The 50,554-nt window shown below is 36.9% G+C and carries 50 protein-coding genes; 24 read left to right on the forward strand and 26 right to left on the reverse strand.

All coding sequences use genetic code 11. The features are described from left to right. The first annotated feature begins 136 nt into the window (after positions 1 to 136). On the forward strand, positions 137 to 481 hold the full coding sequence (locus HLX49_RS07340; RefSeq protein ID WP_296361100.1) for a helix-turn-helix domain-containing protein: 345 nt from the start codon (positions 137 to 139) through the stop codon (positions 479 to 481). Positions 482 to 809: 328 nt separating this feature from the next. Here the strand turns inward: HLX49_RS07340 and HLX49_RS07345 are convergent, their stop codons facing one another. The 5 genes from HLX49_RS07345 to HLX49_RS07365 all read right to left on the reverse strand — a co-directional run bounded on the left by HLX49_RS07345 (position 810) and on the right by HLX49_RS07365 (position 3,687). Next, complete coding sequence (locus tag HLX49_RS07345) at positions 810 to 977, reverse strand: sigma factor-like helix-turn-helix DNA-binding protein (RefSeq protein WP_296361118.1); 168 nt, start codon at positions 975 to 977, stop codon at positions 810 to 812. A gap of 12 nt (positions 978 to 989) precedes the next feature. After that, positions 990 to 1,373 carry a sigma-70 family RNA polymerase sigma factor gene (locus HLX49_RS07350; protein WP_296361101.1) on the reverse strand — a complete coding sequence of 128 codons (384 nt, stop codon included), beginning with the start codon at positions 1,371 to 1,373 and terminating at the stop codon, positions 990 to 992. 537 nt (positions 1,374 to 1,910) lie between these two features. Further along, positions 1,911 to 2,315 carry a hypothetical protein gene (locus tag HLX49_RS07355; protein WP_141130672.1) on the reverse strand — a complete coding sequence of 135 codons (405 nt, stop codon included), beginning with the start codon at positions 2,313 to 2,315 and terminating at the stop codon, positions 1,911 to 1,913. Positions 2,316 to 2,426: 111 nt separating this feature from the next. Continuing rightward, on the reverse strand, positions 2,427 to 3,209 hold the full coding sequence (locus HLX49_RS07360) for a hypothetical protein (protein WP_077702400.1): 783 nt from the start codon (positions 3,207 to 3,209) through the stop codon (positions 2,427 to 2,429). A gap of 52 nt (positions 3,210 to 3,261) precedes the next feature. After that, the gene (locus tag HLX49_RS07365; protein ID WP_077702399.1) at positions 3,262 to 3,687 is read right to left on the reverse strand and encodes a hypothetical protein; all 426 of its coding nucleotides are present in this window, start codon (positions 3,685 to 3,687) and stop codon (positions 3,262 to 3,264) included. 397 nt (positions 3,688 to 4,084) lie between these two features. Between HLX49_RS07365 and HLX49_RS07370 the strand changes: the two genes are divergently transcribed. The 9 genes from HLX49_RS07370 to HLX49_RS07410 all read left to right on the forward strand — a co-directional run bounded on the left by HLX49_RS07370 (position 4,085) and on the right by HLX49_RS07410 (position 12,507). Next, a complete protein-coding gene (locus HLX49_RS07370; protein ID WP_296361102.1) occupies positions 4,085 to 5,686 on the forward strand; it encodes a fatty acyl-CoA synthetase in 1,602 nt (533 codons plus the stop codon). Positions 5,687 to 6,179: 493 nt separating this feature from the next. After that, positions 6,180 to 7,658, forward strand: coding sequence for a BglG family transcription antiterminator (locus HLX49_RS07375; protein WP_296361103.1), 1,479 nt, complete (start codon positions 6,180 to 6,182; stop codon positions 7,656 to 7,658). A gap of 5 nt (positions 7,659 to 7,663) precedes the next feature. Then, on the forward strand, positions 7,664 to 8,095 hold the full coding sequence (locus HLX49_RS07380; RefSeq protein WP_296361104.1) for a PTS sugar transporter subunit IIA: 432 nt from the start codon (positions 7,664 to 7,666) through the stop codon (positions 8,093 to 8,095). 22 nt (positions 8,096 to 8,117) lie between these two features. Then, on the forward strand, positions 8,118 to 8,576 hold the full coding sequence (locus HLX49_RS07385) for a PTS sugar transporter subunit IIA (protein ID WP_296361105.1): 459 nt from the start codon (positions 8,118 to 8,120) through the stop codon (positions 8,574 to 8,576). A 26-nt stretch (positions 8,577 to 8,602) separates the two neighbouring features. Beyond that, complete coding sequence (locus HLX49_RS07390) at positions 8,603 to 9,940, forward strand: PTS galactitol transporter subunit IIC (RefSeq protein WP_296361106.1); 1,338 nt, start codon at positions 8,603 to 8,605, stop codon at positions 9,938 to 9,940. A gap of 71 nt (positions 9,941 to 10,011) precedes the next feature. Continuing rightward, positions 10,012 to 10,299, forward strand: coding sequence for a PTS sugar transporter subunit IIB (locus HLX49_RS07395; protein ID WP_077702395.1), 288 nt, complete (start codon positions 10,012 to 10,014; stop codon positions 10,297 to 10,299). Between the two features lie 43 nt (positions 10,300 to 10,342). After that, complete coding sequence (locus HLX49_RS07400) at positions 10,343 to 11,017, forward strand: triose-phosphate isomerase (protein ID WP_296361107.1); 675 nt, start codon at positions 10,343 to 10,345, stop codon at positions 11,015 to 11,017. A gap of 16 nt (positions 11,018 to 11,033) precedes the next feature. Further along, entirely contained in the window at positions 11,034 to 11,567 is a 534-nt protein-coding gene (locus HLX49_RS07405; protein ID WP_296361108.1) for a YjbQ family protein, read from the forward strand. Positions 11,568 to 11,655: 88 nt separating this feature from the next. Continuing rightward, positions 11,656 to 12,507, forward strand: coding sequence for a class II fructose-bisphosphate aldolase (locus tag HLX49_RS07410; RefSeq protein WP_296361109.1), 852 nt, complete (start codon positions 11,656 to 11,658; stop codon positions 12,505 to 12,507). A gap of 204 nt (positions 12,508 to 12,711) precedes the next feature. Here the strand turns inward: HLX49_RS07410 and HLX49_RS07415 are convergent, their stop codons facing one another. Beyond that, positions 12,712 to 13,191, reverse strand: coding sequence for a nucleoside deaminase (locus HLX49_RS07415; RefSeq protein WP_367112730.1), 480 nt, complete (start codon positions 13,189 to 13,191; stop codon positions 12,712 to 12,714). Positions 13,192 to 13,281: 90 nt separating this feature from the next. Continuing rightward, the gene (locus HLX49_RS07420) at positions 13,282 to 13,737 is read right to left on the reverse strand and encodes a GNAT family N-acetyltransferase (protein ID WP_296361110.1); all 456 of its coding nucleotides are present in this window, start codon (positions 13,735 to 13,737) and stop codon (positions 13,282 to 13,284) included. 362 nt (positions 13,738 to 14,099) lie between these two features. Between HLX49_RS07420 and HLX49_RS07425 the strand changes: the two genes are divergently transcribed. Then, a complete protein-coding gene (locus HLX49_RS07425; RefSeq protein WP_077706811.1) occupies positions 14,100 to 14,321 on the forward strand; it encodes an ankyrin repeat domain-containing protein in 222 nt (73 codons plus the stop codon). Here the strand turns inward: HLX49_RS07425 and ftsW are convergent. From ftsW to HLX49_RS07440, 3 genes are all read right to left on the reverse strand, one after another. Continuing rightward, positions 14,318 to 15,478: a putative lipid II flippase FtsW gene (gene ftsW, locus HLX49_RS07430; protein ID WP_077702389.1), complete on the reverse strand. Its 1,161-nt coding sequence runs from the start codon at positions 15,476 to 15,478 to the stop codon at positions 14,318 to 14,320. The two genes, HLX49_RS07425 and ftsW, sit on opposite strands and share 4 nt — an antisense overlap. A gap of 175 nt (positions 15,479 to 15,653) precedes the next feature. Beyond that, positions 15,654 to 16,814: a rod shape-determining protein RodA gene (gene rodA / locus HLX49_RS07435; RefSeq protein ID WP_296361111.1), complete on the reverse strand. Its 1,161-nt coding sequence runs from the start codon at positions 16,812 to 16,814 to the stop codon at positions 15,654 to 15,656. Positions 16,815 to 16,833: 19 nt separating this feature from the next. Next, positions 16,834 to 17,472 carry a DUF1232 domain-containing protein gene (locus HLX49_RS07440; RefSeq protein WP_077702387.1) on the reverse strand — a complete coding sequence of 213 codons (639 nt, stop codon included), beginning with the start codon at positions 17,470 to 17,472 and terminating at the stop codon, positions 16,834 to 16,836. 98 nt (positions 17,473 to 17,570) lie between these two features. Here HLX49_RS07440 and HLX49_RS07445 point away from each other — a divergent pair, with 98 nt between their 5' ends. The 8 genes from HLX49_RS07445 to HLX49_RS07480 all read left to right on the forward strand — a co-directional run bounded on the left by HLX49_RS07445 (position 17,571) and on the right by HLX49_RS07480 (position 29,502). Further along, positions 17,571 to 18,317: a phosphatase PAP2 family protein gene (locus HLX49_RS07445; RefSeq protein WP_077702386.1), complete on the forward strand. Its 747-nt coding sequence runs from the start codon at positions 17,571 to 17,573 to the stop codon at positions 18,315 to 18,317. Between the two features lie 1,131 nt (positions 18,318 to 19,448). Further along, positions 19,449 to 20,915, forward strand: a complete 1,467-nt coding sequence (locus HLX49_RS07450; protein ID WP_077702385.1) for a PTS fructose transporter subunit IIC — start codon at positions 19,449 to 19,451, stop codon at positions 20,913 to 20,915. A 3-nt stretch (positions 20,916 to 20,918) separates the two neighbouring features. After that, complete coding sequence (locus HLX49_RS07455; protein WP_077702384.1) at positions 20,919 to 21,383, forward strand: PTS sugar transporter subunit IIA; 465 nt, start codon at positions 20,919 to 20,921, stop codon at positions 21,381 to 21,383. A 20-nt stretch (positions 21,384 to 21,403) separates the two neighbouring features. After that, positions 21,404 to 24,052 (forward strand): glycoside hydrolase family 38 N-terminal domain-containing protein, encoded by a 2,649-nt coding sequence (locus HLX49_RS07460; RefSeq protein WP_296361112.1) that lies wholly within the window; start codon positions 21,404 to 21,406, stop codon positions 24,050 to 24,052. A gap of 490 nt (positions 24,053 to 24,542) precedes the next feature. Continuing rightward, positions 24,543 to 25,367: a MurR/RpiR family transcriptional regulator gene (locus HLX49_RS07465; protein ID WP_164085436.1), complete on the forward strand. Its 825-nt coding sequence runs from the start codon at positions 24,543 to 24,545 to the stop codon at positions 25,365 to 25,367. A gap of 215 nt (positions 25,368 to 25,582) precedes the next feature. Further along, a complete protein-coding gene (locus HLX49_RS07470; protein WP_296361113.1) occupies positions 25,583 to 26,479 on the forward strand; it encodes an ROK family protein in 897 nt (298 codons plus the stop codon). A 15-nt stretch (positions 26,480 to 26,494) separates the two neighbouring features. Beyond that, complete coding sequence (locus HLX49_RS07475; RefSeq protein ID WP_101933318.1) at positions 26,495 to 27,895, forward strand: glycoside hydrolase family 1 protein; 1,401 nt, start codon at positions 26,495 to 26,497, stop codon at positions 27,893 to 27,895. Between the two features lie 452 nt (positions 27,896 to 28,347). Further along, positions 28,348 to 29,502, forward strand: a complete 1,155-nt coding sequence (locus HLX49_RS07480; protein ID WP_077702379.1) for an iron-containing alcohol dehydrogenase — start codon at positions 28,348 to 28,350, stop codon at positions 29,500 to 29,502. Positions 29,503 to 29,588: 86 nt separating this feature from the next. Here the strand turns inward: HLX49_RS07480 and HLX49_RS07485 are convergent, their stop codons facing one another. Further along, entirely contained in the window at positions 29,589 to 31,238 is a 1,650-nt protein-coding gene (locus HLX49_RS07485; protein ID WP_296361120.1) for a M20/M25/M40 family metallo-hydrolase, read from the reverse strand. Between the two features lie 279 nt (positions 31,239 to 31,517). On the opposite strand from HLX49_RS07485, the gene HLX49_RS07490 reads away from it, so the two are divergent. The 4 genes from HLX49_RS07490 (at position 31,518) to HLX49_RS07505 (ending at position 36,618) form a co-directional block, all read left to right on the forward strand. Next, the gene (locus HLX49_RS07490) at positions 31,518 to 32,999 is read left to right on the forward strand and encodes an alanine/glycine:cation symporter family protein (protein WP_101933317.1); all 1,482 of its coding nucleotides are present in this window, start codon (positions 31,518 to 31,520) and stop codon (positions 32,997 to 32,999) included. Between the two features lie 507 nt (positions 33,000 to 33,506). Further along, a complete protein-coding gene (gene ahpC / locus HLX49_RS07495; RefSeq protein ID WP_077702376.1) occupies positions 33,507 to 34,070 on the forward strand; it encodes an alkyl hydroperoxide reductase subunit C in 564 nt (187 codons plus the stop codon). A 12-nt stretch (positions 34,071 to 34,082) separates the two neighbouring features. Next, positions 34,083 to 35,612 (forward strand): alkyl hydroperoxide reductase subunit F, encoded by a 1,530-nt coding sequence (gene ahpF, locus HLX49_RS07500; protein ID WP_077702375.1) that lies wholly within the window; start codon positions 34,083 to 34,085, stop codon positions 35,610 to 35,612. 415 nt (positions 35,613 to 36,027) lie between these two features. After that, complete coding sequence (locus HLX49_RS07505) at positions 36,028 to 36,618, forward strand: cupin domain-containing protein (RefSeq protein ID WP_077702374.1); 591 nt, start codon at positions 36,028 to 36,030, stop codon at positions 36,616 to 36,618. 374 nt (positions 36,619 to 36,992) lie between these two features. Here HLX49_RS07505 and HLX49_RS07510 read toward each other — a convergent pair whose 3' ends face one another. The 6 genes from HLX49_RS07510 to HLX49_RS07535 form a co-directional block, all read right to left on the reverse strand. Beyond that, on the reverse strand, positions 36,993 to 37,409 hold the full coding sequence (locus tag HLX49_RS07510; RefSeq protein WP_367112731.1) for a hypothetical protein: 417 nt from the start codon (positions 37,407 to 37,409) through the stop codon (positions 36,993 to 36,995). Positions 37,410 to 37,659: 250 nt separating this feature from the next. Continuing rightward, the gene (locus tag HLX49_RS07515; protein WP_101933315.1) at positions 37,660 to 38,409 is read right to left on the reverse strand and encodes a MerR family transcriptional regulator; all 750 of its coding nucleotides are present in this window, start codon (positions 38,407 to 38,409) and stop codon (positions 37,660 to 37,662) included. A gap of 389 nt (positions 38,410 to 38,798) precedes the next feature. Then, positions 38,799 to 39,227 carry an N-acetyltransferase gene (locus HLX49_RS07520; protein ID WP_073006983.1) on the reverse strand — a complete coding sequence of 143 codons (429 nt, stop codon included), beginning with the start codon at positions 39,225 to 39,227 and terminating at the stop codon, positions 38,799 to 38,801. Then, positions 39,199 to 39,858, reverse strand: a complete 660-nt coding sequence (locus tag HLX49_RS07525; protein WP_296361114.1) for a hypothetical protein — start codon at positions 39,856 to 39,858, stop codon at positions 39,199 to 39,201. Before HLX49_RS07525 ends, HLX49_RS07520 begins: the two co-directional genes overlap by 29 nt. Continuing rightward, entirely contained in the window at positions 39,852 to 39,980 is a 129-nt protein-coding gene (locus HLX49_RS07530) for a hypothetical protein (RefSeq protein WP_296361115.1), read from the reverse strand. Before HLX49_RS07530 ends, HLX49_RS07525 begins: the two co-directional genes overlap by 7 nt. Next, entirely contained in the window at positions 39,977 to 40,504 is a 528-nt protein-coding gene (locus tag HLX49_RS07535) for a MerR family transcriptional regulator (RefSeq protein ID WP_077702370.1), read from the reverse strand. The genes HLX49_RS07530 and HLX49_RS07535 overlap by 4 nt, the downstream gene beginning before the upstream one ends. Positions 40,505 to 40,653: 149 nt before the next feature. Between HLX49_RS07535 and moaC the strand changes: the two genes are divergently transcribed. Next, positions 40,654 to 41,148, forward strand: a complete 495-nt coding sequence (moaC, locus tag HLX49_RS07540) for a cyclic pyranopterin monophosphate synthase MoaC (RefSeq protein WP_077702369.1) — start codon at positions 40,654 to 40,656, stop codon at positions 41,146 to 41,148. Between the two features lie 404 nt (positions 41,149 to 41,552). Here moaC and HLX49_RS07545 read toward each other — a convergent pair whose 3' ends face one another. The 9 genes from HLX49_RS07545 to HLX49_RS07585 are packed head-to-tail and all read right to left on the reverse strand — an operon-like array spanning position 41,553 to position 50,129. Beyond that, positions 41,553 to 42,752: a phosphopentomutase gene (locus tag HLX49_RS07545; RefSeq protein WP_077702368.1), complete on the reverse strand. Its 1,200-nt coding sequence runs from the start codon at positions 42,750 to 42,752 to the stop codon at positions 41,553 to 41,555. Between the two features lie 4 nt (positions 42,753 to 42,756). Beyond that, on the reverse strand, positions 42,757 to 43,917 hold the full coding sequence (locus tag HLX49_RS07550) for a YhfX family PLP-dependent enzyme (RefSeq protein ID WP_077702367.1): 1,161 nt from the start codon (positions 43,915 to 43,917) through the stop codon (positions 42,757 to 42,759). Positions 43,918 to 43,950: 33 nt separating this feature from the next. Continuing rightward, entirely contained in the window at positions 43,951 to 45,075 is a 1,125-nt protein-coding gene (locus HLX49_RS07555) for an aminotransferase class V-fold PLP-dependent enzyme (protein ID WP_483372447.1), read from the reverse strand. Then, positions 45,075 to 45,992, reverse strand: a complete 918-nt coding sequence (locus HLX49_RS07560; protein WP_077702365.1) for a phosphotriesterase family protein — start codon at positions 45,990 to 45,992, stop codon at positions 45,075 to 45,077. The genes HLX49_RS07555 and HLX49_RS07560 overlap by 1 nt, the downstream gene beginning before the upstream one ends. Positions 45,993 to 46,019: 27 nt before the next feature. Then, entirely contained in the window at positions 46,020 to 47,312 is a 1,293-nt protein-coding gene (locus HLX49_RS07565; RefSeq protein ID WP_121640783.1) for a YhfT family protein, read from the reverse strand. A gap of 22 nt (positions 47,313 to 47,334) precedes the next feature. Next, positions 47,335 to 47,691: a DUF2620 domain-containing protein gene (locus HLX49_RS07570; RefSeq protein WP_121640784.1), complete on the reverse strand. Its 357-nt coding sequence runs from the start codon at positions 47,689 to 47,691 to the stop codon at positions 47,335 to 47,337. 1 nt (position 47,692) lies between these two features. Next, positions 47,693 to 48,070, reverse strand: a complete 378-nt coding sequence (locus HLX49_RS07575; RefSeq protein ID WP_296361116.1) for a PRD domain-containing protein — start codon at positions 48,068 to 48,070, stop codon at positions 47,693 to 47,695. Positions 48,071 to 48,098: 28 nt separating this feature from the next. Beyond that, entirely contained in the window at positions 48,099 to 49,031 is a 933-nt protein-coding gene (yhfZ, locus tag HLX49_RS07580) for a GntR family transcriptional regulator YhfZ (protein WP_073006964.1), read from the reverse strand. 30 nt (positions 49,032 to 49,061) lie between these two features. Next, entirely contained in the window at positions 49,062 to 50,129 is a 1,068-nt protein-coding gene (locus HLX49_RS07585; protein ID WP_296361117.1) for an amidase, read from the reverse strand. Positions 50,130 to 50,554 lie beyond the last annotated feature (425 nt).

Raw genomic sequence — 50,554 nt, forward strand, 5'->3', positions numbered from 1 at the left:
AACCGATGATGACTTATCGTAAGGCGATTTCGTGAAGTCGCCTAGTTGCTGGGCGCTGGAGCCGGACGTGGCTAAATAACTTAGTTAGTTTATCCACAGCTGCAAAATTTTATAATTTCCTAGACCACAAGAAAAATTGGCTAAAGAGTTACATGTTTCTCTCCAAGCCGTCTATAAATGGGAAACGAATAAAAGCTACCCTGACATCCAGAATTTAATACGTATTAGTGATCTGTTTAACATAACGATTGATGAGTTGATTCGTGGAGATGAACAAATGCAAAAAACGATTAGCATTGACGATGATGAATTATTTGACCAATTCTCTGACCCTGGTTTTTATATAGGAATGATTCTAATACTAGTAGGCGTTTTAATTTTCGATGATCCTTTAACAAATACATTCTTGTTTACTGGTCTTATTACCATAATATTTTTTACTGATACCATACAATCGTTGAAAAAGCTATTTAAAAGTTAGATAATAAGGACGTTTAGCTACTTAAAAAAACAGAGCTTATCGCCAATTTTTATGGTAGGAGAGTAGTTTTCTTATACGATAAAGCTTAAAATTTCTATAGTGTAACAAATATGAGCGCATATGCAACGGCGCTTTTTTTATATTCTTTTCACATACAAAATTTATTTAGTGAAATACGCCTACTATTCATTCATGTGTCTCTCATCCTGTAGTGAATACGGTAAAGATTGAGACTGACTCCCACGTCTAAAGATACAAGCCCTCCACCTTATGATATAAGGGTGGGATTCTAGCATAACGAAACTTTTCTAACAAGTCATCTGAGGCTTCATATACCCTCTCCGCAAGAATACAGCTTTTGTAACTTCTTCCTCGCTTCTTTCCCCCAGCTTTTTACTGCATCTACAGATACGCCCTCTCTTTCAGCGATGGCCTTTGTCGTCATATCTTCTATAATGAAAAGTTTCAACCATGTCCATTGATTCTTACTTAAAATCGCCTTTGCAACTTATAGAAGTTCCTCGGCTTCCAAATTAGGGCTCTCTGCATATTTTATCGGATAGGCATTTCCACCAGATTTGTAATAATTACCGGTCTTTTCCTTTACCCCTTGAAATTGCTTATACGCATCCACTTTTTCCTTTTCCTTTGCTTCCTTTCTTACGACGTCAATTAACCGATTACGAATCGTATAATTAAAATACGTAGCAAGAGGACCTTTATCTGGCTGATATTTTTCATACGCATTCCACATCGCCACCAATCCCTCTTGGTAAAATTCACGATGCGGATCACGGATGTTTAATTTATGCAAATGGTAATATATCCTACGCTCGTTTTGTTCTACAATTTCTTCAAATGTCATTGACACAGCTTTTTTCTGCTTCTCCATGAAATCCCCCCTCAAAACATTACTTATGACGTATATAAGGTACTGTAAGACGATTACTTCAAGAATTAGATGCGAGTTGGACAAGTCTAAGTCAAAGATAACAAAACCTAATTTGCCAGTTCATTCACCTAACAATTAGTAGAAGATGAGAGAATCACCCACACAGATTGAAGGTTCACTTTATACTTATATTCGAATCCAGTCTGATAAAAGTAGTATTGGTTCTAATTTTTTCAACTTGGTACAATAATAGAGCAAATGTTCTCATTTGTAAAGGGGGCCTCGGTTTTTATACTTCTCTGGCACTCTTTCAGTATGGTTTTACTGCTTTTACGAATTGAAATATAATTTTGCAGTGTCCGTAACTTTCATGATTTCATCGAAAAACATAGCTTAGCGCCAAATCTTTATAGCGAAAGCTGTAGCTTTTCTTATAATTTCTTATACTATAAACCTTTAAACTCTTATATTTTTCTATCGTACAAAAAAACTACCTCCACATTTATAGCGGAAGTAGTTTTCGTAGGATAAAAATTTTCACTTACCGAACTCCTCGTGTTCGTCATGTAAGACAGAGACATCCTCCATCTTCCCTTTTGCTTCTTTTACAATTGCTTCGAACTCTTTCTTTATTGCTGCCTGATCTTTCTCTGTTTGTTTCCTATTCAGTGATTTTATTAGTTCATCAGCATAACGCTCTAGCTCCTCCGTTCGGGCTGTGATCTCTTGATCTGCTGTGTGATTTAGTTCTTGTTCTGCTTCCTGCTTTTTCACTCGTAACGCTTTTCGCAAACGTTCTGTTTGTTCCTTCTCTTCTTCTAAAATAGCCTCATCCACTTTTTGTATCGCATCATCTGTTTTCTGCTGCAACCAATCCGTTACCATACCACCTATATCTTCATCAGCAAAAACAGGATAGAAACTTCCAGCTGCTATTAACATACATAGCAAAAAAACAATGATTATTTTCTTAAGATTGTAGCACCTTCTTCGCCTGTAGGTTTCTTTTCTGTTGCCCAAAAGCTATTTCTCCTTCCTACGCAGAAGTTCCTACTATTCATTGATACCGGAAACAACATCATCAAGCGCTTCTTTTGCTTCATCTTCTAATATTTGCGCAGTTTGGGTTATAATCATCTGTTGCTCTTCCATTAAATTTGCAAGCAATGCCGTTACTACCTGCCTTACATCTTCTACTGCCCAATCAATTTGATTTTTTAAGTTACGTGTCGTTATTTCTTCCTGATTACGAAGTTCTGCCTCTATTTGGTCTTGAGCATTTTGAATCGCCGTTTCCAAATCTGTTACCGCTTCCTGTTTGGCAGCAGTCAAATCACTCGTTATTTGATTTCTCGCCTCTTGCCCTAATTCACCAGTATAATTCGTTAAGTCTTCGGAAGCATAATTTAACCCTTCGTCACTTAAACGTTGAATTTCTCCATAGCCATCCAAAAACACATTATAAAATTCCAAACCCATTTGATCTAAAATTTCCCTAGATTCACCATCAAGAGACTCAAGATGCTCTATTTTCGCTGCAACAATTTCTTCTAATGATTCGCTTGTTAGCCTTTCTCTCATTAAATCAATATCCAGCGACGCATCGTTTTTTAACTGTTCATATTCCGCCTCTAACTCTGGCAGTTTACTTTCCCCATATGTCGTAACGTCATCTTCTATGGTAGCAACAGAATCCCCAAACATACCTTCATACCATTCACGTAAATGATCCCCTGCCCCTGAACCGGCTAATACAACACCTGATCCCGTCAAAATACCTACTCCTACCATTCCAGCAACCACTTTCCCTTTCATTGTTTTTAATCCCCACTTCATAAGCACTTACTCCCCTTTGTTCTATTATTTGAAAGGACTAATAAGTAAAGTCCTATTCATCTACCCATGATAAAATTTCTGCTTTTACCCCTTCATTCAGTTGCTCGTGAATGTCTGCTTTCTTTTCATTAGAATAATGCTGAAATTTATCTACTATGCGAAACGTTTCCTTCGCCTTTACGAAGCGCTCCGAATAACTATTCTGATAGTCTTCTATTTTCGATTTTCCTTTTCTACGAGCTTGCTCTCCTGTCTGTTTTAATTTCTTTTTCTGTTCTATCCGTTGCAGTTCTTGATGCTCTAATGCATCTTTTTCTATTTGATTCATATACGTGTTCATCCAGTTGGAAACCGATTCTATCTTGTGGACTTGCTGTAGGCTCCAACTTTGTTTATCTGCTGCAATCCTATTCACTTGCAAGCTTGTACCAATGACTACTAGTAACAAACTAACGCTCAAAAACAACCGTTTTTTCAATTTAAATCACCCTTCGTAGTACGACTTTTAACTATGACATAATCCTCATTTCTCCCATTGGGACTATCATAGCAGAGTGATTCTATTTTAAAATCAGAATATTATATCATTTTTAATATAGGTTAATAGTTTTGCAATCATACACGAATCTACAAGAAATTTAGGATTGTAGGCAGTTTTTCATACATTAATCAGAATTTTCATCATAATTCATGATAAATTCTCTTATTATTTGTCTATTATCTATCAAACTTTTAGCCTACTTCACAATAAATAATGACTCGTTGCAAAGAGCAAGATCGATTTAAACTCTCCTCCACCAAGCTTGCTTTTAATAATTATCTGAATTAAAATAATTAAAAGAATATTGTTCACAAAATTATAAAGGAGTGTGTCCATGAACGTAGAAGCAAATCGTGATTTCATTAAAGTGTTGCAACGCGCCAGAAGAAATACATTAGGAGATATACTCTCCCGAACAAGCGAACGGAAGCCTAACCAAATTGCAATCGATTACAAAAATAATGAAGTAACGTATAAGGACTTGGATCATTGCGTAAATCAAACTACACATGCTTTCTTAGCAGACGGAATGAAAAAAGGAGATCGGATTTCTGTTATGTCCAAAAACAGCTTAGAGTTTGTCATTGTAAACTTTGCTCTAGCTCGAATAGGGGCTGTCATGATTCCAATCAATTATATGTTGCATATAGAAGACATCACCTATATTGTGGATCATGCTGCAGTTACAGGGCTCATCGTTGCTGAAGAGTATATACATTTACTGGATGAAGCAGTATTAAATATGGATATTTTATATTGGTATGTCATGGAGGCAAATAGCAAAGCGACCAATGAGAAATGGAAACGATTAGATGTTGTGAGACAAGATCAACCTACATCTCTCGTTGATGTTGATGTGGAAGAAGATGATCTATGTCATGTTTTATATACGAGTGGCACAGAATCACGACCCAAAGGCGTTATGCTCACTCACAAAAGCATTATCAGTGAATATGTAAGTTGTATTGTAGATGGCGACATGCAGCCAGAAGATATTATAATTCATGCGCTGCCGCTATATCACAGCGCTCAACTTCATGTGTTTTTAGGCCCTAGCATTTATGTTGGTGCTAGTGGAATCATTCTTGATGGGGCTAATCCAGAAACGATGCTAAAAACAGTCGAAGAGAAAAAAGTTACGCAACTTTTCTGTCCGCCAACCATATGGATTGCTTTATTGCGTCACCCCGATTTTGCAAAGAGAGATTTATCCAGTTTACAGAAATGCTATTATGGCGCAGCAATTATGCCTAGAGAAATACTTAAAGAGTTAACAGAACGCCTACCCAATGCAGGTTTTTGGAACTTTTACGGGCAAACAGAAGTTGCTCCACTTGCTACCGTTCTAAAACCGGAGGATCAGCTACGAAAGCTCGGCTCTGCAGGAATCCCATCGTTAAATGTACAAACAAAAATTGTGGATGAAAATGATGTTGAGCTAGCTCGTGGAAAAGTAGGTGAAATCGTACATCGCACTCCACATGCCATGAAAGGTTACCTTCATGATCCAGACAAAACAGCAGAAGCGTTTCGCAATGGTTGGTTCCATAGCGGAGATTTAGGTGTGATGGATGAGGACGGCTATATAACCGTTGTTGATCGTAAAAAGGATATGATTAATACTGGAGGAGTAAACGTATCTAGTCGTGAAGTAGAGGAAATCATTTATCAGTTAGCAGGCGTGTCGGAGGTTGCTGTCATTAGTATACCAGACCCTTATTGGATTGAAGCTGTTACAGCTATTATTGTCCCCAAACAAGACACACCATTAATAGAGGAAGAAGTGAAAGCATTTTGTAAAGATAGACTATCCAAATTCAAAGTTCCTAAATATATTATTTTTTCAAATACGCTCCCGAAAAATCCTAGCGGTAAAGTACTCAAGCGAGCTTTACGTGAGCAATATGAGGATAGGGGGAATGTGAATCCTTCATGATGGAGGGGGTTCTTTTATCGCCACTCCTTGTTTTTTAGGTGCTGTTATTTATCACTTAGCCTTTGTTCAGATCTCATCCTATAACGACTGAACGTCGACTGTTTCTTAGTTATAGGGCATACAATGGTATACATTGCCCTAATAACCCGCTTCTTATTTTTTCACTTTCCATATATAAATCTATTAAAGTTTCTCCGTGGTACCTTCTCTATTACGAACAGTTTATTTTCTAATTCCTTTTATATTCTATTTGTCTATGTATTATCCTTCTTGCTAACGTTACTCCCTCTCTAGAAATTTAAAAATACTTTTCCTAAAAGGTAAAATTAACTAAAAGCTTTTCGTAATTGGACTGTAGATATAGGTAAATATTATATGCAAAATTGGCGTTGGAACTAAGCTAAATGTCCGTTACAATGGACACTTAAAAGAAAAAATGGCGCACTTCTATGTGATAGAATAAACATAAAGAAGGGAGGGTAGATCATTTAAGATGCATTTCAATGAGAGAGAACAAAGTATTATTGATATATTACTGCAATATAAGTTCTATGTTCCTGCTTCAAAAATTGCTAAGCAATTAGACGTTTCTAAAAAGACCGTTTATCGAACGATAAATAAACTAAATGAAAATCCTGCTTCTAAACCATTAATTGAATCCAAGCTTGGCGAAGGGTTTAGACTTAACTATGAGGAATATATAAGGAAAAAATCAGCTAAGGAAAGTTTTCTGAAGAATTATACTCCTGTAGAGCGAAGGAATCAAATTCTCATAGATTTACTGTTCAAAGCACCAAATCCAATTAGAACAACAGATTTTTATGATAAATATTTCGTCAGTGAAACCGTTATATATACGGATATAACAGTACTCAATAAGAGGTTAAAAAAACACAACTTAAACATTGACAGAAATGGAAAATATATTTCTATAATCGGAAATGAAGTAGATATTAGGAAAGTATTAATTAACACGATTAATATTTTTAATTTAGATAATCTATTATCTAAAGAAGAGCTTAATCATAATGACACGGAATTTATTATTGATAATATGAATAGATTGGAAAGTCAACTAAATATCACCATTCCTTATCCATATAATATCAATATCTTTTCTCATCTATACATATTAATCAATAGATTTAGAAGTGGGAAAGTAGATGTGAGCAAAGTAGTTGATAAACTTAAACAGCCATACACCAATTTGATTCAAGAAAACAAGGACATTTTTCAGCAAGCCAAAAATATTATTAATCACTTTTCCAATTACTTAAATAAAAACTTACCAGATACGGAAGTGTGGTACCTGTTCCAATATTTATTATCATCACGATTAGTAAACAATAGCAAAAAAGAAGTTGAACAGGTTAAACACGGCCTAGAGAAAGAAATAACCGAATTTTATATAAAAGAAAGCGGTAAAGCGTTATGCAAGAACTTTAATAAAGAAATGGTATGGGAAGAATTAATCAATCACATAAGGCCAATGATTAATCGCATAAACAATAATATTCATATAAAGAACAACTTATTAGAAGAAATTAAGGTAGAGTACGAAGAACTATTTCATATCATTACAATGATATCACAAAATGCAGAACAAACATTTAATTTGGGGAAAATTACCGAACATGAGAACGGCTATTTGACGATATACTTTGCAAAATATCTGGAGCAAATGTTTGATACAAAGAGGATAATAATTATTTGCACTAGCGGCATCGGCACTTCTGAATTACTCAAAGTAAAGGTCAAAAAAGCATTTCCAAATATAGAAATAGTGGATGTTCTTTCAACTACAGATTTTATGAATCAATTTCATAAATATAATGCTATTGATTTCGTTCTTACCACCGTAATTTTGGAATCGTTCACAAAAGAAGTGCCTATATTATTAGTAAGCCCTGTTTTTGGTGATAGAGATAAAGAGATAGTAAATACGTTCATAAAAAAAGAAAGGCAAACGTGATTTACATGCTTACATTAAACAAGGATTTAATCATTTTTTGTGAAAACATGAACAATAAGGAACGTATACTAACAAAAATAACTTCATTATTGTATAGAAAGAATTATATCAATAATAAAAAAGATTTTGTTAAAAAAGTTATTGAAAGAGAAAAGGCAGGTTCAACATATATAGGAAATAATGTAGCAATCCCACACGGGGAATCAAAAAGTGTGAAGACAAATTGCTTGGTTATCTTAAAAAGTAGACTACCAATCAATTGGGATGGATATGTCGTACATGTTATAGCATTATTTTCCATTCATCCAAACATAAATCAAATAGAAAAAGAAAATTATAAAAGATATATACAAGCAATTGGAGATGAAAACTTCGTAAACAAGTTAAAAAATACTAACGATAAGGAGAAGATCGTTATGCTATTTGAGAACGATTAACTTTAGGAAAGAAGGATTTTTAATGATGTTTTTTAATAAAGAGATAATTAAGTTTAATTTTGAAGGACATTCCAAAGAACAAGTTCTAAGCCATTTGTCAGAAAAATTTATTGAAAACGATCTCGTTACGCAAGACTTTTATGAATCCATTATCTCTAGAGAATTAAGCTTTCCAACAGGTTTATGGATAAATGATACGGGGATTGCAATACCTCATACTGATTCTGAAAAAGTAAAACAAGCACAAATCGGATTTATGTCTTTAAAACAACCTGTAACATTCAAAGAAATGGCAAACAAAGATAATGAAATAGAAGTATCACTCATTTTTATGCTAGCGTTAAAACAATCTGATCAGCAATTGTCTATGCTACAAAAGCTTGTTAACCTTTTCCAAAATGAAAGTTTGGTAAAACAATTAAAAGAATGCACATCACTTATTGAATTTAAAAGCATAATGAAAAACGCCGGCATTGAATAAGGCAATTTAAAAAAGGAGGATTTCCCATGCAAGTCTTTCAAGAGGTCATGCAGTGGTTTGTTGATTTAGGAGCCAGTGTCATGCTCCCAATTATTTTCTTCGTTTTTGGCTTGATTTTAGGAATAAAGCCAGGCAAGGCTTTTAAATCTGCTTTAACCATTGGAATTGGCTTTATAGGATTGAACTTAGTAATTGGTCTTTTAACCAATAATTTAGGTCCAGCTGCTGAAGCAATGGTTGATAATTACAATCTATCTTTGCAAACAATTGATGTAGGATGGCCCGCAGCATCGGCAATTGCATACGGCACCCTTTTGGGTAGTATGGCAATCATTGTAGGGATCTTAGTAAATGTTATTTTACTTGTATTTGGATTAACAAGAACATTAAATGTAGATATTTGGAACTTTTGGCACATCGCATTTTCCGGATCCATCGTGTATGCAGCAACAGCAAGCTTTGCTTTAGGTGTTTTTACGATGATTACACATTCCATGCTTCTCTACTTCTTGGCAGATAAAAGCGCAAAGTATGTTGAAGAATACTATCAGCTACCAAATATGTCATTCCCACATGGGGCTTCTACACCAGGTTTTCTTTTAGCTCTACCATTAAACTGGGTTTTTGATCGAATACCTGGTTTAAATAAGATAAATATTAGCGCTGAATCCGTACAGAAAAGATTTGGAGTTTTCGGAGATACAACAGTTTTAGGATTTATCATTGGAGTAATTATCGGATTATTAGCTAGTTATGATATGAATAACACTTTAAACCTAGGTGTTGCAACAGGTGCTGTGATGTTGTTAATGCCAAGAATGGTTTCCTTATTAATGGAAGGGCTTACCCCTATCTCTGAAGCCGCAAGTAGTTGGGTTCAGAAAAGGTTTCCTGGTAAGGAATTATTTATCGGAATGGATAGTGCATTAGCTGTGGGACAATCATCTGTTTTATCTGCTTCTCTATTACTAGTGCCAATCGCACTTCTACTAGCAGTTATTTTACCAGGAAATACGGTACTACCTTTAGGAGATTTAGCTACCGTTCCTTTTATGATTTGTTTAATGGCTGCTGTATTTCGAGGAGACATACTTCGTACCGTAATAGGAGGAGCAATATACATCGCCACAGCACTTTATGTTGCATCTTGGGCAGCTCCTTTAATAACCAAGTCTGCAATAGCATCCAATTTCGACTTAGGAGGAAATTCCTCTATTAGCGTATTAAGTGATGGTGGTGCATGGACAACTATTTTATTTGGTGGTCTAGCAGAAAACTTAGCTTGGTTAGGAATAGGCTTCGTTTTTATTGTTGTATTATGCGCATTGATTTACCAAGGTAAGATGCAAGCCAGAAAGAAATAAAAAATATCAGCTATTGCAAACGTGTAGTTATGTAATTAGAAAAAATATCTTAAACTACTGGGGGAATTGAAATGAAAAAGAAACTACTAATTATATGTGGAACTGGTGTCGCTACATCAACTGTTGTTACAGGGAAAATAAAAGAATGGCTTCAGGATAACCAATTAGATAATCAAGTAACTTTATTCCAAAGTAAAATCTCAGACGAAGTAAATAACCTAGATAATTATGATGTAGTAATAAGCACAACCATTGTCCCTGATAATCTAAAAGAGAAGGTAATTAATGGAGTACCTTTATTGACTGGTGTAAGGAAAGAGGAAGTGTTTCTTCAATTAAAAGAAAAACTAACCAAATAACCTGTTTACATCAATTATTGAAAAGTAGAAAGGAATTGTTTACATGTTTACCTCCCATATTAAAAAACCCGTTTTTATTGTAAATCCTAAATCCTATCTTTACGGAAGTGATTTGTTAAAACTGGCAAGAATTACAGATAGATTAGCAGAAAAATATGCTATCGACGTTTTATTTACAGGTCAATTAATAGATTTGCAAAAGGTAATCGAAGAAACCAAACATGTAATCGTTACCGCTCAACACATGGACCATTTAGTTTCAGGAAGAGGCATGGGGCATGTTCTACCTGATGCTTTAAAAGATAAGGGAGTAAAAGCGGTTGTCTTAAATCATGCAGAGAATCCACTCACGCTATCCGAATTGGATAAAACGATTCGAAGAGCTAACGAATTAGGCATGATAACAATTGCTTGTGCTGACACAGTAAAACAATGTAAAGCAGTTGCAGAATTAGAACCTCATATGATTATTTGTGAACCAACGGAATTAATTGGAAGTGGGGCAACGAGTGAATCATCTTATAGAAAAGAAACTACAACTGCAATTAAAGAGATCAATTCAGAGATATTGGTTTTACAGGCAGCAGGTGTAAGTACGAGAGAAGACGTAAGACAGGTTCTGCAAGAAGGAGCAGACGGCACTGGTGGAACAAGCGGCATTATTAATGCACCCAACTGGGAAACTAAATTAGAAGAAATGATAAGTTGCTTAATTTGAAACGGAGGAACAAAAAATGATTATTTATAACCAAACGTTAACCATTACTTCAGCAGGAAATCGGGTATCCTATCATGATATTACGGAAAAAATCAGAGAAATTGTTGAACAAAGTACAGTGAAAGATGGTTTATGTGTAGTGGCTTCACCACATACAACTTGTTCTGTTTTCTTTGAAGAATATTCGCATGATAAAAACTACGCAGGTGATGAATACCTTCAAGTTGATTTAAATAATGTTTTAGAAAAAGTGGTACCTAGATGCCTATCTGAGGGACAGTATTACCACCCTGGACCTGAACATACAAAATTCGGAGTAGAACTCCCAAAAGAAAAAATGCATACAGAAGGAACAGATTTAGTACCAGATAAAAGATCCCTATTAAATACGGAGGCACATATTAAAGGAACCTTCATCGGCTCCAGTGAGACCTTTATCATCGAAAACAAGGAACTGCAAATTGGTAAAGTAGGTTACATTTATTTTGTAGACTGGGACCAAAATCGAGTGAGAAATAGGCAATGTAAGGTTCAAATTATTGGTCAATGAAATTGCTACACAATTGAACCGGATTTGAGCAACCTGCCTAGTAATAAAGCTGTATTCATTCACCCCATATTAAAGGAGATTAGATTTCATGTTAGTTACGTTAAAAGAAGTCATGGAGGTAGCAGAAAAAAGAAACTGTGGTATTGCCGCAATAAACACACCAACATTTGAAAGTTTAGTTGCTGCAATAAGCGCAGCAGAGAAAAATACTACTCCTATTATCATACAGCATGCCCAAAGCCATGAGTACATTAATCAGATAGAAACAATTGGACCTGCTATGATCACACTGGCCAAACATGTAAGCATACCAATTTGTGCGCATATTGATCATGGTGAATCTATAGATTATTTAGAAAAAGGCTTGCAGCTCGGCTTTTCATCCATCATGTATGATGGCTCAAGATTACCTTATGAAGAAAACGTACAAAAAACGAGAGAGGCAGTGAGGTTAGCAAATGAATTTGGAGCAAGTGTAGAAGGTGAATTAGGAATTATGATAGGCAATGAAATTGGCGAACACACACAAGAAGTTAACGAAGAAGATAATTATACAGACCCACAGTTAGCATATAAATTTGTGAAAGAAACAAACATAGACGCACTTGCAGCTTCATTTGGCACAGTTCATGGATTCTATAGACATAAACCAAATTTAGATTATAAAAGAATCAAAGAAATTGCAACATTAACTAACTTACCGTTAGTAATGCATGGTGGATCTGGTCTAAGTTCAAAAGAATATAAACTATCTATTAAAAATGGCGTAAAAAAGATTAATTATTATACTTATGGAGCTAAAGTAGGCGCGGATGCAACTAAAAATTGTATCAATAATAATGATGCCGTTTTATTTTCCGAGATATCACGCTATGCTCAAGATGCTATGGAAAAAGACTTTCAACAAATAATAGATGTTTTTAAAAGTATAACAGAATGAGATTAAGATAAGAAATATTTGCAACTTACAGTTTTTATAGGTTGCAAATATTTCTTTGGTAACACCATTCTTGTAGATAAAGAGAACCTTCAATTAGTGGCTATACATAGTACGAAATATATGTTCACACACACGCAAAATGTATGTATATGAAAAGCATCACACAATCTATGCTTTAAATGGCAGCACTCTAATAGAACGATGTTATCTGTTCCCCTCTTCCCAAAGCTTCATTGGATCCTTTTGCCCTTCACGTAGTGGCATTTGAGCGGTAGGTAATGATCGTTCTGTCTTCGATTTTCGCAAGTCTTCATATATTCTTTTTGACGTTGTTAAACCTATTTCAGCCGCATCTTCAACTGATGCACCGTAATACACCTGGTCAATGGATGCAAAATACATTGCTGTTAAACACATGGGACAAGGCTCACCACTTGCATACATGGTGTAACCGGACAAGTCATTCGTTTGTAATTTTTGCTGCACTTGTCGAATCGCTACGAGTTCCGCATGAGCACTAATATCATAGGTGTGGTGAAGCTCATTTACCCCCTCAGCAACCACTTCCCCATCTTTGACCAATACCGCACCAAACGGCTGTCCACCATGCTTCACATTTGACACTGCTAACTCTACCGCACGTTCCATAAACACATCCATTTCCTGCACCTCCATTGTCATCATGAAATGTTTTTACAAGCTATCTTCTTAATAATGTAAAAAGATAGTTAAACAGATACAGCGCCATCATCCAAGCTTTATACCTATGTTACTTCATGCAAGATCCATAGATAGACGCACCATATCAACACACGAAATGCCATTTTCAGAAATAGGTTCAGAGTAATGACGTACAAAAAAATCTCTGTCTACACCAGTTATTCGAAAGCCACATTTTTGATACATGGCTAACTGATCTATACTAGAATTGCCTGTACCAATTTCCAATGTTTTATATCGCTTTTCTTTCGCTTTTTGAATAGCATCCCCAACAAGCTTCTTTCCATATCCTTTTCCCTGCTCAGATTCCGCTACAGATATGTTCACCAACTCAACGGTACTTGGTCTAGTTGGAAGTAAAACATATACACCGATTCTTTTTTCATGAACTTCTGCAATATAGCAATCCCCCCTAAGAAGATATGCTTTTACCAAGTCTAATTGCGGATCTGCTTCTAATAATAAATCTAATGGTGGTGCTTCATTCACTCGTAATGGTCTAACCTTCATCTTCCTATTCTCCTTTAACTTTTTTTGGAATTACTCATCTTTGAACTCACTATAACACAAGTGAAAGTAGAAAAACATTTCATTTTCTGACAATTGATTTCATGGTAAACTTTTAGCAGGGTTAAATAGAAAACAAGATCCTTTTCAATTTCCCTTATACTTCCCTACCACATACGTTCTATGACATACAGAGCGCCATCAACATGAGATAAACTTGATGTATTAGGAGGTCGGTTGAACGTCATGCCATTACGGTTTTTTTAGTAATACTATCGGTTATCTTGCTTGCCATGGCTGGATGCGAGAACAATCATGCATCAAATGTAGATAACAAACAAATGAATAGTAAGGAGGAGAGCGCTTTGAATCAAGAACTAATTCAAGCTGCGGAACGAGGGGAAAAAGCAAAAGTAAAGAAATTGCTTGATGAAGGCGCAAGTATAAATGCAACCGACGATCAAGGAACAACAGCTGTACTTGCTGCCACATATAGCAATGAAGTAGAAACAGTCAGATTGCTCATTGAGAAAGGTGCAGACATAAACAAGCAGGACAATCGGTTGGATAATGTACTACTTGTCTAAAATTGGTATTCCGGCAGCTGATTTTTACTGACTTTCGGCTTGAAATTAGCCTGGGCAGAAATCTGCAGCAATATTCCAAAGGAGGTCATCGTAACGATTGTGGAAGAGCCCCCATAGCTAATTAAAGGAAGAGGGATACCTGTAATTGGAAGCAGCCCGGATACTGCACCTAAATTGAAAATGACCTGAAGCATGATTTGAAAGGTTATTCCCATAGCTAGTAATTTAGGAAACATATTATCGCAAGCTTTAGCAATTGCTACTCCTCTAAACATAATAAAAATATAGGCACCAATAACAAAGAGAAGACCCATTAAACCGAGCTCCTCTACTACAATTGCCATTATAAAGTCTGTATGCGCTTCAGGGAGAAACCCGAGCTTTTGAATACTTCTCCCTAATCCATTCCCTGTGATTCCGCCTGTACCAATGGCAATATAACTATTGACTAATTGATAACCATCCCCGACAGGATCTCTAAAGGGGTCGATGAATGAAGTCAGCCTCTCCAAACGATAAGGAGAGGAAAGGGCAAAGTAAATAACGCTAAGTATTCCAACACTTACAAGCATCAATAGATGTCTCCATGCCACCCCAGACGAGAGCACAATAATGCCACAAGCAAACAATATTAATGCAGCAGATCCCAGATCAGGCTGCCGTAAGATGAGTAAAAAAACAATCGCCAAAACGAGTAAGGGTGGAAGAACTCCACGATTAAATTGATTAATAATATCTTGTTTCTTCGAGTAAAAGAATGCGAAATAAATCAGCATCAATAATTTGATTAATTCCGTTGGCTGAAACAATAAAGGGCCTAATTGGATCCATCGCTGCGAGTTGTTCCTTTCCACACCAATACCCGGAAGTAATACCAAAACTAATAAAATAATCGTTGTTAAAACAAAGAACGGACTGAATTTACTATACAGCTGATACGGAATAAAGATAGTAATCAATAAAAGGATGATACTTAAAAGCAACCATTGAAGCTGTTTTATAAAAAAATGATTGGTTGTATCATAATTTAAGTAAGATAACGTACTACTGCTGCTATAAATCATCATTAAACCAAAGCCAGCAAGCAAAAGAATGATAACCAATAATGGAAAATCAACATTTTTTAATTTCTTTTGTATCAGGAGCAAGATATCCATAGAAATACCATCCTTTCAGGTAACAACATGTGCAGGTTGAAAAAGAGCACGAAATCAGAATTAGTCAGCTAAAAGAGCCTAGACTTGAAATAATAATCGCTTCTCCCGCCTTGTGCATCAGGCAAATATTGAGCAAAAATAGTATGTATATGCACAGGGGGACTATGAGCCTTTTCTAAGTAACTTTATTGTCGCTAAACATAAATTGCTTAGAATGCTTTTGCACACTGAATACTAGTCCTAAAGCAACGAAATTAGTTAGAAGTGCACTGCCACCATAGCTAATAAACGGCAACGCCAATCCAGTAATCGGCATTAAACCAATCGTCATTCCAATATTTTGAAAGACTTGTAAGCTAATCAAGCCAACAGTTCCTACACAAATATAAACACCGAATAGATTAGTAGTTTGTAAGGCAAACTGGATAATTCGATAGAGTAACAAAAAGTAAATTAATAATAATAAGACTGTTCCTATAAAACCAAACTCTTCACCGATTACCGCAAAAATAAAGTCTGTATGCGCTTCTGGAATTTTACCACTTTGTACTTGCACTCCTTGAGTAAACCCTCTTCCGGACATTTGTCCTGAGCCTATTCCTATCGTTGCTTGCTGTAATTGATAACCATAATCTGAAGCATATTGTTCAGGATCAAGCCAACCATATATTCGCGATAATTGATGTGGCTTTAGAACTTTTGTGAATAACTCGTGCTGAAAATAAAATAAATAAGCTAAACATCCTAGAGCCGTTGTAATACCAGAAATGATAAAGACGAGCATTTTTGAAGAGATACTAGAATTAAAAATTAAAGTAATCGTTATCCCTAGAATAACGAGGGCCGAACCCAAGTCTGGCTGAACTAATATAAGTAGAAATGGAATAAGAGAATAAAAAGTGACTTTTAAAACAATAGGAATACTACTCTTGAAAGTTAATGGAGACTTCCCCGCTCTTCTTAAAATAAATGCCAGGTAAATAATGAGGAATATTTTCATAAACTCAGAGGGTTGAATTTCGATTACTACAAGGTCGATCCAACGCTTGGAACCATTTTTTTCTGTTCCCCCAAAATGGACAAGTAGAAGAAGTACAACTCCCGTAATATATATAGGCAGTGCCCATTTTTCCAATAATTTATAATCAAACCTTGTTACAAGAAGCATTAATCCGACTCCAATAAGGTAACATATAAATTGCCTCGTAACGAAATAAAAGGGAGTCCCTTGAGCGTATTGGCCAGAACCACTAAATACTGCAAGCAGACTGTAAATAAACAAACAAAAGACTAAAAAGAGAATGAAGTAATCAATCTTATATGTATTTGATTCCATAATCTCATCCTTCATCATATTAGAACTTTTTGCTGTCCATATACTGTAAAACTGCCTGCACAATAACTGCATCATCCAAAAAGCCAATTGGAAGCAGGTAATCTGGTAATAAATCAGTTGTTATAATAAAATAAATTAGAGCTGCTCCCATTAAAGCAATCTCACGGACTGTACCTTTTTTAGCAGAAAAACGAAAAAACATGGTTCGTAATTGTGATATGCAGGGTCCCTTGCTGTCTGTTTTTTCAATTTTATTCTCAAATTCCTGCAAAATCTTATTTCTACCATCCGTTGTCTGACTGTAATCCTGATATTTGGCAATTTCTTGTTTCACTTTCTCAAATGTAAAATCCTCATCATAGTTGTTGGTTGTTTTTATTAATTTTTGTATTAAATCCACTGAATTTTGAATATCTGAGTCTTCCTTCTGTTTAGGTTCAGTTATATAACCTGCAGCATGCATAAATGTTGTTAATTCGATATCAAGACTTACAGAAAGCTTTTGTAAATGGATTAAGTTTGCCTCCCGCTTTCCATTTATAATTTTTGAAAGGGTAGCATGATCAATCCCTGAGATTTTACCTAACTTTCTTAAAGATAAAGATCTCTCATCTATTAAACGATTTAAGAAGTTGCGAAATGTCTCATGATCCTTCATTGTATTTATAACCTGCCTTGTTTAGAGTGAATTTATATAGTAATATACATAGTTGGTGACAAAATGTCAACAACTGGAGCGGAAAGTAGGATTACAAATTGAAGGTTAAAAAAGATTTTTCATGGTTATTTATTTTCGTTGGTATTATTTTTATGATTCTTTTTGGGATTGTTAGTTTAGGAGTCTTTCAAGAAAGCACGTCAATAGAAAATATTGATTTGGCAATAATTGAAGTGATCCAAACTAATGTCACCGATACAAAAACAGCCTTCCTCTCAATATTATCGGAGATTGGCAACATAAGACTGAGTATCGCATTAACAATAGCATTTGTTATTTTTCTTTTTATTAAGAGATGGTATTTGGCTGGCTTTTGGCTTGGTGGAACTGTTCTTTGCTTTGCGGCAATTGGCACAAAGCTGATTAAAAAGGTAATGGGCCGAGCACGACCGAACATTCTTCCATTGATTGAAAAAACAACAGAGAGCTTCCCAAGCGGCCATGCAACGTCGGCGACCATTTTTTATGGAATTCTTGGACTGGTGCTCATTCTTCTTACAAATAAATACTGGAAAAAAACGGCAGTCGGGTTGGCTGTACTCGTATTAATTGGTTTTATTTTAATGACGAGAATTTATCTTGGTGTACATTTTCCAACCGATGTAATTGGAGGCTTCTTATATGGGATGGCAACTGTCTTTATTTCCGTAGGCATTTATAAGCGCGTTCTGGAGCCGCTGCAACAAGTACTGCTTCGATTTAACATTCAGGATCGAAGCATAAGTAGGACAGAGGGGGGAAGTTCCTGTTTTTCCCAATCAGGCGGTGAGGGAAAGGAAGTTTGAGTTTATTTAGAAAGATGGAAGTATAGAGTCAATTCCTTTATTACTGAAGAATCGGAATTGGCATTCCAGTGAATCAGCCTCTTTCGTTTGCAGTAGTGAATTATTTACTGATTATTGACAATTTCCTTTTACTTAATTACCTAAAAGCTAATATCTAGACAATTGATTGATATATACTGTAATAAAATTGGGATTAACGCCAAGCCAACACTTGAACATACCACCTTAGAGTCATTAACACAAATGGTTCGTGAGCGATGATAATTTCCTTTAGTATAACAAACCACTATAGATTTAGACAGTATATTCTGAAAAGATAGAATAATTTTACCTAAATGATTTATACCTTTAAAATCATTGCAGAAAAAATATAAACGGTATGAATGAATCAAAATAAGACAAAAATCATGACTCTTTATCAAATTTTAATTCCGCCCCACTACGTAAAAACACTACGCTTTCCGCAGGCTAGTGCTCAGCCTCCTCAAAAAAAGCAGTTCACTTTTTTCCTACGTGGTGTGCTTTCCCGCCGGAGTATCCGTGTTTTTCCTCCGCTAGCTAACTCTAACTATAAAATTTTGACTCGTTGTCGTATCTTCCAGAAAAGGATTGATACACAGCTTAAATTTCGAAGTTATCTGATTTAACCAAAATATTTTATTCCTTAATTTATAAGCGTTAGTTAGTTAGCAAATTATTCCTATGAATAATTCCAGATTAAATTACTTCCAATTTGCTTCTTCCAAGTGGTATTCAATAAAAACTAAGGTGCAAAAAATAAAAGAAGTGCTATCCCCAAGAGGGATTCTTTCAAATCATTCAATGTAAGAATCCACTTCAATATAAACCCTAAAACTTTATACTTATCCATATTAAAAACTATAAAAGCTACTTACTTTGAAAGTATTTTCATGAAAACGCATAAAAAAGATACTTTATACAGAATTACTTGTAGATATATACATTACACAAAGACACACATATAATGAAACCATAGCTAATTAGCCAAGATTCATCCTACATGTTTCTTATTGTATCTAGATACATGAAAAACAATGAAAGGGAGCATGACTAAGTGTATTCCTTTCCCATCTTTATTTAATGAATACAACCACAGAAAGGTGAGCTACTATGTCTAAAAAGAAAATTGTTGGTGTTACAGCTTGTTCAGCCGGAATAGCCCATACGTATATGGCCGCCGAATCTTTAGAAAAGGCTGGCGTTGCTAAAGGTTACGACATCAAAGTGGAAACACAAGGTTCCATCGGTGTCGAAAACAAACTAACTGCTCAGGAAATTGAAGCAGCTGACGTAGTAATACTAGCTGTAGAAATTAATATCGATATGACACGTTTTGCAGGTAAGCGTGTATTAAGAGTACGAGCAGCAGAAGCAATTAAAAATCCTGAGGCTTTAATTGAAAAGGCTTTAAATGAGGCTCCTATTTACGGTGAAAAGGGAACAAAAGCGGGAGTAGCAAAGATGGGCAAAACAGAAGAAGGCGGTTTCTTCCAGCATATTATGGCAGGTATTTCCTACATGATCCCAATGGTTATTGCTTCCGGACTTATTTTAGCTATTGCCAATGTATACGCATTCCAAAAAGATGATGCAGGAAGAATTGTCAACTGGGGTTTTGATACTTCTACATTTATGGGCGATTTAATGTCCAACTTGTTCAGTGTTGGGCAAGTCGGTTTCCTATTAATGATCCCTTTGTTTGCTGGATTTGTTGCGAACTCTATCGCCGGAAAACCAGCAATTGCAGCAGCCATGATTGGAACCTATATTGCCAATGATGCAGAAATGCTTGGCGCTGAAGCTGGAGGAGGATTTTTAGCAGCTATTCTAGTTGCCTTTGCAGCTGGGTATCTTGTCAAAGGGCTTAAAAAAATTCCGTATCCAAAAATCATTCAGCCTATCGTACCAATCATGCTACTACCATTAGTAAGTACATTAATTATTTCTATTTTTGTCCTATACGTGATTGGAAATCCAATGGCCTCTATGATGGACTTCTTATATGAAGGGTTAACGACTTTAAATGAAAATTATGCGGCAGCACCAGTAATTGTAGGTATTATTATTGGCGCAATGGTCGGCTTTGACCTTGGTGGACCAATTAATAAAACAGCACTTGTTTTTGGTACAGCAGTCTTTACGGACACCGTTGCTAAATATGGCATTGAAGGTGCTAACTTTGTACCACAGACAGCAACTCAAGCAGCGATTTCTGTTGCTCCACTTGGAATATGGCTTGCCTCTATACTCTTTAAAAAGAAATTTTCACCAACCGAAAAAGTATCTGCACATAGTGCATTTGGTATGGGGATGGTTGGTGTAACAGAGGGTGCTATACCTTTTGCGGCACAAGACCCAATTCGAATGATCCCTGCCTTTGTTGCTGGTTCAGCAGTTGCTGGAGGACTTGCAGCGGGATTAGGCGCCAAATTTTACGGCGGTATCGGCTCTCCACTTGGTACATTTGTCGGATATATTGAACAGCCTATTCCTTTTGTTACATGGATTTTCAGTGTCATGACAGGGGTACTCGTTACAGCCGTTATTATTGGATTTACAAAGAAAAAGGTGGAATAAATCATGGTGACATCGATCTTAGATATACAACATATTACTTTTGATTCTTCCGTAACGACAAAAGATGAAGCTTTACAATTTATTGCTGACTTTGCAAAAGAAAAAGAGATTGTTAAATCGGCTAAAGCATATTATAAAGGGCTAAAAAAACGTGAGCAAGAGGTTACGACAGGTTTTAAGAGCTCCATTGCTATTCCTCACTGTAAGCATAAAACAGTGAAGAAACCTGCACTGATGTTAGTGAAATTTACGAACCCAATTGAGTGGGAATCGATGGATCATCAACCTGTTCATATGACGTTCGCCCTTGCTATTCCTGAAGGGAAAAATCAAGAGCATCTCACATTACTCAGTACAATTTCTCGGGCATTAATTGATGAAGCATTTACAAAATCGATTATGGAAGCTGCAACAGCTGAGGAATTGCATGCGATTATTCAAAATAAATTACTTGCTCAAAGTGACTAACAGATTAGGGTGTTGTTGAAATGAAAACGAAAATTCATGTGATCGCTCATACACATTGGGACTATGAGTGGTATTTTACAAGTAGCGAATCATTTATCCAGCTTTGTTACCATATAGATGAGGTAATCAAAGCGTTAGAAGATGGTGTCCTCGACTACTATATGCTGGACGGACAAATGAGTATAGTGGAAGATTACCTGGAGGTACACCCAGATAAACAACAAATATTACAATCACTCATCGCAGCTGGAAAATTAAAAGTTGGTCCTTGGTACACACAATCCGATCAAATGATTATTCGTGGTGAATCGCTCGTCCGCAATTTGCAGCTTGGTATTGAATCTGGAGATGCATTAGGCGGAGCAGATCGATTAGGGTATATCCCAGATGCGTTCGGACAATCCATTGATATGCCAAAGATTTTTTCACAATTTGCGATTGATAAAGCTGTCTTTTGGCGCGGATTGTCCTCTGACCAATTAAACACGAGAGAATTCTACTGGCAGTCAGAGGATGGATCTAATCTATTAACCTACAATATAAAAGATGGTTACTTTGTCGGTGTACAACTCATTGAAGTAGACTATGCAAAGCCTTTATTAGAGCAAATAAAACAGAATACCACTTCATCTCATATTGCTCTACCGGTGGGTGGGGATCAACGATATGTCGATTTTAATTTAAAAGAACGGATTGCTCACTATAACGAACAGCTTACAGATGATCACTTCATCGAAAGTAACTACGATCACCTCTTTGCAGGCATCGAGAAAGAAGCGAAGGATTTACCAACTGTCCAAGGAGAATTATTGAATGCGGAAGTTTCTAAAATTCATCGTTCTATTTACTCATCTCGCTATGATCACAAATATTTGAACGATAAAATAGAACGTCGGTTAATTTTTCAAATTGAGCCATTAATGAGCCTAGCAGACCAGCTAGGAATTCCATATAAACAAGCGCTTATAGATAAAATTTGGAAATTAACATTACGTAACCACGCTCATGATAGTGCTGGTGGCTGTAATAGCGATAAAACAAACCAAGCCATTTTACAACGCTTTATTGAAGCTGACCAACTTTCCTATTCTGTCGTCGATTACTTAACACGAAAAATCAGTGAATCAAGGAATAATGTAAAAAATAATCAAGTAACTATCTTTAACACGTTACCAATAATAAGAGAGCAAGTTATTACCATTGCTTTATCATTACCAGAGACGAGCTTTTCTATATATCATGGAGAACAAAAATTGGATTATGACATCCGAAATATAACGAAGCATTCCAATGCACCGATTCGTAAAACAATCGATCCTGCTCCTGCATCGTATTATTACGAAATCGAAATTGCCTTGCCTGTAAAATTACAACCGCTTGGCTATGAAGTGCTTGATATTGTATTGGAAGAAGATCGTATGGAAACAGTTCCTGCTTCCGAGAAGCAAGAGGTCACTCCAAATACAATTGAAAATGAATATTATCAAGTACAAGTTAAGAATGGCAGTGTTCACGTTCTCGACAAAGAAAGTAACACCTTATATCCTAATTTCTTACTTGTTGAAGATGCTGGTGATGACGGAGATAACTACGACTACTCGCAACCAGAAAATGACTGGAAATTACAATTTAAATTTGACACAGCTAGTGTTTCTAGCAATCCAGGAACTTGGAAAAGCACACTGAAGCTTAACGGAAATTTTGTTGTCCCTAAAAACCAGCACGAACGCGAACAAGGAACTGCTACGGCATTGATTCCTTACACCTGCACTATTGGGTTAGAAGCGCATAAGCAGGCTGTAGATATTCATTTGAAAATAAATAATCAAGCAATGGATCATCGCATGCGCTTACTAATAAATGGTGGAGTAAATACAGAGGAAAGTATTGCTGATACACCTTTCGGGACTATATCTCGTCCTGTAACTGACCCTAACTTCAAACATTGGCTGGAAAAGGGCTGGAAAGAAGAGCCAACAGGTATTTATCCGATGCTTAGCTTTGTTCAATTGCATGACCAACAAAAAAGCGTGACCGCCTTTACAAAAGGGATCAAAGAATACGAAATTATCGGTTCTAAAGAAAAAGATATAGCACTCACGCTATTTCGTGCAGTAGGCTATCTTGGTAAACCAGATTTGAAACGGCGACCAGGGGTGGCTTCTGGTAATCAGTTCAAATATATCGAAACACCTGATAGCCAATTGCTTAAATCATTAACATTTAAGGTCTCTGTTCGCATTGGGCGTACATGTAATCAAGCTTGCGCATTTGCAGATTACCAAAAATATGCCATGTCGATTCCTTACTATCAACAGCAAAGCTTAAACCAATTTACGAATACGCTAAAATACTTTGTGATGCAACCACTCCCTTTTCAAGTACCAGAAACCTATTCTTTGGTGGATGCGACAAATGTGAAACAAGTTGTATTTAGTTCATGTAAAAAAGCACGTCAAAGTAAAGGAATGATCTTACGCTTTTTCAATCCGACAAACCAAGCTATGGAAGATGGTGGCGAGCTAACCTGCAAAGAAAACGTCCGCTTTTGGCAGTTTACAACGATGGAAGAGAAACTGGATAAATCCAACCAAAGAAGTAGCCAAACCATTCATTTAGGAAGCTTTAAGCCAAAAGAAGTTAAAACAATATATATCGAATTTAAATAATCATATAGAACTATCTAGCTTGTGCGGACCTTTTTACCATCTATTCAGAGAGGGGGCTATTTCTTCCCCCTCTGAATATACAAACTAATGAACGTGCTCAACCGCTTTATTTTTTCTTAACAAAGGCTCGGGGCGCCCGTTTAGCAACGTAGCGAGTGGAGCGAATCAACTGAAGTTTTAGGAATTATGCTCCTGCAACAGGAGTATGCCGGCGTTGGGCGGCAAGCCCGTCTTTAGTCGGCCTTCCTATTTAGAACGAACCGATGATGACTTAGCTTAAGGCGATTCGTGAAGTCGCCTAGTTGCTGGGCGATGGAGCCGGACGTGGCTCATTCGGTTATTTGGTTATCCCATAGCATCAAATTTTTATACTTTCTTATCCCTTAAAAAAAGCGTGTAGACGAATTACTTTATAGACGCTAGGTCGTAAGAATATATTATAATGGAATCAACACATGATATTAAGGTCTAAATGAAGCGGGTGGTACGGTTGATTAACAGTGATCTATTTTTATTAATTGAAAGTTCTAGATTGAAGTTTACAGTAGTAGATGAACAAATTGCTGCTTATTTTTTAGAGGGAAATCCTCCTCTCAAACAGTCGGCAATTGCAAAAAAAATAAATGTATCTACTGCTTCTATTACAAGGTTTTGTCAAAAAATAGGCTTTGAAAACTATAAGGAATTTATCTATGCCTATCGAAATGCGTTAGAAGAGCATACTATTGATAAAAACAATGTGACACATAATCTTAAATTTCGTTATAAAGAATTGATTAATACGATTGATGAAAATCTAGATATACAAGATATTAAAACGGTATGCGATTATATTTACAATCATAAGATCATTCATGTGTACGGATTAGGATTAAGCGCAATTGCTGGAGCTGATTTCAAATTTCGATTTACTAGGATTGGTAAATTTATTGAAGTAGTGCAAGATCATAATTCCATCGAGATGGTCTCTTCCCTTTTAAATGAAGATAATTTAGTTATTTATTTGTCGTTACGAGCAGAAAACCAATATGTTCTTGACTCCCTACAACAGCTTAAACAACAAGGGACATCGATTGTTATCATCACTTCAAATCATTCAGAAGAAATAAAAGAACTGGCAAATGTTACTTTACTGACTTCAAGTTTACAAAACACAAATGAAGTTGGACAAATCTCTGTACAGATCCCGCTGCTCATTATTATTGATATGATTTATTCGCAGTACATTAGCATGTACAGAGAAAATATAAGCAAATGGATTCATACGGAACACGCTTATAGACAAGGTCATAACATGAAGAATAAGCGATTCTAAACATAAATGCTCAAGGCTTAAAGTTCGTCGCCACTAGATAAGCCTACTACTGTGTTTCAACAAGGGTTTTTGAAAAGAAACTTTTTCTTATACTATAAACCAAAAAATCTGATGCTTTCCTATAGTGCTATAACAGCTAAGCATTTTCTACTTTACGATTGTATAAAAAACACAAGATCTAATGAGCTACAAGGTAAAAGAAAAGGGGCTATACAATGAAACAATACCTTGCATTTGACTTTGGCGGAACGTATATCAAATACGCAGTAATAGATGAAGAAGCAAACATTTCTTTAGAAGACAAAATCCCAACTCCCGATCATTTACAAGATTTATTGGATTTTATCCAACAAACAGTGCAGCAAGTAAAACAAAAGAAAGAAATTAAAGGACTAGCGATTAGTTGTCCAGGAACGATTACGGCTGATGGTGAAGTACAAGGGACGAGTGCCATCCCTTATTTACACGACATCGCTTTAAAGAAGGTACTGCATGAAGCAACAGACATGCCAGTCGCAGTGGAAAATGACGCAAACTGTGCAGCACTTGCGGAGTTATGGAAAGGCGGCGCTGTTGGACTACAAGATGCATTGGTCATTGTCATTGGTACAGGTATTGGTGGAGCTATCATTTCAAACGGTGCATTATATCGTGGTGCGCATCTTTATGGTGGAGAGTTCGGCTACGCTATTTTGTTTGCAGATCCAAAAACCAAACGAATCGAATATTGGAGTCAGATGGGATCTACTTCTGCCATCGTACGAAAAGTCGCTGAACAAAAAGGGATTTCAGCAAACTCGTTATCCGGAGAACAAATTTTTTCCATGGCTAACAATGGAGATGAGATTTGTCAGCAAGCTATCGAGGAATTTTATTTTGTTTTAGCAACAGGCATATACAACTTACAGCATATGTATGATCCTGAACTTATTTTAATCGGTGGGGGTATTAGTGCAAGGCAAGATTTTATGTCTTCCCTTTCTACTAGCATACAGGATGTTCAACAATCAATGGGAATAGGCAACCCGCACGGAAAAGTAACTACTTGTACTTTTCTACAACAGGCAAATCTTATCGGGGCAACCTATCATTTCCTTCAATCTAAATCATAAGAAAAGGTGGTAACTATGTCACAATACACATTTCCTAACGACTTTTGGTGGGGAAGCGCTGCTTCAGCTACGCAAACAGAAGGTGCTGCAGCAATTGACGGTAAAGGAAAAAATATTTGGGATTATTGGTATGAACAAGAACCGAATCGCTTTTTTCAACAAGTCGGTCCCAGTGAAGCGTCCCGTTTTTATGAAGCCTATCAAACAGATATTGCCTTAATGAAAAAGTTAGGTCATAATTCCTTTCGTATGTCTATCTCCTGGTCACGTCTTATGCCAAATGGTACAGGAGAGGTGAATCCAGCAGCGGTGAATTTTTACCATCACGTACTGGATGAGCTAATCAATGCAGGGATTGAGCCTTTTGTAAACCTCTATCATTTTGATATGCCGCTAGCTATGCAACAGATAGGTGGCTGGGAAAACCGCGATGTTGTCGAAGCCTTTCAAGCATATGCTCGTACTTGTTTCCAATTATTTGGTCCTAAAGTGAGCAAATGGTTTACACAGAATGAACCCATTGTTCCCGTAGAGGCTGGCTATCTATATGATATGCACTATCCAAATGTCGTTGATTTCAAACGAGCTGTTCAAGTAGGATATCATTCTGCTTTAGCTAGTGCCAAAGCGATCCAAGCCTATAAAGAAGAAAGGCAACAAGGAAAGATAGGTATCATTTTAAATGTAACCCCATCTTATCCAAGAAGCAGTCACGCAGCTGACGTAAAAGCTGCGAAAATTGCAGATTTATTTTTTAACCGCTCTTTTTTAGATGTCTCTGTAAAAGGTGAATTCCCGAAAGAACTTATCCAATTACTGGAAAAACATGACCTGTTACCAGTCACTCAAACGGAGGATCAAGTAATTTTCTCAAATTATACGATTGACCTTTTAGGGGTAAACTATTATCAGCCCCGTCGAGTAAAAGCAAAAGAATATGCCGCTCACCCAGACGCCCCTATAATGCCTGAGCATTTTTTTGACGCTTATGACATGCCGGGCAGAAAAATGAACCCCTATCGTGGTTGGGAAATATATGAAAAAGGAATTTATGATATTTTAATCAACTTAAAAGATAACTATAATAATGTAGAGTGCTTCATTTCTGAAAATGGTATGGGCGTAGAAAATGAGCAGCGATTTAAAGATGATTCTGGAATCATTCAAGATGATTATCGAATTGATTTTTACAAAGATCATTTAAAATGGGTCCACAAGGCATTAGAAGAAGGAGCTAACGTTAAAGGGTATCACGTATGGACATTTATGGATAATTGGTCTTGGATGAATGCCTATAAAAATCGCTACGGCTTAGTTTCCGTTGATTTAAATAATAACGCGAAACGTTCCATTAAGAAAAGCGGTTATTGGTTTAAAGATGTCGCTACTAACAATGGCTTTTTTACAGAAGCATAAGGTGTTAAAGTTTTAAGCCGTGGGGCATTGTCTCATGGCTTTCTAAACTTGATATTCATCTATTGAAGATGGCTTCAAAACATATTGGATAATATATCTATATGTTGCTTATTAATATAATGCTAATTTCCTCCATGCAAGACAATTTTCCTACAATAAAATACCGTAGCCTAAAGCGACCTTCCCCCTTTAAATAAATTTATTTTAGTTTATTATTTGTGAAAAAATAACATTCACTTGTGAAATTACGAGCAATTAGGAGTATACGGGTGTTTTTACCATCATATATTCACATATGTAATGATTTTGTGGATATTTGTCGTTTTTTGATCTTTTTTGTTGAATATTATTTCCATTATGCTATATTGAAGGAGAAGAGGAAATATATAGCAGATTATATATAGGACTTTTCTGCTAATTACAAAAATAGTTTCAATAAGGAGATGAAGAACATGACAGCGCAAAGTCAATTTTCAATGCCTTCCATTAACTTATTTGGTTCAGGAAGTATTCAAGAAACTGGTTCCCGTTTAAAAGATGTAAATGCGAAGAAAGCCTTATTAGTAACAGATGAGGGACTATTTAAATTAGGTATCGCAGACAAAATTGCGAACATCATTAAAGAAGCTGGGCTAGAAGTAGAAGTTTATCCAAAAGCTGAGCCAAACCCTACAGACAAAAACGTAGCAGATGGTGTAGAAGCATATAAAGCTGCCAATTGTGACTCTCTTGTATCATTAGGAGGAGGATCTTCACATGACGCCGCTAAAGGTATTGGACTTGTTGTATCTAACGGTGGAACGATCCACGATTATGAGGGTGTAGATAAATCAGAGAACCCATTAGTTCCATTAATCGCCATTAACACAACAGCTGGAACAGCAAGTGAAATGACGAAGTTTACAATAATAACTGATGTAAAGCGTCATGTAAAAATGGCTATTATTGATAAGCATGTAACGCCTTTAGTATCCATTAACGATCCAGATTTAATGGTTGGTCTACCACCAGCACTAACTGCTGCTACAGGATTAGACGCTTTAACTCATGCTGTAGAAGCTTACGTATCAACAGCGGCAACTCCAATGACAGATTCAGCTGCTGAAAAAGTATTTGAACTTATTCCTGAATATTTACCACGAGCATTTGCCAATGGACAAGATATCGAAGCACGTGAAAAAATGGTTTACGCACAATTCTTAGCCGGCATGGCATTTAACAACGCTTCGTTAGGGTATGTGCATGCAATTGCTCACCAAATGGGCGGGTTCTATAACTTGCCACACGGTGTATGTAACGCCATCCTTTTACCACATGTGTGCCATTACAACCTTGTAGGTCGCGAAGATCGTTTTGCTAAAATGGCAGCCTATTTAGGTGAAAATGTAGACGGATTAAGCAAACGTGAAGCAGCTGAAAAAGCAATTGCTGCCATTGAGCGTTTATCGAGAGACTTAAATATTCCATCTGGCTTTAAAGAACTTGGTGCAAAAGAAGAAGACATCCCTACCCTAGCAGAAAACGCTATGAAGGACGCTACGGCTGCAACCAACCCTAGAAAGCCAAAATTAGAAGAAGTTCAAGCAATCATTCGCAAAGCGATGTAAGTAGCATTTTAAAAAAATTTTTAAAAATATGAAACAAATACAAACTAACTCCCACTACCTGCTTCTCAGCAGGTAGTTTTTCTACGTCACATTCCCAATAATTCAATCACACGCTTTGTTAAGTTTGGCACGATTTCAAAAGAATATGTCATCTCTACTCGTTCCAAACGCTTATGCGCATCCATACCGTACGGGCCGATGTTGATTACAGGTATATTTAATTCCCGTATATCCTCATAAGGGACAAAATGTTTGCTACCCCAACTTGGGCTGTTCTGGGTAACAGCTTGAATATCTGCTTGTGAATCTCTAATCGCCACAAAGCTCATATCTGAAATATGTGGAAAAAAATTTCTTGTTACTAAAGGATGCGAATAGTTTGGTTGTAATTCGGTGACCGCCTTCTCCAAAGCTTTGATGAGTGTCGCTTCTTTTTCATTGTCCTCCGATAAGTCCACTCTTGGTGAGTAAAGAGAAGCATAAAATAAAATAATTGCTGGTGTTTTATCTGTCATCCATTTCCAAGCCTCTTCCACGATATAAACAGAAAATAAACGGGTATCCAGATTTTCTTGTTGCAAAAGAAAATCTTTAAACGCTTGGATATGCTGTATAAAAGGCTCACCATGCTCCTTTTTTAACCTATTTTCCATTTCTTCATAAGTTAGTACTCTTGGCTTCCATCCAAGCGGTGCAGGCGATTTTCCTCGAAGCTGACCAAATTGCTGATAGCGCTGTTGCAATTTTTCAATAGCCCGCTCAAAAGCAATGTAAGCCTCCCCTTTCAATGTTTCCAGAACTTCTGCCGGCGACCAGGAATGGGTAAAAAAATTATAGTATACGTAAGCCGCCAAAGCAGTTTGTGTTGTATAAGCTGGCTTCAAATCGGTTTGCTTTAAAGAAACAGGTGGATGCGTCACTTCTCCATGTGCATCATCACAAAGATGTGGGTTATAATTGATTTGATTTGTTAACTCAGCTGCTATAAAATTCGGATCAAACCCTTCGAAGCACGAGCCAACATGTGTTTCTGCTCCTTGAACAAGAAATGTCGGAAGCAATTTCCCTACTGTACCTTTATATATGTAGCGATTTTCATCTCCTGCAAATGCTGGAGCAACAAAGTCAGAATTAATGGCAGCTACATATTCAAAACCTTTTTCCCTTTTCCATGATTTTAATAGCGGTATCGCCGATAAAATACCATGTGAACTATCTTCTTCATCGCAAGCTGCTAAAAATAGCAAATTCCCCTTCAGTTCCTCGGGATGGTTGGCATAATATTTCAACAAATATAAATGACTAGCAAGACCGCTTTTCATATCTAAAGCTCCACGACCAAACAACCAATCCCCTGATTCTAAGTCTGCTTTTACCGTAGAAGGCAATTGCTCCCCTTTTAGATGTTCCATCAACTCCTCTGGAGAACAAGCTACATGCTGTAAATGTTGAAAATCAAATGTGTCAACCGTATCCATATGTCCCATAAGAATGACCGTTCGATTACTGTTTCCTTTTGTCCCTTTTACGAACGCAAGCACATTATATCTTTCCATATGATCATTTGCTGTCGGCTGTAAAAGCACTTGATCAGCATGCCCTCTGAAATAGGGATAATTGGAAATAATGGAATACAATGAAGATGCTATCGTTTTTTCCCCATCTGTATTTACCACGCTTTCCATGTGTACTAATTGTTTGGTTATATGCAATATTTCCTCTCTGGAATGTAACATCATATCAACCTCCTTAACACTATTGTACAAAAAGTAACACTATTATGATAACAATTTTTTATATCTTTTTGGCAGCAATTTTAAGATCGCTGCCACCAGTAAATTTGAGCCTCTCTTGTAAAAAGATGATGCTACTGCACCATATTGTTGTTTTTGGAACATCAAACACTTTTGGGTGTTAAACCAATTTGAATATCAAGGTAATTTTTGTTATTATTAAAAAATTAACAACTTTAACTTTTATCTCTACTTAAGCAAAAAATGAAAAGGAGCAAACGTATGCAAGTTATTCTGCAATCTATTTCAGAGTTTCTTTGGGGACTGCCTCTTCTTATTGCTATTCTCTTTACGGGCGTGTATTTTTCCGTTCGGAGTAAATTTTTTCAATTTCTTTATTTGCCACATATTCTTAAAAAAACATTGCTAAGTATCTTTAAAAAGAAGGCCACTAATGATGATACGTCCTCCAAAGGGATTATTTCCTCCTTTGAAGCTGTTAGTACAGCTATTGGCGGTTCTGTTGGTGTTGCCAATATTGGCGGAGCCTCCACTGCAATTGCCGTTGGCGGGCCAGGTGCTGTATTTTGGCTTTGGATTTGTGCCCTATTTGGTATGATTATAAAAACCGTTGAAGTAACCTTGTCTGTTCATTATCGCAGCACAGATGAAAACGGCGAACCGTATGGCGGTCCAACCTATTATATGGAAAAAGGACTTGGAGAAGAGAAGAATTTCCGCTACTGGATGATCCCTGCCATTCTGTTTGGTTGCGGTATTTTTGGCACCTTCTTTTTTACACTGCAAAACTACACGATCTCCGAAGCAGTAAGTTCTACATTTGATATTGGCATGATCCCTGTCTCCTTAACACTTATGGTAATTACATATTACGTCATCTATGGTGGTTTAAAGCATATTGGGAAGTTTGCAGCAAAATTAGTTCCCATTATGGTGTTATTTTACATTCTGTCTGGTTTGTATATTATTTTGAGCCATGTCACCCAAATTGGCGACGTGTTTTCCATTATATTTCAAAGCGCGTTTGGTGGGACAGCCGCTGTAGGCGGGTTTACTGGCGCAGCAGTAACACAAGCAATTAGTATGGGGATGGCAAGATCCGTCTATAGTAATGAAGCTGGTTGGGGGACTTCCCCGATGGTTCATTCAACTGCTAAAGTAAATCATCCCGTTAAACAAGGGCTTTGGGGCGCGTTTGAAGTATTTGTTGATACGATTGTGGTTTGTTCCCTCACTGCTTTTGTCATCATTATTACAGGTAAATGGTCTTCCGGCATGTCAGGTGCTGCATTAACATTATCGGCATTTGAAATGGGAATAGGCGACACTGGAAGAGTTGTCATCACCATTTCGATCTTCTTATTTGGATTAACAACCTTAACAGGTTGGTTCGTATATTATGAAGTGCTACTGCGCCACCTATTACGAAATCAAAAGCGCGCTTTTAAAAGAGGTGTGTTGACGTTTTACAATTGGTTTTACCCTATACCAGGAACGGCTTTAGTCATCTATGCCGTAAGCTATGGTTTAACAGGTCAAACGGTCTGGTATTTTGCCGATATAGCTTCTGCTATTCCTACGTTTATCAATGTTACGGTGATTTTAATCTTAAGCAAAAAATTCTTTACCTTGCTCCACGACTATAAGGCAAGGTATTTAGGAATTGGGAAAATCGACCCAACTGTACATCTATTTTATGAAGATGAGCATCCACCCCCTTCTACTTTTAAAAAAGTGCCTTAGCGTGGACAAAGGCTCGGGGCGCCCCTTTAGCAACACAGCGAGTAGAAAGCATCAACGAAAGATTTAGGAATCATGCCACTAAAACAGGGTATGCCGACGTCGTGCGGCAAGCCCAACCAAAAAACAGTAGCAATTATAAAACGCTACTGTTTTTTTATTGGTTTAAGGTGTAGCGACTCGTGGATAATTTTGAACTTCAGCGACTTTACAAATTTCTAAAATAAACGTTTCATTTGCGCTAAAAATATAACATCTCTTTATAACTATCCTACATTTTCCATCATCATTGAGTATCATTTTCAATTACTTTTTCATACATTTATTACTTAATTTATGTATGGATGTAACCACAGCTTACCTAGCAAACACAGTCATTTTCAGTAAAAAAGGTAAATGCTTGACAAAAAACAACTACTAATTAATAATAGATGTGTAATTAGAATTATTATAGCTAAAGCTTTTGCTTTTTAGCTCATACATCAAAATACTTCTAGGAGGAAGATAATTATGTCTTTAATAGGAACCGAAGTACAACCATTCTCTGCAAAAGCCTTTAAGCAAGGTGAATTTATCGATGTTACAGAGGAAAATTTCAAAGGGCAATGGACAGTGCTTTGCTTTTACCCAGCAGACTTCTCATTCGTATGCCCAACAGAACTAGAAGATTTACAAAACGAATATGAAAATTTGAAAAAATTAGGTGCTGAAGTGTATTCTTGCTCTACAGACACACACTTCGTACACAAAGGTTGGCACGATGCGTCTGATAAAATTAATAAAATTGAATACGGAATGATTGGCGATCCTGCACAAACACTTACTCGTATGTTTGATGTGTTAAATGAAGAATCTGGTCTTGCTGATCGTGGAACATTCATCATTGATCCAGATGGCGTTATCCAAACTGTAGAAATCAATGCGGATGGTATCGGCCGTGATGCTAGCTCATTAGCTGATAAAATCAAAGCTGCACAATATGTACGTAACAATCCAGGTGAAGTATGTCCTGCAAAATGGAAAGAAGGCGAAGAAACACTTAAACCAAGCCTTGACCTAGTAGGTAAAATCTAAGGAGTGCTATAAATGGTACTAGACCCAGAGATCAAGTCACAATTACAACAATATCTTGAACTATTAGAAAACGACCTAGTGCTTAAAGTAAGCACTGGAGACGATAAAATATCAAAGGACATGCTAGCTCTTACGGATGAGCTAGCTAATATGTCCAATAAAATAACAGTTGAACATACAAAGCTAGCGAAAACACCAAGCTTTAGTATTAATCGTGTCGGGGAGGATTCAGGCATTGCGTTTGCTGGTCTTCCACTTGGGCATGAATTTAATTCACTCGTCTTAGCTCTCTTACAGGTGAGTGGCAGACCGCCAAAATTAGATCAAAAAATGATTGACCAAATTAAAAGCATTACAGAAGAATATCACTTTGAAACATATGTTAGTCTAAGCTGTAACAACTGTCCTGACGTGGTTCAAGCGTTAAATATGATGAGCGTACTCAACCCAAATATTTCGCATACGATGATTGACGGTGCAGCGTTTAAAGACGAAGTAGAAAGCAAGAACATTATGGCAGTTCCGGCTGTCTATTTAAATGGAGAATTCTTTAATGGTGGGCGAATCACCCTTGAAGAGTTACTAGAAAAAATCGGACATGGTGTAGATGCCTCTGAGCTTTCTGAAAAAGAGCCCTTTGACGTTCTTGTCGTCGGCGGTGGTCCAGCAGGTGCTAGCTCAGCTATATATGCTGCTCGTAAAGGAATCCGCACTGGTATCGTTGCTGAACGCTTTGGCGGTCAAGTTCAAGATACACTTAGTATCGAAAACTTTATTAGCGTCAAGCGCACAGAAGGGCCCAAGCTAGTTGCTAACCTAGAAGAACATGTCAATGATTACAACATTGATGTCATGAACTCTCAACGCGCCAAAAACCTCGAAAAGAAAGATATGTTTGAGCTTGAACTGGAAAATGGCGCTGTACTAAAAAGTAAAAGTGTCATCATTTCTACAGGCGCTCGTTGGCGAAACATCGGCGTTCCTGGCGAACAAGAATTTAAAAACAACGGTGTAGCATATTGTCCACACTGTGACGGTCCATTATTCGAAGGAAAAGATGTCGCTGTTATCGGCGGAGGTAATTCTGGAATTGAAGCAGCTATCGACCTCGCTGGAATTGTGAAGCATGTCACGGTACTTGAATTCGCGCCAGAACTAAAAGCTGACGAAGTGCTACAAAAACGCTTGTACAGCTTACCAAACGTAACAGTCATTAAAAATGCCCAAACAAAAGAAATCACTGGTACTGACAGTGTAAATGGGATTACCTATATCGATCGTGAAACAAAAGAAGAAAAACATATTGAACTTCAAGGTGTATTCGTACAAATTGGACTCGTTCCAAATACAGAATGGCTTGAAGGCACTGTAGAACGCAACCGCATGGGTGAAATCCTTGTAGACAAACAAGGACAAACAAACGTTCCCGGCTTGTTTGCCGCAGGAGATTGTACCGACAGTGCTTATAACCAAATTATCATTTCTATGGGGTCAGGCGCAACTGCTGCTTTAGGCGCATTTGACTACTTGATCCGTAATTGAATATACCTTTGTGACAAAGTCGTTATACTACCTATAAGGGGGTAGTATAGCGACTTTTTTATGCAGCAAGAGATTCCAACAGCGCATGATTTGCGTGCTTCACAGATCGCCTCCGCTGCATTGATACAAAACTTGTGAATGGTGACTTATCACGATTTCATGAAGTCGCCTAGTCCCTGGACGCTGGAGCCGGACGTGGCTATTCCGTTAAATCGGTATCCCAGCAACAATATCATACTTTCTTATCCTTTTAGAAAAATTTAGCTATCGCCAGTCCTTTTGGCGATAAACCGTCGTCGTTTCGTTTATACCATAAAGCTTAAAAAATTTTTACTTTCCTATAGTGTCAAATATGTACATTCGCCCACCCTTCTGCATAGGATATGGTAATTATGAATAGAAAGGATGGAACAACATGTATTATTATCCGTATGTATACCCTTATCCTTACTATACGAACAATCCAAATTACTATAGTAGGTATGCACCTATGCATGCAAATATGGATGGCACACCTCTAGCTTATCAAAATTATGCTTATGCCTATCCCAGTTATCAAAATCCCTTTTACCAAACAGACGATCGTTCACACTTGAAAGACTACGGCGGAAAGCCATATGTGGTAAATATTGAGGAAGCTACAGAGGAAAATGAAACATTTCGTACAGCCATTTGGACGGGAGATCATTTACAAGTTACCGTCATGAGTATTCCTGTAGGTGGGGATGTTGGATTAGAGGTTCACCCAAACGTAGACCAGTTTTTACGCATTGAAGAAGGTGAAGGAATAACACAAATGGGTAATACCAAAGATAATCTAACTTTTCAGCGTAACGTCTATGACGACTATGCCATTATGGTTCCTGCTGGCACATGGCATAATATAACAAATACAGGCGATAAACCATTGAAGCTTTATTCCATTTACGGACCGCCAAACCACCCATTTGGAACGGTACATCGAACACAGGAAGAGGCCATGGAGATGGAAGGGCATTATCATTAAAATCGTATGAGCTTGATACTATTCCATGGAATTTAACTTTACGAACAGAATTTGCGCAAACGGAGTGGGAAGGCTTTATTCCACGACAGCATGTTCTTAAAAGATATTTTTATTCTTTCAAGGTCTAAGTCGCATATTATTATAAAACTTAGACCTTTTTTATACTGTTTTTCTTATTAGGTTGCCTATGTTTAAATGTTGAATAATGCTTCCCGCTTCCCACAAATCTTTTATTTAAAAAGACCGCAACATCTGTTCATGACCACGTATCTTTAGTAGCTTAGATCTCCACCACTTTTCTATATAAGTTAAAGCCCACTCCTAGAAGACAGATTCCTTTACCCGCTTATGATCGCTTCAACAGAAAGAAAAACTCACCTTTTACTTGGAAAAAGCGTGTAAGACCACGAATAAATGAGATCGACTACAAATACAATCCCCCATAGCATTCCAATAGAAAAAAGCGTCTTATTCGGGTACGGTGACTGTGTAAAATCTCCTTGCTCTACCCATGATAAATCAGTCAGATATGCTTTCATTTCCTCCCAACTATCTGTTCCTAATGACCAGAAAATGGTTTGCCCTAGGATAAACAATACAATATGAATCATAGAAGAAATACGATACTTCTTGGCAATGTATTTAGGATTTTTATTTCTGTCCATAATGGTATAATCTTTATCCGTTAGCAATTCTACGCCACGCCAATTTCCAATTTTATTTCGCATCCAACGGTCTAACCTTAAAAAATCAAAGATGCCAAATGTACAAGCATAAATAACAAAAATCATAATTATGATAAGAAAATTTGAAATCTCTCCCGTATGCTGATATACATACATACCCAATAAGGCTTCTGCAACTAATAGTATGAAAAACAAGCAGATAAATAATGCGCTCGTTTTCGTCTTATTGAAAAAGTATCGGAACAGGCCGAATAGTAGTAATGAAAGGAGGGATAACACTTCGGCGACGATAAATATTTCCCAGCTGTACGTTACGAAAAAACTCAGATGATCAACCCCTTATGACATGATGTAATCAAGCTTCCTTTCTATTGTTTTGATAAATAACAAACGCTTTTTCTACAAACTCTAATAGTTCTTGATCCAATGGATAAAAACCAGCTTCCTGTGATTTTTCAGGTGATTTTCTTATTTCCCATAACTTATCTATAAATTCTGGACAATCACCGTAAACCTCCACCGTTTTTTCATCCATCCGTCTAATAATTCGTTGCACTTCTGGTGCAGAGACTCCTTTTAGCATATGCTGTTTTAATTGGGCCATTAGCGCGATCCATTCCATTGTATCTGGATCACCGTGATTAATATTTGGGAGCATATCCAACAGCTTTCTTTCTTCTTGATCAAACATTTGTTTTAAATACGCTTCCCTTTTATGAAAATCTTTCTGGTAAATTTGAATGAGTTTTTGTAATTGAAGCAAGTCAATTTGATCTTCCAGTACCATTTCATGTAACAACCCACGTAGGATGCTTTCCATTTCCCCTAGCTTTTCTTTTTCTTTTAAAATATAATTCAATTGATTTTGCAAACCACTAAACCAATCATGGTTTTCATTCTCCAGCATATCCTTAATAGCTTGCAGACTAAATCCTAACGTTTTCAAAAACTGAATTTCTTGTAATTTTATTAGCTCTTTCTCTCCATACAGTCTATGCCCGCCTTCCGTCTTGTCGGCTGGTGAAAGTAAATTGATTTGGTCATAGTATCGCATCGTTCGTACCGTTATTCCCGTCTGTTTGGTTATTTCTTTTATAGAAATCACTGCAAACTCTCCCCCACACTTTTCCTACGTTATAGTAATTATACAAAATGACGTAACGTCACTTTCAAGCATTTCACCATTTTTAGGGGAATTTATTATTTCATTTTAGAAAAACTTGGCTTGTCGCCAAGTCTTATGGCGAATGGCGTAGTTTTTCTTATACTATAAACCTATAGACTTTATATTTTCCTATAGTGTAAAAAAAGGATACCTCATGGTACCCTTTCTTTCCTTCCACTTATAGATGAAACTGACGCTGAAACGCTTCACATCCATATTCATTTATGTTACACATTCTGAAAAATAGTCAACGAAGAAAAAATTCCTTTAAAGTTGTTAACTTCTTCACGCTTTAAATCGCTTCCTTCCGAACAAAGAAATGCAAGCAATTATTTTTTCCATTCCAGCAAATATTCCTTTTCCCCTGTAGGTTCATCTACCAATTCTTCACAAATTGCAAAAGCCTGTTTGAGGTAAAAACCGACCGCCTGCTTGTTTTTCTGATAGACTTTTAATTGTATGTGATTGCGGTTTGCTTTAACAAATTGCAATAGTTCTTTACCGTAGCCTTTTCCTTGACAAGCAACTTTCACAAATACAGCTGCTAAATAATTGTCAACCATTGCAATAAAACCTACTATCTCGCTGTCCGCCAAAATAACATGCGTTTCCGCCATTGGCAAATACGTTTCCTTCATCGCTTTTCGTTGTGACTCCCAGTACGCTTGCTCGATAAAGTTGTGCGCATATAGGGAGCCTTGATACCAAATATCCACTAATTGATCCAGTTCATCTGGATGATACTTCCTTATGTTCATGTTTTTTCACCTTTTCATCTTCCTTGAGCAACTGCTCGTCTATATTATATGGGAAATCTTTTATTCTAGCAATCATCCCTTCCATATCATCAGCTCTTAACACAACAGATGTGATAGATCTTGTTTTGCCAAAGATCTTTTTCAATGGCACAGGTTGTTTAAGTATGAACGCATAATGTGGATCATCCCACTGCATGAGCGAAACATAAGTATGCTTTGGTATTTTCGTTTCAAAAGAAATAGGTTGCGCAGCTACAATCTCGCTTATATTACGAATATCTAATTCTAGATTACTTTGAAAGCCAAATTGTATGTTAACCTTATTCCCCTCTATTACATGGGGCTTACGTTTCGCTGATTGAAACAGTGCCATGAAATAAACGAGCGCATGTACATGTATGATGGTGGTAATCCGAGCAATGATTTCATTCCAAAAATGCAGGAGGAAATGCAACAAACCTCCTTCTAAAATCGTTAGCATACTAAAAACTATTGTAATTACCATCATTTGTGACGTTTGATGATACGTATACACATTTTCATCCCTAGCAGGTGCTGGATGCTTTTTCAACCAAACGACTGCGCCATAATACCACAAACGCATATACATCAAGCCTATCTGCTTTAACATTCCTCCTCGAACTCCATCTGTTCCATATAGACATCAATAACTTGACTGATAAACGACTCTACTTCTTTTGGTAGAAGAGTAAAGTGATATAGAGCATCGCCTTCTATTTCTAACGCATTCATAAATGATGTACATATACCATCACCTTGCGTTCTATATCAAATCTTTCTTCTTCGGACAAATGGCGAATGAAAATTTTCTCCATGGAAGATGGAGACAAATGATTCGCTAGCCATTGCTCCACATCTTCTTCTGCCTGCGTTGCATGAATAATTGCTAATAACAAATCTTTATTTATTTCGCTCATGTCTGCCATCTTCTCTACTCTTGAAATAGTGCGAATGACATGAATAAGGTGATCTCGTTTTTCTTCAAGTAATTTTTTTTGCTCTTTTAACGTTTCCTGCATGTTTTTCGCAGCGCTCTCATAAAGGTGTGCTTTAATCTCTTTTAACGAAAACCCTAAATATTTGAATGTAATGATTTTTTGTGCGGTAAATATATCCTCATGCGTATACAAACGATGGCCGTGATCCGTGTAACTGGTTGGCTTTAATACTCCTTTTCGATCATAGTATTGTAACGTACGCTCCGTTATACCAATCATATTTGCGAACTGTTTCACTGTAAAATATGTTTCAGTCATGCCCAATCTCCTCCCCTTGTTTTTCTCTCCCTTAGTTTAACTTATGACGTAACGTCATAGGCAAGGAAAACTTATTTTGTTTAACCGCTATCCAATGGTAAAATAGAGTTATAGAATCTCTCTTCTGAATAAAGAAAGCAGGTGACAGCATGGCAGATTTCTCCCATTTTAATGAACATGGCAGGGCTAAAATGGTTGATATATCCGACAAACATGAAAGTGAGCGAAAAGCCATTGCCCGATCAAGTGTCAACATGAATAAATTAGTTTATGCAAATATTGTTGAACAAAAAAACAAAAAGGGCGATGTGCTAGGTGTTGCTCAAATAGCTGGTATTATGGGCGCCAAGCAAACATCATCCATTATTCCCATGTGCCACCCGATTCCCATTAGCAGTGTAGATCTTTCCTTTACTTGGGTGGAACTAGAGGCGTACGATATGTATCAGTTAGTGATTGAAGCTGAAGTGAAAACAGTCGGGTCTACTGGAGTAGAAATGGAAGCATTAACTGCAGCTGCCACAGCAGCTTTGACGGTATATGACATGTGTAAGGCAATCGACAAAGGAATGACGATTGGACCAACTTTTTTACAAGAGAAAAGCGGAGGAAAAAACGGTGATTACCATCGGGAGACAAACTAGCTTTTAGCTATTTTCTAATAAACTCGCCCCTTAAATCTTTCATTTGACAACATGACAGCGTGATTTTCTTTAAATAGCAGGGGGTGTACCCTGCTATTTTTATACCATTCATTTCGCCTCCGATAGTATCACAAAAACAAAGGTTTACTATTTAAGTAGTCTTAAAATCATGTTGAAATTCAATACTATACTTCTTATAAAAACTGCTTTACCTATTCATTTACAATTCAATACCACAAATTAAAAAAATCCTGTGCACACAAGACAGTATACACAGGATAAGCCTACGTTTTAAGCGCTTTGTTCTATCTTAAACTATAGAAAAACGACGACGCTTTTGCGCCATAAGACTTGGTGACAAGCCAAGCTTTTCTAAGAATATGATTAATAAAATCAGGCGAATATTACTCTTCTATAATCTCATGAAGAAAGCTTACACCTTCTGCTGTAGCAGGTAAATGAAAAAAATCACAGAAGGTTGCACCAACATCAGACATAGTTTCCCTCATACCAATACTCACTTTTTTCACCTTTTTTCCTACCACCATAATTGGAACATACTCTCGTGTATGATTAGAATGTCCGATGGTTGGATCGTTCCCATGGTCAGCCATAATAATTAAAATATCATCTTCAGCCAGTTTAGGAATGAACTTTTGTAACCACTGATCCGTTTCATTTAACAATTCACAATACCAATCTACATTCTCGGCATGCCCTGCTAAATCCGTTTCTTGCACATTCACCAAAAATGCAGCATCATTTTTTTCTTTTTGGTACGCTTCGTCAACTTTTTTTAATAATTGGGTTGTATTCACAATAGGCTCAGCGGGGCCTTCACCATGCAAGACATCCGCCGTTTTTCCTAATCGATAAACTTTTAGCCCATGTTTTGCAGCAATCATAGGGAATTGTTTGTTAATTTCTACACCATACCCCATATGATAAACATCGTACCCTTCTCCATAAACTTTCGCCTTAGGTGTGTCCACACCCCACTGCCCTTTATTTTTTTCCTTCACACAAGACAATATATGGTCAATGGAAGTGTATGGACCACCGAATGCAATAACTCTCGTTGTATCTACATTGGCACGAATGACTTCTCCTAGTTTTTTTACTTTGTTGAACGGCATTTTTTTAAAATCTGCTGTCACATTAATAATGTTACCAACCTCAGACTCTAAGTTATCCCCAACAACTACGGCGTTGTCAACTAGAAGAATAGGACAAGAATCAATCGGATATGTGACCTTATATCCTTTTTCTTCCAGAGCTTGCTTTAGTTGAGCATGAATATCTTTCATTAATCTTTTATAAGACTTTTTCGGACAGCTTCCAGCAATCTCTTGATGCCCTAGATAGGTATCTGCTCCATGGTGCGCCAATTTGGAGTAGCCATACGCATTTTCTGGCACAGGTCTACCATCTACAAGTGTTCCTAAGCCCATCTCGTACATCTTCGGTATATCCAGTTCGCATTGTTTTGCCTCTCGAATATGTTTATAAGTGTTCGCATTACAATCAGAAGGTACATATGCAGCACAATCATCCATCGCTCCTATACCAAAACTATCAATGACAAGTAACATCATTTTAGGCATGATGTCACCACTTCCTTTCTAAATGAATAAGTCTCGGATTACCAGTTTGTATTCCTTCTATCAGTGCTACATGTGCTCGTGTTACAAATATTTGGGTGCGAAAGGCAAAAATAGCTGTATCTCCAATTTCTATTTGAAAGTTATCCGATTTATCTATAGAACCATAGTAGTCGATAGATTCTGGGCTGTTGTTATAAGCACGAACGTATCGTTTCAATATACTTTGTTCCTCATGTCCTACAAAACAGCCTTCCATATTAGAACGTCCATAATACCCTCCCGCTATTACTTGATATTGCTCTTTGAACCTATGCGATACCTCAGAAACATAAATAATAGCTGGCTTTTCAGGTAAATCACAATACGCATGTAATGGGGTTGTACCTGTTAACCCATGCCCCGGCTCGCCGTGTGTAACACCTTGTAGGGCTAGCTGTGGTATTGTTTTACAGCTAGTTCCCCCTGGGCCATTGACTTGCTTTATTTCAATTCCTTCATTCTCTAAAATGTCTCTCGCCTGCATTAGTGTATGCATATTAGTTGTAGGAATCATTTTCGTCTCTGTTTGGTTTATTTCCAAGTTGGGAAACGTAGTAACGCCAACAATATTTACACCTGATAATTTTTGAATTTCGGCAACTGTCTTAGAAAGGTACTCTAAGGGGATTCCGCCTTCCTGGGCACTATACATTTTATCATTTGAACCATAGACCTTGAGTAAGATATTTTGCTTCATTCCAAGCTTCACTGCACTTTCTGATAATTGCTTGGCTCTTTCATAGGAAAATATCGTAACTACCTCTGGCTCCCAGCTTAATACTTCATTCCACTGCATTTTCCCTGGTTGGACTAGATGACCAATATTTCCAATAGCTACTCCGTTTTCAGCCAAAACTTTACCTTCATCAAAATCTACGGCAACAGCTTTTTCAATACCATTGTCTGTAAAAATTTTCGCCAACTCGGGAATTCGTCCAAGTTGTTTTGTCATAAAATAAAGGTTAAAATGATGATCATTAGCTGTTTTTGCCATCATTCTTGTATTCTCTTTTAGTATGTCCACATCTATTATATATGTGTTCGGCGGGATTTCCCCAGATTGATGAAAAGTAACACCAGTCTTTATTAGTTGTGGATTTCTACGTTTGGTTACGTCCAAAAACATGGGCATCCTCCTGCTTTCTGTTGAAAACTGTATTTATTGTACTGATTTTATTGCTTTATCTAAAATTCTTAAAACAGTTGAAGATCCAGATTTCATTGGGTTAATTCGTAAGCCATACTCTTTTAACTTTGGCTCAGCGGCAATAAAACTGCCTGAAACACGATAGATCATTGGTATAATTTCATACTTAGACTCTGCCCCCACCGGGTGTGTTGCTGCCCCCAATTGATTGCTCACTTTAATAACTTCTTGAGCAATCGGCTGTCGCAGTTCTACAATAATCACTTTTGATTGTGCATTTACCATATATGCATGATCGATTCCTTCAATTATACCTTCATTTAAGTGCTTACAAACATCTTCCACCTGTTCATTTTGCGTAGCAAGAGCTACAGGCGCAAAGGTCATCATGCGCAACAGTTCCATTGCTTCATATCCTTGAATCTGGCCACCGCCTGAATAATTTCTTTCTTGAAGCAAGTTGATTGCTTCATTCTTACCAACAATTATCCCAATTCCTTCTGGTCCAAGTACTTTAAATCCTGAAAAAGTGGAATAATCCGCCCCAAACTCAACACCAATCCCATACGCCTTCATAGCACAATAATTGTCATCAACAACAATGGCGATATCTGGTCGTGCCTGTTTAACAATTTGAATAACTGTCTTTAAATCATAGATATCAGTAGGTGTTTGGCGTGCATGTTGAACATAAAATACTTTACAAGTATCCTCTGCTGTTACTGCTCTTTTAACAGCTTCCACGTCATTATAATTTACTTTCTTTGTTTTAATTCCCAGCATTTGAATGGTATCCTGAGTCGTTGTATATATTGGGGCATCGTGAATAAACATTTGATCTCCTGTTGACATCAATGTACTTAATATAGTACGAATTGCTCCAGTACCAGCCCCTCGCACTAGCGAAGCATTCTCTGCGCCAAAAAATGTAGCAAGTGTTCGTTCAACCCTTTTTGTCTGTTCTGGTTTTTTATATTGTGGAGCAACTCCTAAATCTCCCATTGATAAAAACTGATCGCCAGAAAAATGCTCACTCATACAATCAACTAATTTAAACTGTAATTGTTGCGCTTCTTTAACGGTTAAAGTTGGAATAACAGAATCGGCATACTTTAATTTTGATTTATCATAAGCCACTATAAACGCTCCTTTATCGATAAGGCGTTCGCAGGATTATGAATCAACAAATCATCTATAACATGATTAGAGACGCCCTGCTCCCGTAGAATTGGTACAAACTTATTAAGTACTAAATCATATCCAAGACCACCATGCTTTTTCCAATGAGATTTCCTAGTTAAATCAGCGGAAAGTAAAATTTGTTTTTGAAAACCTCGTTCAATAAAATCGATCAAATACGATAAACGTTCTTCATCTGGCCTATAGTTATTTTTTCCAATTGTATCAAATCCAATATAAACTCCAGAACGAAGCACCTCTAGCACTTCATTTTTATTCGGATTGAGGTCTTGGTGACCAATAATAATTTGATCTTTATCCAAGCCAACGTTAAAAAGCATTTCTACTTGCTCACGACCCATTGTTCCTAACGTCGTATGTGTACTAACCGTTAATCCCGTTTCTAAAGCTGCTTTTCCAGCACCGATAATTAGTTCTTTTTCTACTGGCTTCATCTCATTTAAGCTTGTTCCAACTTCACCTATTATCCCCGGAAATATTCCGCTATCTCCTATTCCCTCTTCTATTTCACGAATAAAATGTGCTGCAAACTGATGACGGTCCCAGCTGTTAGCAAAATCAGGAATAAAGGGATTTTTATAAAATCCTGTACAAGTTACAATGTGAACATTTGATTTCTCACTTAACGTTTTTAAACGTGAAACATTTCTACCCATTCCATCATTTGTTAATTCTATTAGCGATCTACCACCCGCACGATAAAAATGATTCAACTCAGAAATCATACCTTCTTCATCATCTAATATAGTGTCTGGATCATTTTTCACTTTTGATAGATCAATGGATAAATGTTCATGCGCTGCGCATACCCCAAAGTCATCTGTAGTAATCCTACCTCTTACAGTTTGTATCATATCATCACTCCTGTGGTTTCATTCATTTTATTGCGGAATACTCATTAGGCCTAAAGCGACTAGGATGTTAGCGATAATACCGACTGCAATTGCGCCAACAGGACCTACTGCCATACGGACAATCGGACGACCAGCTACTTCATTTAATAGATAAAAACCAGCAATAAAGAAGAAGCCGAACCCAGGTGCAATCATATTAGATGCATTCGCACCGCCAATTAATAAAGCGACTTCTAATAGTTTTGTCATAGCACTACGAATATTTTCACCAGAGTTTCTCACACCAGGATATTTGTCTAAAAATCTTGCAATTGAACTTAGTAACATAACTTCTAGAAAACTGATTATTCCACCAACAATTACAGCAACCCAAACATTTGGAGAAAATAAGCCGACAACAAAAATTAATGTAAACCCAACCGGACTATAAACACCTGTCGCAATCGCAGTACTAGCTACTAGTGGAATAAATCCAATTGCTCTAGCTGCAGCTGCAATCCCAGCATCTGTAATTTTTCCTTCTGCAATTAGATTGAGAGAAATTGGATCACCAGCCATGATTAATAAATTTGTCGCTCCTGCAATGAGAGCCCCTATAATGACAAAATATATGACATTATTTTTAATAGATTTAACCTTTTCACTAAACATGGCAGCCAAATCAACAGAAGATCCTTCATCCCCTTTTTCTTTCATTGCATAGAAAAATAGAAAGATCATTCCAACAATGAGTGCCATACCTTCTTGATTTAATTGAATAACATTTTCACCAATGGAAAGGAATCCGCTTTCATTAACAAATACGGTAAGCTGCCGTACCAAAGCTGCTAAAACAAATGTTAGAATACCTTTTTTAATACTAAATTGCATAGCAACTGCTAAAGCTGGAAAAGCCATGAACGTTACTACAACAGGAGTTCCCACTTCTCCTAATGGTTCTAAAAAATTAACAGGTAAATAATCAAAGAGCTTCACAAAGCTTTCTAAACCTGCTAATAATGCCCATCCGTATAATCCTCCAACGGCAGCTGCTAGAGGGGTTCCCCATTTATTCTTTGGTGTGATTAAACCGATAATATCTGTACCTAGTAAAATGCTATGAATCAAAATAATACTAGCTGATAATGTAAAAGGGATACCAAACCCAATGACTAATCCAAAGCTCATTGCAAAAGCCGTTACTCCTAATTCTCTACGCTTTAGCCTTCCTTCAATATGTTCTCCGACGACTGGTCTTAAACCATCGTTAAACACTGCAATATTTTGGTTTGCTAAAATGGCCGCCATCGCTCCAATTAACACAATAAATAAAGTCTCCATAGCTTACAAAGCACCTCCTTTACTATTTATTTCTTAATGCATTAATAATCATTGGTACCGCAGCATCGACATGATCTGCAGTAAAACCAAATGCTTTTCTACCGCTGTTAACCGCTTCGATAATATTATCATTATTTGGCTTCCTACCAGGCATGGAAACTGTTTCACATTGATCTCTTCCAAGTAAGGCGATAGCCATAGCCAATGCACCGCCACCACCAGTATGACAAGCACCCACATAATAATCTGCTTGGTTTGACTTTATAGCCATTGCAGCATCTAAATCTGATTTAATTACCGTTTCAATGGATGAATCCATTTCCTTTATTAGTGACTCTATTGTCTTTTTTTCTACTTGACCACCGATAACAATTTTCATTTTATTGTCCTCCTTGTGAATTTAAATTGATTACATTTGTGTAATGCATATATAAAAACTCCTTCTCTCCTTCTGGCAAAGGCGCCCCCCATCTGTTTTCAATAAAGAAAACGTGCTCCTTTGCCATCGGGAAATAAATGGAATTTTTCACCTCTTCCATTAACTCAACTGCAGGTTTTTCTACTTCTTCTCCTTTTTCAATACGATTTAAAGCCATCGGTAAATGAGTAAAAAGCATCTCTGCTTGTTCGATATCATGCTTGTTAAGCACTTTTAATAACCTTTCAAATGCAATAGTAGCAATATCATATTCCTTTTGTTTTATTAAGCATTTTTCCAACAACAAGTTTAATCTGTCTTTGAGATCTTGTACGTTCATATCACGCTATCCCCTTACCTTAATAAATTTAGTAATGTGGTAGTTTTTTCTTATTAACTACTAGCTCTTGTATTTCAATAATTTTTCTTGTTTCCAATCCTAAGAGAAAATCATGTACGTCAGTTCGATCTTTTTCAATTAAAATAACGGATGTGGAAGCTTTTTCCGAAAGCATATTTGCTTCTTTTGTTCGAAAGCCTACTTTTTTGAACGTTTTGTTTGTTCTCCTTTCATCTGCATTCCATACTGCCGCATCCAAACTCCCATTTTGCAGATTCTCAAATAGTTGCATGTAATTGATTGGTACTAATTCCACATTAATCTTGTCACATTCCAATAGAGTAATCTTGGATTGATCAATAGATGAAAAGTCTATTCCAACCCGCATGCCATCTTTGATTTGATTGTTGGAAGGGTCTGCTAAAAAAATTTCATGTGCCGTTACGTATGTTTTGGGGCCAAAATTAATAGCTACTTGTAGGTTATCATTATGCTTCATTTCTTCTTCAGCAGCTAACTTAGACATGACAACGAAGTCATATCTACGTGACTTTAACCCTTCCAAACGCTGCTTAGATCCTCTCATGTATGCCAAATCCAAACGTTTATGCATCACATCTGATACCTCAATTAATCCTGTTGCTAAGCCTTCATAACGTGTGGAATAAGGTAATGGCATTGCGCCCATTAAAGAACCTATTCCTGCAATTTCTTTTAATATGTGAATATCTTTATTCATTAAAAAGGTTCCTAAATGCCCTCTAGATTCCAACGTAATTGCATGCAATCTCTCCAATACATTTAATCCACCTTGAATAGTTCCCCGTCCAAAAGATAATTTCTGAACAAAATCTTCTACTCTAGGAATTCTGTCTCCCTCATTGACATCAATGAGCTCTTTAGCAATGCCTTTTGCTGCCAAACCATTTTTCGAAAATAAACTTTCCCATATTCTACTCATTCTTTACTCCTTTCCAATCAATCTACCTTTTTATAACTGAAAACCATTAAATTCTTGTTCATTATCAAGAAAGTAACGTTTCCAAACATCTGGAAGATTGATTCCCTTTTCTAACTTCTTGGCTAAATTAAATGCATTTTTGCAGTTTCCAACCCCCTCTTTAGCAACAATGACTAATCCAGTTGCAAGGTTTTCAGTTGGAACCGTAATAGCTGTTGTGTTGCACATGTTTGCTGAACGTAGAAGATATTTCCCATGATGCTTCGTTAATTCTTGACCAACTTGCCCAAACTGTTGCGGAATTGTTTCACCATAACCATACACATCAATCGGTCCTTCACAGGTTAAAATTAAATCGGCTTCGTTTTCACCTAAAATTTCTTGAATAATGTTTATACCTCTAGCTCGATTATCAATCCCTGCCATGTCTACTTCTAAGAAGGAAATATGCGAACAATCCATTTTTGATAAGTAATATATAACTTTTTCATGCATATCCATTTGATCTGGGCATGTAATCGTTCCTTTTTTTGGAATGGCGATTTTCAACTTCGGTTCTTCCACTAGCTCAAGTTCCTCGTTAATTAAAGTTTCTATAATTGAAGCTAATGTCCACATGTCTTTGGCAATTACGCCAACACTTCCAGTAAAATCTATTCCATCAGTTGATGTCTTTTTTTGCTTTACATGTAACCCGATCCCTGAACCTATCACAGAAGGAAGTTGACAACTCATTGCGGGACCAAGGGTGGAACCTCCACCATCTGTTCCAATTGCGAAATCATTTATTCCTTTTAAAATGTTAATTGGTCCGCCGCTAGAAGAACCTGTCATTAATCGGTAAGTTATTGGGTTATGCAAATCCGTATCTATCGCTCTTCCCTTGCTTGCCGCTTTATCCACTGTTAGCCAAATCATATTTTGATCACTATCTAGCTTGTCTAATACATGATTCGGTATCTGATTCGTGTCTTTCACTCCAAAAAACAAAGCACCTTGACCTTTACTTATTCGCTCTGTGTTCCAGTCATAATTAATAGCTACCACAGATCTTCCTAACTCTCTTTCTGCTAAAGCGAGCCTATTTTTTGCTATCAATTTTAAAACTTCCAATCTTTATTGTATGATCACTTAATTACAACATACAATATACAAAATATTGTATGTTGTAATTATAGCGCTTTCATATTCTAATTTCAACATAATTTTTAAATTATGTTGAAATTTGCAGGTACTTTATACAAAAACAACTATCATAAATACATTAAAAGCCACCTTTTCACAATAAAGTGGCTATCTAGTCTGCTAATGTAATTTTTCCTTTCATCACTGTGGGATACTGTCTTAATGATTTCTCCCAACCCTCCTATTTTTCAACTTCCCCCCTCGTCAATCTGTTCATCATAAACAACAACACAAACGAAAAACCAATGCTAATGAGCGCATAATAGGTAGCAATTTTTGTTTGCCCAGATTCAATAGCAAGATAAATAGCTGTTGGAATGGTTTGCGTCTTTCCTGGA

Origin of the sequence: Virgibacillus sp., from assembly GCF_013393565.1 — a bacterium.
Classification (GTDB): domain Bacteria; phylum Bacillota; class Bacilli; order Bacillales; family Amphibacillaceae; genus Virgibacillus; species Virgibacillus dokdonensis.

Bases quoted from the DNA above. Each gene is read 5' to 3' on its own strand.
- HLX49_RS07455 (WP_077702384.1), top strand. From the start codon at position 20,919: ATGGTGACATCGATCTTAGATATACAACATATTACTTTTGATTCTTCC.
- HLX49_RS07520 (WP_073006983.1), bottom strand. From the start codon at position 39,227: ATGAACATAAGGAAGTATCATCCAGATGAACTGGATCAATTAGTGGAT.
- HLX49_RS07350 (WP_296361101.1), bottom strand. From the start codon at position 1,373: ATGGAGAAGCAGAAAAAAGCTGTGTCAATGACATTTGAAGAAATTGTA.
- HLX49_RS07575 (WP_296361116.1), bottom strand. From the start codon at position 48,070: ATGAACGTACAAGATCTCAAAGACAGATTAAACTTGTTGTTGGAAAAA.
- HLX49_RS07385 (WP_296361105.1), top strand. From the start codon at position 8,118: ATGATGTTTTTTAATAAAGAGATAATTAAGTTTAATTTTGAAGGACAT.
- HLX49_RS07360 (WP_077702400.1), bottom strand. From the start codon at position 3,209: ATGAAGTGGGGATTAAAAACAATGAAAGGGAAAGTGGTTGCTGGAATG.
- HLX49_RS07490 (WP_101933317.1), top strand. From the start codon at position 31,518: ATGCAAGTTATTCTGCAATCTATTTCAGAGTTTCTTTGGGGACTGCCT.
- HLX49_RS07370 (WP_296361102.1), top strand. From the start codon at position 4,085: ATGAACGTAGAAGCAAATCGTGATTTCATTAAAGTGTTGCAACGCGCC.
- yhfZ (WP_073006964.1), bottom strand. From the start codon at position 49,031: ATGAGTAGAATATGGGAAAGTTTATTTTCGAAAAATGGTTTGGCAGCA.
- ahpC (WP_077702376.1), top strand. From the start codon at position 33,507: ATGTCTTTAATAGGAACCGAAGTACAACCATTCTCTGCAAAAGCCTTT.
- HLX49_RS07410 (WP_296361109.1), top strand. From the start codon at position 11,656: ATGTTAGTTACGTTAAAAGAAGTCATGGAGGTAGCAGAAAAAAGAAAC.
- ftsW (WP_077702389.1), bottom strand. From the start codon at position 15,478: ATGGATATCTTGCTCCTGATACAAAAGAAATTAAAAAATGTTGATTTT.
- HLX49_RS07440 (WP_077702387.1), bottom strand. From the start codon at position 17,472: ATGAAGGATCATGAGACATTTCGCAACTTCTTAAATCGTTTAATAGAT.
- HLX49_RS07565 (WP_121640783.1), bottom strand. From the start codon at position 47,312: ATGGAGACTTTATTTATTGTGTTAATTGGAGCGATGGCGGCCATTTTA.
- HLX49_RS07505 (WP_077702374.1), top strand. From the start codon at position 36,028: ATGTATTATTATCCGTATGTATACCCTTATCCTTACTATACGAACAAT.
- HLX49_RS07395 (WP_077702395.1), top strand. From the start codon at position 10,012: ATGAAAAAGAAACTACTAATTATATGTGGAACTGGTGTCGCTACATCA.
- HLX49_RS07380 (WP_296361104.1), top strand. From the start codon at position 7,664: ATGCTTACATTAAACAAGGATTTAATCATTTTTTGTGAAAACATGAAC.
- HLX49_RS07560 (WP_077702365.1), bottom strand. From the start codon at position 45,992: ATGATACAAACTGTAAGAGGTAGGATTACTACAGATGACTTTGGGGTA.
- HLX49_RS07475 (WP_101933318.1), top strand. From the start codon at position 26,495: ATGTCACAATACACATTTCCTAACGACTTTTGGTGGGGAAGCGCTGCT.
- HLX49_RS07525 (WP_296361114.1), bottom strand. From the start codon at position 39,858: ATGTTAAAGCAGATAGGCTTGATGTATATGCGTTTGTGGTATTATGGC.
- HLX49_RS07390 (WP_296361106.1), top strand. From the start codon at position 8,603: ATGCAAGTCTTTCAAGAGGTCATGCAGTGGTTTGTTGATTTAGGAGCC.
- HLX49_RS07510 (WP_367112731.1), bottom strand. From the start codon at position 37,409: ATGATTTTTGTTATTTATGCTTGTACATTTGGCATCTTTGATTTTTTA.
- ahpF (WP_077702375.1), top strand. From the start codon at position 34,083: ATGGTACTAGACCCAGAGATCAAGTCACAATTACAACAATATCTTGAA.
- HLX49_RS07530 (WP_296361115.1), bottom strand. From the start codon at position 39,980: ATGAATGCGTTAGAAATAGAAGGCGATGCTCTATATCACTTTACTCTT.
- HLX49_RS07470 (WP_296361113.1), top strand. From the start codon at position 25,583: ATGAAACAATACCTTGCATTTGACTTTGGCGGAACGTATATCAAATAC.
- HLX49_RS07450 (WP_077702385.1), top strand. From the start codon at position 19,449: ATGTCTAAAAAGAAAATTGTTGGTGTTACAGCTTGTTCAGCCGGAATA.
- HLX49_RS07545 (WP_077702368.1), bottom strand. From the start codon at position 42,752: ATGCCTAAAATGATGTTACTTGTCATTGATAGTTTTGGTATAGGAGCG.
- HLX49_RS07405 (WP_296361108.1), top strand. From the start codon at position 11,034: ATGATTATTTATAACCAAACGTTAACCATTACTTCAGCAGGAAATCGG.
- HLX49_RS07415 (WP_367112730.1), bottom strand. From the start codon at position 13,191: ATGATGACAATGGAGGTGCAGGAAATGGATGTGTTTATGGAACGTGCG.
- HLX49_RS07550 (WP_077702367.1), bottom strand. From the start codon at position 43,917: ATGTTTTTGGACGTAACCAAACGTAGAAATCCACAACTAATAAAGACT.
- HLX49_RS07480 (WP_077702379.1), top strand. From the start codon at position 28,348: ATGACAGCGCAAAGTCAATTTTCAATGCCTTCCATTAACTTATTTGGT.
- HLX49_RS07355 (WP_141130672.1), bottom strand. From the start codon at position 2,315: ATGTTAATAGCAGCTGGAAGTTTCTATCCTGTTTTTGCTGATGAAGAT.
- HLX49_RS07420 (WP_296361110.1), bottom strand. From the start codon at position 13,737: ATGAAGGTTAGACCATTACGAGTGAATGAAGCACCACCATTAGATTTA.
- HLX49_RS07375 (WP_296361103.1), top strand. From the start codon at position 6,180: ATGCATTTCAATGAGAGAGAACAAAGTATTATTGATATATTACTGCAA.
- rodA (WP_296361111.1), bottom strand. From the start codon at position 16,814: ATGGAATCAAATACATATAAGATTGATTACTTCATTCTCTTTTTAGTC.
- HLX49_RS07535 (WP_077702370.1), bottom strand. From the start codon at position 40,504: ATGACTGAAACATATTTTACAGTGAAACAGTTCGCAAATATGATTGGT.
- HLX49_RS07460 (WP_296361112.1), top strand. From the start codon at position 21,404: ATGAAAACGAAAATTCATGTGATCGCTCATACACATTGGGACTATGAG.
- HLX49_RS07570 (WP_121640784.1), bottom strand. From the start codon at position 47,691: ATGAAAATTGTTATCGGTGGTCAAGTAGAAAAAAAGACAATAGAGTCA.
- HLX49_RS07485 (WP_296361120.1), bottom strand. From the start codon at position 31,238: ATGTTACATTCCAGAGAGGAAATATTGCATATAACCAAACAATTAGTA.
- HLX49_RS07400 (WP_296361107.1), top strand. From the start codon at position 10,343: ATGTTTACCTCCCATATTAAAAAACCCGTTTTTATTGTAAATCCTAAA.
- moaC (WP_077702369.1), top strand. From the start codon at position 40,654: ATGGCAGATTTCTCCCATTTTAATGAACATGGCAGGGCTAAAATGGTT.